The 57671-nt window shown below is 52.2% G+C and carries 57 protein-coding genes and 1 pseudogene (2 of these 58 cut by a window edge); 55 read left to right on the forward strand and 3 right to left on the reverse strand.

The genetic code is table 11. The features are described 5' to 3' along the window. The 4 genes in view from steA to NST23_RS11690 are tightly spaced (at most 9 nt apart) and all read left to right on the forward strand, a layout consistent with a single transcriptional unit that may run on beyond the window. Nucleotides 1–977, forward strand: partial view of a putative cytokinetic ring protein SteA gene (steA, locus tag NST23_RS11675; RefSeq protein ID WP_340963706.1) — the 3' portion only. Its footprint begins 196 nt before the window's first position; the window shows 977 of its 1173 coding nt (coding positions 197–1173); its start codon lies off the left edge, out of view; its stop codon occupies nt 975–977. 9 nt (nt 978–986) lie between these two features. Beyond that, nucleotides 987–1544 carry a copper transporter gene (locus NST23_RS11680; RefSeq protein WP_173599148.1) on the forward strand — a complete coding sequence of 186 codons (558 nt, stop codon included), beginning with the start codon at nt 987–989 and terminating at the stop codon, nt 1542–1544. Beyond that, on the forward strand, nt 1531–2214 hold the full coding sequence (locus tag NST23_RS11685) for a glycosyltransferase family 2 protein (RefSeq protein ID WP_122965865.1): 684 nt from the start codon (nt 1531–1533) through the stop codon (nt 2212–2214). The genes NST23_RS11680 and NST23_RS11685 overlap by 14 nt, the downstream gene beginning before the upstream one ends. Beyond that, nucleotides 2211–3074 (forward strand): UDP-N-acetylmuramyl pentapeptide phosphotransferase, encoded by an 864-nt coding sequence (locus NST23_RS11690; protein ID WP_173599198.1) that lies wholly within the window; start codon nt 2211–2213, stop codon nt 3072–3074. Before NST23_RS11685 ends, NST23_RS11690 begins: the two co-directional genes overlap by 4 nt. Before the next feature lie 40 nt (nt 3075–3114). Here the strand turns inward: NST23_RS11690 and NST23_RS11695 are convergent, their stop codons facing one another. Further along, nucleotides 3115–3375 (reverse strand): DUF2627 domain-containing protein, encoded by a 261-nt coding sequence (locus NST23_RS11695; protein WP_063226857.1) that lies wholly within the window; start codon nt 3373–3375, stop codon nt 3115–3117. A gap of 173 nt (nt 3376–3548) precedes the next feature. On the opposite strand from NST23_RS11695, the gene NST23_RS11700 reads away from it, so the two are divergent. The 10 genes from NST23_RS11700 to NST23_RS11745 all read left to right on the forward strand — a co-directional run bounded on the left by NST23_RS11700 (nt 3549) and on the right by NST23_RS11745 (nt 17671). Further along, nucleotides 3549–5624, forward strand: a complete 2076-nt coding sequence (locus NST23_RS11700; protein ID WP_122965866.1) for a sigma 54-interacting transcriptional regulator — start codon at nt 3549–3551, stop codon at nt 5622–5624. A gap of 209 nt (nt 5625–5833) precedes the next feature. Beyond that, nucleotides 5834–6925 carry a Glu/Leu/Phe/Val dehydrogenase dimerization domain-containing protein gene (locus tag NST23_RS11705; RefSeq protein WP_063226859.1) on the forward strand — a complete coding sequence of 364 codons (1092 nt, stop codon included), beginning with the start codon at nt 5834–5836 and terminating at the stop codon, nt 6923–6925. Nucleotides 6926–7127: 202 nt separating this feature from the next. Next, nucleotides 7128–8549, forward strand: coding sequence for a dihydrolipoyl dehydrogenase (lpdA, locus tag NST23_RS11710; protein ID WP_122965867.1), 1422 nt, complete (start codon nt 7128–7130; stop codon nt 8547–8549). A 17-nt stretch (nt 8550–8566) separates the two neighbouring features. After that, nucleotides 8567–9559 carry a thiamine pyrophosphate-dependent dehydrogenase E1 component subunit alpha gene (locus NST23_RS11715; RefSeq protein ID WP_063226861.1) on the forward strand — a complete coding sequence of 331 codons (993 nt, stop codon included), beginning with the start codon at nt 8567–8569 and terminating at the stop codon, nt 9557–9559. Nucleotides 9560–9572: 13 nt separating this feature from the next. Further along, entirely contained in the window at nt 9573–10556 is a 984-nt protein-coding gene (locus tag NST23_RS11720) for an alpha-ketoacid dehydrogenase subunit beta (protein WP_063226862.1), read from the forward strand. A gap of 21 nt (nt 10557–10577) precedes the next feature. Beyond that, nucleotides 10578–11951, forward strand: coding sequence for a dihydrolipoamide acetyltransferase family protein (locus NST23_RS11725; RefSeq protein ID WP_340963708.1), 1374 nt, complete (start codon nt 10578–10580; stop codon nt 11949–11951). Nucleotides 11952–12200: 249 nt separating this feature from the next. Next, nucleotides 12201–14333, forward strand: a complete 2133-nt coding sequence (locus tag NST23_RS11730) for a copper amine oxidase N-terminal domain-containing protein (RefSeq protein ID WP_274875222.1) — start codon at nt 12201–12203, stop codon at nt 14331–14333. Between the two features lie 344 nt (nt 14334–14677). Further along, complete coding sequence (gene mce / locus NST23_RS11735) at nt 14678–15115, forward strand: methylmalonyl-CoA epimerase (protein ID WP_122965897.1); 438 nt, start codon at nt 14678–14680, stop codon at nt 15113–15115. Between the two features lie 107 nt (nt 15116–15222). Beyond that, nucleotides 15223–16344, forward strand: a complete 1122-nt coding sequence (locus NST23_RS11740; protein ID WP_122965870.1) for a M20/M25/M40 family metallo-hydrolase — start codon at nt 15223–15225, stop codon at nt 16342–16344. 118 nt (nt 16345–16462) lie between these two features. Beyond that, complete coding sequence (locus NST23_RS11745) at nt 16463–17671, forward strand: DUF3866 family protein (RefSeq protein WP_173595781.1); 1209 nt, start codon at nt 16463–16465, stop codon at nt 17669–17671. 1 nt (nt 17672) lies between these two features. Here the strand turns inward: NST23_RS11745 and mciZ are convergent. Beyond that, nucleotides 17673–17726, reverse strand: a pseudogene (gene mciZ / locus NST23_RS28425) (Z-ring formation inhibitor MciZ); the annotation flags it as partial. Nucleotides 17727–17828: 102 nt separating this feature from the next. Here mciZ and NST23_RS11750 point away from each other — a divergent pair. The 31 genes from NST23_RS11750 (at nt 17829) to NST23_RS11900 (ending at nt 48405) form a co-directional block, all read left to right on the forward strand. Then, complete coding sequence (locus tag NST23_RS11750) at nt 17829–18392, forward strand: NUDIX domain-containing protein (RefSeq protein WP_122965898.1); 564 nt, start codon at nt 17829–17831, stop codon at nt 18390–18392. After that, the gene (locus tag NST23_RS11755; protein ID WP_309539065.1) at nt 18392–19561 is read left to right on the forward strand and encodes an endonuclease Q family protein; all 1170 of its coding nucleotides are present in this window, start codon (nt 18392–18394) and stop codon (nt 19559–19561) included. Before NST23_RS11750 ends, NST23_RS11755 begins: the two co-directional genes overlap by 1 nt. A 66-nt stretch (nt 19562–19627) precedes the next feature. Then, nucleotides 19628–20254 carry a stage II sporulation protein M gene (gene spoIIM, locus NST23_RS11760; RefSeq protein WP_122965874.1) on the forward strand — a complete coding sequence of 209 codons (627 nt, stop codon included), beginning with the start codon at nt 19628–19630 and terminating at the stop codon, nt 20252–20254. Nucleotides 20255–20348: 94 nt separating this feature from the next. Next, entirely contained in the window at nt 20349–20813 is a 465-nt protein-coding gene (fur, locus tag NST23_RS11765; RefSeq protein ID WP_063226868.1) for a ferric iron uptake transcriptional regulator, read from the forward strand. Between the two features lie 116 nt (nt 20814–20929). After that, nucleotides 20930–22060, forward strand: a complete 1131-nt coding sequence (gene ald, locus NST23_RS11770) for an alanine dehydrogenase (RefSeq protein WP_122965875.1) — start codon at nt 20930–20932, stop codon at nt 22058–22060. Between the two features lie 58 nt (nt 22061–22118). Further along, nucleotides 22119–22358 carry a YqzK family protein gene (locus NST23_RS11775; RefSeq protein ID WP_122965876.1) on the forward strand — a complete coding sequence of 80 codons (240 nt, stop codon included), beginning with the start codon at nt 22119–22121 and terminating at the stop codon, nt 22356–22358. A 91-nt stretch (nt 22359–22449) separates the two neighbouring features. Beyond that, on the forward strand, nt 22450–23337 hold the full coding sequence (gene xerD, locus NST23_RS11780) for a site-specific tyrosine recombinase XerD (RefSeq protein ID WP_122965899.1): 888 nt from the start codon (nt 22450–22452) through the stop codon (nt 23335–23337). A 124-nt stretch (nt 23338–23461) separates the two neighbouring features. Further along, a complete protein-coding gene (gene deoB / locus NST23_RS11785; RefSeq protein ID WP_122965877.1) occupies nt 23462–24634 on the forward strand; it encodes a phosphopentomutase in 1173 nt (390 codons plus the stop codon). Nucleotides 24635–24693: 59 nt separating this feature from the next. Further along, a complete protein-coding gene (locus NST23_RS11790) occupies nt 24694–25503 on the forward strand; it encodes a purine-nucleoside phosphorylase (protein WP_340963711.1) in 810 nt (269 codons plus the stop codon). Nucleotides 25504–25527: 24 nt separating this feature from the next. After that, the gene (locus tag NST23_RS11795) at nt 25528–26835 is read left to right on the forward strand and encodes a pyrimidine-nucleoside phosphorylase (protein ID WP_063226873.1); all 1308 of its coding nucleotides are present in this window, start codon (nt 25528–25530) and stop codon (nt 26833–26835) included. Between the two features lie 330 nt (nt 26836–27165). Then, a complete protein-coding gene (locus NST23_RS11800; RefSeq protein WP_063226874.1) occupies nt 27166–27636 on the forward strand; it encodes an Lrp/AsnC family transcriptional regulator in 471 nt (156 codons plus the stop codon). 112 nt (nt 27637–27748) lie between these two features. Then, nucleotides 27749–29404: a peptide ABC transporter substrate-binding protein gene (locus NST23_RS11805; protein WP_309539067.1), complete on the forward strand. Its 1656-nt coding sequence runs from the start codon at nt 27749–27751 to the stop codon at nt 29402–29404. A gap of 245 nt (nt 29405–29649) precedes the next feature. Further along, nucleotides 29650–30582 (forward strand): ABC transporter permease, encoded by a 933-nt coding sequence (locus tag NST23_RS11810; protein WP_063226875.1) that lies wholly within the window; start codon nt 29650–29652, stop codon nt 30580–30582. A gap of 7 nt (nt 30583–30589) precedes the next feature. Next, nucleotides 30590–31507 (forward strand): ABC transporter permease, encoded by a 918-nt coding sequence (locus NST23_RS11815; RefSeq protein ID WP_122965880.1) that lies wholly within the window; start codon nt 30590–30592, stop codon nt 31505–31507. A 14-nt stretch (nt 31508–31521) separates the two neighbouring features. After that, a complete protein-coding gene (locus tag NST23_RS11820) occupies nt 31522–32517 on the forward strand; it encodes an ABC transporter ATP-binding protein (RefSeq protein WP_063226877.1) in 996 nt (331 codons plus the stop codon). A 14-nt stretch (nt 32518–32531) separates the two neighbouring features. Next, complete coding sequence (locus NST23_RS11825; RefSeq protein ID WP_122965881.1) at nt 32532–33491, forward strand: ABC transporter ATP-binding protein; 960 nt, start codon at nt 32532–32534, stop codon at nt 33489–33491. A gap of 178 nt (nt 33492–33669) precedes the next feature. Next, nucleotides 33670–35742 carry a methyl-accepting chemotaxis protein gene (locus NST23_RS11830; RefSeq protein WP_122965882.1) on the forward strand — a complete coding sequence of 691 codons (2073 nt, stop codon included), beginning with the start codon at nt 33670–33672 and terminating at the stop codon, nt 35740–35742. Nucleotides 35743–35841: 99 nt separating this feature from the next. Then, nucleotides 35842–37029 (forward strand): D-alanyl-D-alanine carboxypeptidase family protein, encoded by a 1188-nt coding sequence (locus NST23_RS11835; protein WP_122965883.1) that lies wholly within the window; start codon nt 35842–35844, stop codon nt 37027–37029. 149 nt (nt 37030–37178) lie between these two features. Beyond that, the gene (gene spoIIAA, locus NST23_RS11840) at nt 37179–37529 is read left to right on the forward strand and encodes an anti-sigma F factor antagonist (RefSeq protein WP_063226881.1); all 351 of its coding nucleotides are present in this window, start codon (nt 37179–37181) and stop codon (nt 37527–37529) included. Between the two features lie 21 nt (nt 37530–37550). Further along, nucleotides 37551–37979: an anti-sigma F factor gene (gene spoIIAB, locus NST23_RS11845; protein ID WP_173595994.1), complete on the forward strand. Its 429-nt coding sequence runs from the start codon at nt 37551–37553 to the stop codon at nt 37977–37979. 11 nt (nt 37980–37990) lie between these two features. After that, nucleotides 37991–38746 (forward strand): RNA polymerase sporulation sigma factor SigF, encoded by a 756-nt coding sequence (gene sigF, locus NST23_RS11850; protein ID WP_063226883.1) that lies wholly within the window; start codon nt 37991–37993, stop codon nt 38744–38746. A 178-nt stretch (nt 38747–38924) separates the two neighbouring features. Continuing rightward, nucleotides 38925–39539, forward strand: coding sequence for a stage V sporulation protein AA (locus NST23_RS11855; protein ID WP_173598780.1), 615 nt, complete (start codon nt 38925–38927; stop codon nt 39537–39539). Continuing rightward, the gene (locus NST23_RS11860) at nt 39536–39955 is read left to right on the forward strand and encodes a stage V sporulation protein AB (protein WP_340963714.1); all 420 of its coding nucleotides are present in this window, start codon (nt 39536–39538) and stop codon (nt 39953–39955) included. The genes NST23_RS11855 and NST23_RS11860 overlap by 4 nt, the downstream gene beginning before the upstream one ends. Nucleotides 39956–40060: 105 nt before the next feature. Then, nucleotides 40061–40546 (forward strand): stage V sporulation protein AC, encoded by a 486-nt coding sequence (gene spoVAC / locus NST23_RS11865; RefSeq protein ID WP_122963634.1) that lies wholly within the window; start codon nt 40061–40063, stop codon nt 40544–40546. A gap of 16 nt (nt 40547–40562) precedes the next feature. After that, nucleotides 40563–41588 (forward strand): stage V sporulation protein AD, encoded by a 1026-nt coding sequence (spoVAD, locus tag NST23_RS11870; RefSeq protein ID WP_122963633.1) that lies wholly within the window; start codon nt 40563–40565, stop codon nt 41586–41588. Further along, entirely contained in the window at nt 41588–41938 is a 351-nt protein-coding gene (gene spoVAE, locus NST23_RS11875) for a stage V sporulation protein AE (protein WP_063226888.1), read from the forward strand. The genes spoVAD and spoVAE overlap by 1 nt, the downstream gene beginning before the upstream one ends. Nucleotides 41939–41969: 31 nt before the next feature. Next, on the forward strand, nt 41970–42584 hold the full coding sequence (locus NST23_RS11880) for a stage V sporulation protein AE (protein WP_217021761.1): 615 nt from the start codon (nt 41970–41972) through the stop codon (nt 42582–42584). Further along, a complete protein-coding gene (locus NST23_RS11885; RefSeq protein WP_122963631.1) occupies nt 42538–44007 on the forward strand; it encodes a spore germination protein in 1470 nt (489 codons plus the stop codon). Before NST23_RS11880 ends, NST23_RS11885 begins: the two co-directional genes overlap by 47 nt. 174 nt (nt 44008–44181) lie before the next feature. Continuing rightward, nucleotides 44182–45504: a diaminopimelate decarboxylase gene (gene lysA / locus NST23_RS11890; protein ID WP_173598782.1), complete on the forward strand. Its 1323-nt coding sequence runs from the start codon at nt 44182–44184 to the stop codon at nt 45502–45504. A 131-nt stretch (nt 45505–45635) separates the two neighbouring features. Beyond that, nucleotides 45636–47903 (forward strand): GGDEF domain-containing protein, encoded by a 2268-nt coding sequence (locus tag NST23_RS11895; protein ID WP_173595787.1) that lies wholly within the window; start codon nt 45636–45638, stop codon nt 47901–47903. Between the two features lie 67 nt (nt 47904–47970). Beyond that, nucleotides 47971–48405 carry a peptidylprolyl isomerase gene (locus NST23_RS11900; RefSeq protein WP_122963628.1) on the forward strand — a complete coding sequence of 145 codons (435 nt, stop codon included), beginning with the start codon at nt 47971–47973 and terminating at the stop codon, nt 48403–48405. A 149-nt stretch (nt 48406–48554) separates the two neighbouring features. On the opposite strand, the gene NST23_RS11905 is transcribed toward NST23_RS11900, so the two are convergent. Further along, entirely contained in the window at nt 48555–49214 is a 660-nt protein-coding gene (locus NST23_RS11905) for a hypothetical protein (RefSeq protein WP_217021762.1), read from the reverse strand. 311 nt (nt 49215–49525) lie between these two features. Between NST23_RS11905 and NST23_RS11910 the strand changes: the two genes are divergently transcribed. The 10 genes from NST23_RS11910 to ccsA all read left to right on the forward strand — a co-directional run. Then, nucleotides 49526–50194: a site-2 protease family protein gene (locus tag NST23_RS11910; protein WP_173595788.1), complete on the forward strand. Its 669-nt coding sequence runs from the start codon at nt 49526–49528 to the stop codon at nt 50192–50194. A gap of 20 nt (nt 50195–50214) precedes the next feature. After that, nucleotides 50215–50976, forward strand: a complete 762-nt coding sequence (locus NST23_RS11915; protein WP_122963625.1) for a segregation/condensation protein A — start codon at nt 50215–50217, stop codon at nt 50974–50976. Further along, nucleotides 50966–51550 (forward strand): SMC-Scp complex subunit ScpB, encoded by a 585-nt coding sequence (scpB, locus tag NST23_RS11920; protein WP_063226896.1) that lies wholly within the window; start codon nt 50966–50968, stop codon nt 51548–51550. The genes NST23_RS11915 and scpB overlap by 11 nt, the downstream gene beginning before the upstream one ends. A 97-nt stretch (nt 51551–51647) precedes the next feature. Next, nucleotides 51648–52820, forward strand: coding sequence for a D-alanyl-D-alanine carboxypeptidase family protein (locus NST23_RS11925; protein ID WP_280648297.1), 1173 nt, complete (start codon nt 51648–51650; stop codon nt 52818–52820). Continuing rightward, nucleotides 52813–53403, forward strand: a complete 591-nt coding sequence (locus NST23_RS11930; RefSeq protein WP_173595790.1) for a nucleoside recognition domain-containing protein — start codon at nt 52813–52815, stop codon at nt 53401–53403. Before NST23_RS11925 ends, NST23_RS11930 begins: the two co-directional genes overlap by 8 nt. 11 nt (nt 53404–53414) lie before the next feature. Next, nucleotides 53415–53948 carry a spore maturation protein gene (locus NST23_RS11935; RefSeq protein ID WP_122963622.1) on the forward strand — a complete coding sequence of 178 codons (534 nt, stop codon included), beginning with the start codon at nt 53415–53417 and terminating at the stop codon, nt 53946–53948. 114 nt (nt 53949–54062) lie between these two features. Continuing rightward, a complete protein-coding gene (locus NST23_RS11940; protein ID WP_242771766.1) occupies nt 54063–54812 on the forward strand; it encodes a pseudouridine synthase in 750 nt (249 codons plus the stop codon). A 109-nt stretch (nt 54813–54921) separates the two neighbouring features. Next, nucleotides 54922–55449, forward strand: a complete 528-nt coding sequence (resA, locus tag NST23_RS11945) for a thiol-disulfide oxidoreductase ResA (RefSeq protein ID WP_122963620.1) — start codon at nt 54922–54924, stop codon at nt 55447–55449. An 8-nt stretch (nt 55450–55457) separates the two neighbouring features. After that, nucleotides 55458–57086 (forward strand): cytochrome c biogenesis protein ResB, encoded by a 1629-nt coding sequence (gene resB / locus NST23_RS11950; protein WP_274875230.1) that lies wholly within the window; start codon nt 55458–55460, stop codon nt 57084–57086. Between the two features lie 23 nt (nt 57087–57109). Continuing rightward, nucleotides 57110–57671: the 5' portion of a cytochrome c biogenesis protein CcsA gene (gene ccsA, locus NST23_RS11955; protein ID WP_122963618.1), read on the forward strand. Its footprint extends 668 nt past the window's final position; 562 of the gene's 1230 nt are visible here — the first part of the coding sequence; the start codon lies at nt 57110–57112; the stop codon falls past the right edge of the window.

Raw genomic sequence — 57671 nt, forward strand, 5'->3', positions numbered from 1 at the left:
CCGGGCAGTATCCAGCCGAAGGAGCGCGATTGTTGCTTGGCGCGGGCGTGGCTTTGTTTGAGGCAGAGTCCGATTCAGCCCAGCCGATCCCGACAGCCTGGGAAGCGTGGGACGGCCAGGATGCCGCGATCCGCGATGGCCGGCTGGAATTGCGGCGAGAAGCGCAATGGGAAATGGCGCTGCCGCTTCGCGAAGTAAGAATGGATGTCGTGGTCAGCAAATGGGCCGAGGCGCAAAGCAGACTGGACGACACCCTTTCTTTATTTATAGATAACACGCTGCTTTACGCGCAAAAAGAAAAAGACTTGTTTCTGAAGCCGCTGCACGCCACGCCGCTGAAAACGCCATTGGAAAAAAAGCATGTCGTGGTCGTTGTGCGCGGCAAGCACTACAGGGAAGACTTGCAGACGCTCTCGTCGTACATCCGCGAATACGATCCCGTTTTGATCGGAGTCGACGGTGGCGCGGACGCGCTGTTGCAATCGGGGTACCAGCCCGACCTGATCGTAGGCGATATGGACAGCATCTCTGATAAAGCTTTGCAATGCGGTGCAGAAATCGTTGTGCATGCCTATGTGGACGGCACTGCGCCGGGGAAAGCGCGAGTCGAGCGGCTGGGGATGGCTCACCACGTGCTGCCTGCTCCGGGGACAAGCGAAGATGTCGCCATGCTTTTGGCCTACGAAAATCAGGCCGAGCTGATTGTGACGATCGGGGCGCATACGAACATGATTGATTTTCTGGAAAAGGGACGCAAAGGGATGGCGAGCACGCTTTTGGTGCGGACGAAAATCGGACCGAGGCTGATCGACGCCAAAGGGGTCAGTCAGCTGTACCAGCCTTCCGGGTCGTGGAAGCTGTGGGGCTGGTGTCTCGCTGCGATGCTTTTGCCCGTTACGGCAGCCTTGATGGTCAATCCGATTGCCCGCCACGCTGCCCAAATGCTCTGGACGCAATGGCGGACATGGGCTTTCTAAGGAGGCGCTATGATTTCTTTCCGGCATCACCTGATTACACTGGCTGCTGTATTCATCGCTCTCGGAGTCGGTATCCTGCTGGGCGGAACAGCGGGACATCCCTGGTTTTCCCAGGGCGCTCAAGAAATTTTGCTGAAAATGGAGGCGAAGTACGACCGGGCACTCAAAAGCAACCAGGACTTGAAGCAGCAAATCAATCGGCTGCTTCAGGAAGTCGAGCAACGCAACGAGGAAGTCGTCCACATGATGGCGATGCGCTACGGCAATGAATTGGGAGGAAAAAAGGTATACGTCTGGCAGGAGGGCGACAAGGAAGCCCGGCCTATTACCCGCTTGATGCACGCCATGGGGGTTGAGGTTGTTCCTTACGAGCAGGGCAAGTCGTGGGAAGACGGTTTGTTGCTCGTCGTTGCCAAGCAGCCGCCGCCATGGCTGCAACAAGGGGCGACAGCAGGGAAATGGCTGCTGGTCGAGCAAGTGCCGGACTCGGTCGGCAAGCAGTGGGCCTTGCTGGAAAAAATGCAGCAGCGACTGACGGAAATGAGGGTAGCGCGTGAAAAAAGTTAGCGTCATCATTCCGGCCTATAACGAAGCAGAGGAGATTGGCGTTACGCTGCGGGCGATTCGCGAACGCTTCTTTTGCGATGAGCTGATCGTCGTGGACGACGGCAGCGAGGATGAGACAGCGACCTTGGCCAAAAAATGGGCAGATACGGTGATATCCCACCCGTACAACCTGGGCAAAGGGGCGGCTGTCCAACTGGGCTGGCAGCACGCGCGTGGCGATGTGATCATGCTTTTGGATGGAGACTTGCGGGAAAGTGCTGCCGAGGCTGAGCATTTGCTCCCTCCGCTTTTGGCTGACGCCTGCGACATGACCGTGGCGATTTTGCCGCCGCCGAAGCAAAAGGCCGGGATGGGCCTGGCAAAAGGGCTCGCTCATCAAGGGATCAAATGGCTGACCGGCTTTGAAGCGCGAGCGCCCTTGTCCGGGCAAAGAGCCATGCGCCGCGACTTGCTGGCCCATCTCGGCAAAGTCGACAAAGGCTTTGGCATCGAGGTCGGGCTTACAGTCGATGCGTTGCGGGCAGGGTACCGCATTCACGAAGTGCCTGTCTTGTTTCAGCATCGGGAAACAGGCAACGACTGGCAAGGCTACGCTCATCGCGGCAAAGAATTTGTGGCAATCGGCAGGACGTTGTGCCGAAAGTGGTGGGAGGGAAAAGCTTGGAGATGAAGGTCGTCCTCGGGCTTGCGCTGGCTCTAGGCTTGCCGCTCGTCTGGCATCGCCCGCTGCTCGCGTTTTTTTCGCGGTTTCTGTTGAACCAGGGCATGACTCGACCCAATTACGCCGGAGAACAAGTGCTTACGGCGGGAGGATTGATGCTCGTAGCAAGCATGCTGCTGACAACAGTCGTCCAGCTTGGTTTTATGAGGTGGCGAGGCGCTTTCAGCCCTGTGCTGCTGCATGGCGTTCTTCTTGCTTGCGGAATGGCGGCAATGGCTTGCTGGGGCTGGATCGACGACCGCTCCAACGATGGCACGACAAAAGGCTTTCGCGGTCATTTTCGCGTCTTGTGGCAAGAAAGGCGAGTGACCAGCGGCATGTGGAAGCTGATCGGCGGAGGGCTTACCGCAGTGGCTGTCTCGCTCTTCCTCACCAGCGACATTTTCGCCTGGCTGGTCGCCTGCGGCTTGCTGGCGATTTCTCCGAACATCCTCAACTTGTTTGACCTAAGACCGGGGCGGGCGATCAAAGTGTATTGGCTGCTCGTCTGCATGGCGATCGCTGTCGGGGTGCTTGCGGCGACGTCAGAGGAGGCGTTGTTTGTCTGGCTGTTCCTGCTGCCGCTTCTCGTGGCCAGCGTCCTGTTGTTTCCGCACGACGCAGGAGGCAGGATGATGCTCGGGGATACCGGGGCAAATGCGCTTGGATTTTCCATCGGCTATTTGTATGTGACGACCGTACCGCTTTTGTGGCAAGTGACATTTCTCGCCGGGTTCGTGACGTTGCAGGTTGCGGCGGAGTTTGTGTCCTTTTCGCGGGTCATTGAACGACAGGCGTGGTTGCGCAGGCTGGATGAGTGGGGGAGATGAGCGGGGCATTAAAAAACAGGCAGATCATTACCTGCCTGTTCTACTCGTCGTCTTCTGGCTCGCGAATCATAAAGCGGGGCTGAACCCGATTTTTTTTTCGTTCATGGTGTAAAATGAAGCCCGCAATAAACAAAATAGGGATGACCAGAGCAAGCACGCCGAGGATCAGTTGACCCCACATGAAACCCACATCGGGTGCCGTGGAATAAAAGAAAGCATCACGGATCAGCTTGATTCCGTACATGGCAATCGCAGCCGGGATGACCATGATTAAAAGGGCAATGACTTTCTGTACGATCACTGGTGGTTCACACCTTTCTCTCTCATTTCTTCATCATAGCGAATGCCTGGTTGCTTGTCCACAAGTCCGTGTGTGCACACGAGCGAGCGCACGTTAGGGAGAAGAGCCTGTCCATCAACGGTTTGTTGCAGTACAATGGTAACGAGTAAGATGAAAAGTGAGGGGTCTAGCGCATGCACAAGCTGCTTATAGTAGGTGCTGGACGAGGCGGAACGGCTCTGTTGCGGATGCTGAACCAGATGGACAGGCTGAAAATTGTAGCCGTAGTGGATCATCGGCCTGACGCTCCCGGAATTGCCCTGGCGAAATCGTTTGGAATCAAGGTCGATACGGATTATCGGCCTTATTTGGACGACGAGCTGGACGTCATTTTGGAAGCGACGGGCGACTTGAACGAATACGAGCACCTCAGGCAGCTAAAGCAGGACAAGACGGTGCTCATCCCAGGGACCTTTACGAGAATTGTCATGCGGCTCATTCGCGAGCGTGACAAGCTGATTGCCGTCATGATGCAAAACCAGCGGGAGCGGGAAACGATGCTCGACTCCACGCACGATGCGATTATCGGGGTCAATCGGCAAGGCATTATCACGTTGTTCAACAAAGCGGCAGAACGCTTGATGGACATTGAAGCAAGCGAAGTGCTGGATACAAAAGTATCCGAGCGTATACCCAACACCAGACTACATATTGTATTAGAGACGGGCTGTCCTGAACTGAATCAGGAGCAGATTTTGCCCAATCAGACGAGAATCATTACGAACCGCGTTCCCGTGCGAAACGACAAGGGAGAAGTAGTGGGAGCCGTAGCGATTTTCCGCGACATTACCGAGGTCATGGCGCTGGCGGAGGAAGTGACCGATCTGAAAGAATTGCAAAGCATGCTGCAAGCGATTATTCAGTCTTCCGACGAAGCGATTTCTGTTGTGGATCAAAACGGCATCGGTCTGTTAATCAACCCGGCCTACACGAGACTGACGGGGCTTTCGCCGGACGATATTATCGGCAAGCCGGCTACAGTCGATATCTCCGAAGGCGACAGCATGCACATGCAAGTGTTGAAGACGAAGCGGCCTGTCAGGGGCGTGCCGATGAAGCTCGGCCCCAAGCGCAAGGACGTCGTGGTGAACGTCGCTCCGGTCGTGGTTGATGGCGAGTTGAAAGGCAGCGTCGGGGTCATTCACGACGTATCCGAGTTCAAGCGGCTGACCGAGGAACTGGAAAAAGCGAGACGGATCATCCGAACGCTGGAGGCGAAATACAGCTTCGCAGATATTATCGGCTACAGCGAACAGATGAAAAGCGCCATCGAGCAAGCAAAAAAGGCGGCGTTGACGCCAGCCACCGTGCTGCTGCGCGGCGAATCCGGCACGGGTAAGGAACTGTTTGCCCACGCGATCCACAACGCGAGCGAGCGCAAGTACAACCAGTTTATCCGCGTCAACTGCGCAGCGATCTCCGAAAGCTTGCTGGAGAGCGAGCTGTTCGGCTACGAGGAAGGGGCTTTCACGGGTGCGAGGCGTGGCGGCAAGCGCGGATTGTTCGAGGAAGCAAGCGGGGGCACGATATTTTTAGACGAAATCGGTGAGCTGTCCATGGGGATGCAGGTCATGCTTTTGCGCGTCCTGCAAGAGCGCGAAGTCGTCCGGGTCGGCGGTACGAAACCGATCAACATCGATGTCCGGGTCATCGCAGCCACGCATGTGAATCTCGAAGCGGCGATAGGAGCCGGGAAATTTCGGGAAGACTTGTACTATCGCCTGCATGTGGTGCCCATCCACATTCCTCCGCTCAGACAGCGCCTGGAAGACATCAAGCCGATTGCGATGTACTTGCTGCGCAAGGCGAATCTGGAATACGGCCGCAATGTCGAGGAGCTGCACGAAGAAACGTTGCAAATGCTGTTGTCCTATCATTGGCCGGGCAATGTGCGGGAGCTGGAGAACGTTCTGGGCAGGGCGATGATACATATGCGCATCAATGAGCGCACCATTTTGCCTGAGCATTTGCCCCCGCTGGAGCGGAAAATAAGCCATGCCCGCCAGGAAGCAGAAGTGACGGCAAGCTCCACAGGAAAAACATTGAAGCAAGCGATGGAGGAAGCAGAACGTCAGCATATCATCCGGGAGCTGGCTGCGGCCAAAGGGAACCGGACCGTGGCGGCGAAGCGGTTGGGAATTGCCATTCGCAGTTTGTATTACAAGATGGAAAAATTGGGAATCATGGATGAGCAGGAAGAAAGAAATTGAGCGTGCAATTTTTTGCATGCAAATTCCTGCGCGACCATGCAAAAACATGCACACTTGACGGATGGAGATTTCATCCACGTCCCTAATAATAAAGCGCTTTCAAAATGCGGAGGGTGTTGGCATGACTTTTGCATAAACTGCTTGACGGGAAATTCTCCACACGGAGCCCACTGTTAACCCAGAAGAATGAGACTAGGGAGGTTTCTTCATTGAACATCTTTGACTACATGCAAAAGTACGACTACGAGCAACTGGTATTTTGCCAAGACGAAAATTCCGGTTTGAAAGCAATCATTTGCATTCATGATACGACACTCGGACCAGCATTGGGCGGCACGCGCATGTGGCCGTACAAAACCGAAGAAGAAGCGATCATCGACGTACTGCGTCTCGGTCGCGGCATGACTTACAAAAATGCTGCTGCTGGCCTCAATATTGGCGGCGGTAAAGCCGTGATCATCGGAGATCCGCGCCAGCATAAAAGTGAAGAGCTGTTCCGCGCATTTGGCCGCTACATCCAAGGTCTGAATGGCCGTTACATCACAGCAGAAGACGTAGGTACGACTGTTGCTGACATGGACATGATCCACCTGGAAACAGACTACGTAACAGGCGTTTCTCCTGCATTCGGCTCCAGCGGCAACCCGTCTCCGGTAACAGCTTACGGGGTATATCGCGGTATGAAGGCATCTGCGAAGCTCGCTTTCGGATCTGATTCCTTGTCCGGCCGTGTCGTTGCTGTACAAGGTGTAGGAAACGTGGCATACAACCTGTGCCGCCACCTGCATGAGGAAGGCGCACACCTGATCGTAACCGACATCAATGAAGAAAACGTAAACCGCGCTGTCAACGATTTCGGAGCAAAAGCAGTTGGCGTCAACGACATCTTTGGCGTAGAGTGCGACATCTTCTCTCCTTGCGCGCTTGGTGCGATCATCAACGACGACACCATTCCGCTGTTGAAAGCAAAAGTAATTGCCGGTGCGGCGAACAACCAGCTGAAAGAAGAGCGTCACGGCGATCAAATCCACGAAATGGGTCTGATCTACGCGCCAGACTATGTGATCAACGCAGGCGGCGTTATCAACGTGGCTGACGAACTGCAAGGCTACAACCGCGAGCGCGCCCTGAAAAAAGTAGAAACCATCTACGACACGATCTTGAAAGTGTACGAAATTGCTGAGCGCGACGGCATGCCATCCTACAAGGCGGCTGACCGCATGGCAGAAGAGCGCATTGCCAGCGTGGGCAAATCCCGCAACACTTTCCTGCAAAACGGAAAAACGGTTTACCACCGCTAATCGTTCCTAAATGAAACCATTCCCCTGCTCCCGCTCTTTCTTTTTCTCGATGAATGGGCGGTCAGGGGGTACATATCCTCTGTTCTTAGAATATTCTCATTCTCATAAAAACGTAGGCAAACGCCACAAAAGAGCAGCAACCAGCTTTTTCGACTGTCTTCGCCAATGCGTGAAGGCGCTTCTATGAAAGGAGAGCTCAAGCATGTCACAAGAATTTGATCTGGTCGTTCTCGGTGGAGGAACCGGCGGCTATGTAGCAGCGATCCGTGCGTCCCAGTTGGGAATGAAAGTCGCGATTGTGGAAAAAGAAAAGCTGGGTGGAACGTGCCTGCATCGCGGCTGCATTCCGTCCAAAGCGCTTTTGCGCAGCGCAGAAGTATTTTCGACCTTGAAGGAAGCGGACAAATACGGTGTATCGGCAGGCGCGGTTGGCTATGATTTCAGCAAAATCCAGGAGCGCAAGCAAGGCATTATCGACCAACTTCATAAAGGGATTCAATACTTGATGAAAAAAGGCAGCATCACGATTTTCGAAGGCTTCGGCCGCGTGATGGGTCCATCCATCTTTTCGCCGCAAGCAGGTGCTGTCCGCATTGAAAAAGAAAACGGCGATCAGGAAATGATCGTGCCGCGCTTTTTGCTGCTCGCGACGGGTTCCCGCCCGCGTACGCTTCCTGGGCTGGTCATTGACGGCTCTTATGTAGTGACGAGCGACGAGGCACTCCAGTGGGAACAGCTGCCGAAGTCGGTCGTGATCGTCGGAGGCGGCGTGATCGGAATCGAGTGGGCGTCCATGCTGAACGACTTTGGCGTCGATGTGACGATTGTCGAGTACGCAGATCGCATTTTGCCATTCGAAGACGAAGAAGTGAGCAAGGAACTGGCTCGCTTGCTGAAAAAACGCAAAGTCAACATCGTCACAGGGGCGAAGGTGCTTCCCGAGACGCTGGAAAAAGGCGAGGGCAAAGTCAGCATTTCGGCTGAGACGAAAAACGGCGTCGACCGTTTTGAAGCAGAAAAAGTTCTCGTCTCGGTAGGCCGCCAAGCCAATGTAGAAAACATCGGCCTGGAAGCGACCGAGATCAAGATCGAGCGTGGAGTCGTCGTGGTCAACGAACATTTCCAGACGGCAGAATCGCATATATATGCCATTGGCGATGTGATTGGCGGCTTGCAGCTGGCTCACGTTGCTTCGCACGAAGGAATTTTGGCTGTCGAGCACATGGCTGGGCTGAATCCGCATCCGCTCGATTACACGAAGGTTCCCAAATGCACGTACAGCCGTCCGGAAGTGGCGAATGTCGGCTTGACGGAAAAAGAGGCGCGCGAGCAAGGCTTTGAAGTAAAGGTAGGCAAATTCAGCTTCAAGCCATTGGGCAAGGCACTGATCCATGGCGAGAATGACGGCTTTGTGAAGTTGGTCGTTGATGCCAAAACGAATGATTTGCTAGGGGTTCACATGATCGGTACGCATGTGACCGACATGATCTCCGAGGCGGGCTTGGCCCGGGTACTGGATGCGACGCCATGGGAGATTGGACAGACCATCCATCCGCATCCTTCTCTCTCAGAGGCGATTATGGAAGCGGCATTGGCCGTCGATGGAAAAGCGATTCACAATTAGCAAGGAGGGTATCCACAATGACAACCAAACGGCATGAACAAGTTGGTTTGACAGATGCGCAAGTTCTGGACATGTACTATTACATGCTGCTCGCGCGAAAAATTGACGAACGCCAGTGGCTGTTGAATCGGGCGGGCAAAGTGCCATTCGTCATTTCCTGCCAGGGTCAGGAGGCAGCACAGGTAGGAGCAGCTTTCGCTCTGGAGACGGACAAAGACTTCTTGTGCCCGTACTATCGCGATCTCGGCCTGGTGCTGGTATTTGGTCAGACTGCCCGCGACTGCATGCTCTCCGCTTTTGCCAAGGCAGAAGATCCGAACAGTGGCGGCCGCCAAATGCCTGGTCACTTCGGCGGTAAAAAATACAACATCCTGACAGGTTCCAGCCCGGTTACGACCCAAGTGCCGCATGCGGTGGGCATGGCCTTGGCAGGCAAAATGCAAAACAAAGATTTTGTCGTGTACACCTCTTTCGGGGAAGGCTCCAGCAACCAGGGGGATTTCCACGAGGGTGCCAACTTTGCGGGCGTGCACAAGCTCCCGGTCATCTTTTTCTGTGAAAACAACAAGTACGCCATCTCTGTTCCATTGAAGAAGCAACTGGCTTGCGAAAGCGTGGCGGACCGCGCTCTTGGTTACGGCTTCCCGGGTGTCAGCGTGGACGGCAACGATCCGATTGAAGTGTATCGCGTCATGAAGGAAGCTGTTGATCGCGCTCGTCGCGGTGAAGGAGCAACCTTGATCGAAGCGGTCATGTACCGTCTGGTTCCCCATTCGAGTGACGACGACGACCGCGTCTATCGCACGCGTGAAGAAGTCGAAGAAGCGAAGAAAAAAGATCCGTTGATCGTTTTCGCGGCTTACTTGAGAGAAATCGGCTTGCTCGATGAAAATACAGAAGCGGATATGCTGGCTCGTGTGCAGCTGGAAGTGGACGAAGCGACCGAGTATGCGGAAAACGCACCATATCCGACACCTGAATCGACATTGACTCACGTATACGGGAACTAAGGGGGGATCTTTCATGGCAGTCATTTCGTTTATTGATGCGATTACGATGGCGATGCGGGAAGAAATGCGTCGCGATCCCAATGTGTTTATTCTTGGAGAAGACGTAGGGGTACGCGGTGGCGTATTCCGTGCGACCAATGGATTGATTGATGAATTTGGCGAGGAGCGCGTGATTGATACTCCGCTGGCTGAATCGGCGATTGTCGGGGTAGGGATCGGGGCGGCTGCTTACGGCATGCGGCCGATTGCGGAAATCCAGTTTGCCGACTTCATCATGCCAGCCGTGAACCAGATTGTCAGCGAAGCGGCGAAGATGCGTTACCGTTCCAACAACGACTGGAATTGCCCGCTCACGATCCGCGCTCCATTCGGCGGCGGCGTGCATGGCGCTCTCTATCACTCGCAGTCGGTGGAAGCGATGTTTACGAATATCCCTGGGCTGAAAGTGGTGGCTCCGTCCACCCCTTACGATGCAAAAGGCTTGCTCAAAGCGGCGATTCGCGACGAGGACCCGGTTCTCTTTTTCGAGCACAAGCGTTGCTATCGCCTGATCAAAGGCGAAGTGCCTGAGCACGACTATGTCCTGCCGATCGGAAAAGCGGACGTCAAGCGTGAAGGTACGGACATTACGGTTATTTCTTACGGACTCGCCCTGCACTTCTGCCTGCAAGCAGCCGAGAAGCTCGCACAGGAAGGTATCAGCGCGCATGTTCTCGACTTGCGCACCTTGTACCCATTGGATAAGGAAGCGATTGCAGAAGCTGCCTCCAAGACCGGAAAAGTGCTGATCGTGCACGAAGACAACAAAGAGGGCGGAGTCGGCGGAGAGGTGGCGGCGATCGTTGCCGAGCATTGCCTGTTCGATCTCGATGCTCCAATCAAACGTCTGTGCGGACCGGATGTACCTGCAATGCCGTACAGTCCTCCGATGGAGAAATTTTTCATGCTGAATCCGGATAAAGTGTTGGAAGCAATGCGCGAGTTGGCCAACTTTTAAAGGCGAGGAGGACCACAGGTCATGGCAACGAAAGTACTTATGCCCCAACTGGGTGAGAGTGTAACCGAGGGGACTATCAGCAAATGGCTGGTCAATGTTGGCGATACCGTCAAAAAATACGATTCATTGGCTGAAGTGACGACGGACAAAGTGAATGCGGAAGTTCCTTCTACCGTATCCGGTCGGGTAACGGAGATCGTGGTTGCGGAAGGAGAAACTGTAGCAGTCGGAACGTTGATTCTATATATCGAAGAAAGTGGCGGAGGATCGGCGGAGCAAGCGAGTCCGGCAGCTGAGGCGGCTACCCCAGCTACACCTGCCGCGGCAGCCAGCCAACCGAGCGCAGCGCCTGCGGTGGCAGCGATCTCGGTGCCATCTGCTTCTGCCGCTGCTCCACAGGCAGCTGGAAACGAAGGGCCTAAGCAACGTTATTCTCCTGCTGTGATGAGGCTTTCCCAGCAGCATGGCATTGATTTGTCTCGCGTCGCAGGTACGGGTGCGGGAGGGCGCATTACGCGCAAGGACGTGCAAGCAATTATTGATGCAGGTGGTCAAAAACCTGCTGAACCAGTAGTGGAAGCTGTTGCCCAAGCGCCAGTGGCGGCAACGCCTGCGCCTGCTGCGACAACCCCTGCACCACAAGCGACCGCTGCTCCAGCTGCGACACCAGCAGCTTCAATCGACATCCCGGTTGCCAGCGGCGATCAAGTCGTTCCGGTGACGCCTATCCGCCGCACGATCGCCAGCCGCATGGTGCAGAGCAAGCACGAAGCTCCGCATGCCTGGACGATGATCGAGGTGGACGTAACCAATCTGGTCAACTTCCGCAACCAGGCCAAATCCGAGTTCGCCAAAAAGGAAGGGCTCAATCTGACTTTCTTGCCGTTCTTTATCAAGGCGGTCGTGGAAGCGCTGAAAGAATTTCCGATGATCAATTCCACCTGGGCGAATGACAAGATCATCGTGAAAAAAGACATTAACATCTCGATCGCCGTTGCGACAGAAGATGCCCTGTATGTGCCTGTCATCAAGGATGCCGATCAAAAATCGATCCTCGGCATCGCCAAGTCGGTGGACGATCTGGCTGCGCGCACGCGTGCTGGCAAGCTGACGATGGACGACATGACTGGCGGTACGTTTACCGTGAACAATACCGGATCTTTCGGCTCTGTTCTGTCCCAGCCGATCATCAATGCACCGCAGGCAGCGATTCTCAGCGTGGAATCCATCGTAAAACGCCCGGTTGTCATCAATGACATGATCGCGGTACGTTCGATGGTAAACTTGTGCATGTCTTTGGATCACCGCGTGCTCGACGGGCTCATTTGCGGACGTTTCCTGCAAAGCGTGAAGCAAAAGCTGGAGAGCATCGGACCGGATACCAAGCTGTACTGATTTTGCCGAAGTACGGGTTATGCCCTGCAACCAGGTCGAAGCAGACCTGGTTTTTTGCTTGATAAAAATTTTTGAGCAATTTCTTTGTTGGCTGTAACTTTTTCGCGGGCGACATCGTCTTAGCAATAGTAGCCAAGGAGTCTCGAATCTTCCATAGAAGAGATTCCCTCCAGATATCATTTATGGTAGACTGGTAGCGACCTGCTAGAGAGTAATTTCCAGATTATAGGTAAATGTGGGAGGAAAAACATGGAGAAAAGTAAAAAAGCACTACCATTAGTGCTGGCATCAGCGCTGGCCGCTACACCTTTTGTTGCTGTACCGCAAGAGGCGCATGCCGTAAGCAAGGTGTCTGTCACGGCAAAAGATGACGGGGTAGATGAAGATAGCAAGTACACGATTAAATTTACGATGAAGGACGACCTGGAAAAAGGCGACTCCATCACAATCGAATTTGACTCTGATTTCAAAATCAGCAAAAACATCGACGAAAGCGACATCGATGCCGATTTCGACATAAAAACCGTAAAAGTCAGCAGCAATGAAATCAAAATCACGGTAAACGAAAGTGTTGACGCTGGAAAAATTACCATCGATATCACTTCCGGCATCACTAACCCGAAAAGCAAAGGCACGTACGATGTCACCGTAGGTACTAGCAATGACGACGATGAAGATACCGGCGAGATCGAAATCAAAAAGAGCGGCAGCTCCAGCTCTAGCAGCGGTTCAAGCAGTGACTACGCGGTTTCGCTCGGTTCCAAGGGAGCTGGCGATGAAACCAGCATCAAGCTGGGAAAAATCTCGCTCAAAGGCAGCGACGAACTGGAAACGAACGAATACATCACTGTAGTTTTCCCAGACAAAAACATGCTGCCGTCCAGCATTGATTCGAGCGATGTCAAAGTCAACGGAACGACTGTCAAGTCTGTCAGCGTAAACAAAGGCGAAGTAGAAATCAAAGTTCCAAGCTCCGTTGACGGAGATGACTACATGACCATCGAGTTCAGCAAATCGGCTGGTATTGAAAATCCGAGCAGTGCTGACAAATATACATTCAAAGTGAAGTACGACGGGGTTACATACGAGTCCGAAAAATTCGAGATCACCAAATCCGGTTCCAGCACCAGCACGGCTACCAGTGCTTTCTCCGTCAATTTGTCTGATCCAGCTGCTGGCGCGCGCACCAGCTACACTTTTGATGCGGACTTCGGCAACAAACAGCTCCGAGCGGACGAAGACCTCATTTTGGAATTTCCTTCTTCCGACATGGTGCCAGGCATCTTGAGCGCATCCGAATTTACATTGAACGGAAAAACAGCGAAGCGTGTAAGCGCTGCGGGCAACAAAGTATACGTAACAGCTCCTTCCAACTTCTCTTCGACCAGCGAAGTGAAAGTCGTTGTTGCTGTGGGAGCATGGATCACCAATCCGAAATCGGCGGGTAGCTACACGCTCAAAGCAACGGTTGCAGGCCGCACTTTGGAATCCAAATCGTTTTCCGTTAGCGGATCTTCGGTAAATCCAACGCCAAATCCGACTCCAACGCCGACTCCAGTGCCGAACACCACAGTGAACAACAGCACTGCGACGATCGGTCTGACTTCCACAGCGGTTGGAAAAGCGACAGGCGTCAATGTGGCAATCAAAACATTGGGTGTAGGGCTTGTGAAGCAACGCGATTTCGTTGAGCTTGTATTCCCGGCAGGTTACAAAGTTCCGGCTTACATCGCTCCGGCGAACGTGTCTGTGAACGGCGTGGCAGCCAACTATGTTGCTGTGCGCGGCCAAAATGTGCTGATTTACCCATCCCAGGACATCCCTGCTGCCACTGCGGCGAACATCAGCATCAATGCAGCGGCGAATATCGTGAATCCAGCGGTGAAAAGCACTTACAGCATCAGCGTGTTTACCTCTGAAGAAAAAGGTCTGCTGTTTGCACGGGCGGTAGGTGTAGGTATGCCTGCTCCAGCTCAACCTGCTCAGCCAGCACAACCTTCCGTAGCTGTGCCTGCAAATGCGGCTCTGTTCAAAGTAGGTACTGCGAACTTCACCGTAAACGGAAAAGCGTATCCGCTGCAAGTAGCGCCTACGATTGTGAATGGCAACACGACAATGGTGCCTGCGCAATTTTTCAAAGAAGCGCTGTCCTTGACTACACAATGGAACAACAAAGACGTCGCGGTAATCAGCGGCACAAAAGTGTTGAAGTTTACTGTTGGCTCCAATAAAGCGAAGCTGGGCGCTCAAGAAATTACGCTCCCTGCGCCAGTTGTTTTGAACAATGGCATGCCGATGGTTCCAATCCGTACGGTAACCGATAACCTCGGTTATAAAGTAGGCTGGGATGCGAAAACATCCAGCGTGTTTGTCTACAAATAATAAACAGGCAACAAAACGAGAAACCCCCTGCGCAGCTTGACAAAGGCTGCAGCAGGGGGTTTTTGCTTGCAAGACAGTTGAGTCTCGCCGCTTACAGATAGTAAAAGAACGTTGGGATGATCAGGGAGAGAATCAACAACCCGATGAGGATTTTTGCGAACAGGGATTGAAATTTCATAACAGAAAAAACCTCCTTTCAGATCGGAAAATGCCCAAATAAAAGGAAAAGATCAGGTAATTTCGACCCTGGCTATGCTAGAATAAAAAAGTACGATCGAATGACCTCAACAGGATTGTACCGAAATGTCGCTTTCGAGACAACCATTTGAAAAAGGATGATGGCTGTGAGCACCCCAAACAAAATTGCCCATATCGGGATCGCGGTAAAGAGTCTGGAGAAGACGCTTCCTTTTTACACGGAGCAGTTGGGCTTGCGATTGGTAGGATCAGAAGTGGTAGAAAGCGAGCAGGTCAAGGTAGCGTTTCTGGCAATCGGGGAAAGCCGAATTGAGCTTTTGGAGCCGCTTGGCGAAGACAGCCCGATTGCCAAGTTCATCGAGAAGCGGGGAGAAGGAATCCACCACATCGCACTGGATGTAGACGACGTCACAACCCGTTTGCAGCAGTTGAAGGAACAGGGAGTGCCGCTCATTCACGAGACACCCAAAGCAGGTGCGCATGACGCCCTGATCGGGTTTTTGCATCCAAAAGCGGCTGGCGGAGTGCTGTACGAGCTGTGCCAATACCCGAAAAACGAAAATTCGCATGTGGACGAGCAATGAGTGAAAAAGAATCACGAGTGATTTCGTAGTAGAAAAAAATTTTTTGCGGTATACTGGAACTTGTGAATATGTACCAAAATCGGGCAAGTAATCGGGAGGTAACGAGTGTGAGTGTGATCAACGAAGAGCGTTTGCTAAACGAGTTTCTGGAGCTTGTGCAAATTGACAGCGAAACGAAAAACGAAGCAGCCGTAAACAAAGTGCTGAAAGAAAAGCTGATCGAGATGGGCTTTACCGTCCAAGAAGACGATGCGGCAGCGAAAACAGGACACGGCGCCAACAACCTGATTGCTACCTTGGAAGGCACAGGAAACGGCCCGGTTATTTTGTTCAGCAGCCATATGGACACGGTAGTGCCAGGAAACGGGATCAAACCGCAAATCCGCGATGGCTATGTATACTCCGATGGCACGACCATTCTGGGAGCGGACGACAAAGCCGGCATTGCTGCGATTTTTGAAGGCATTCGCACGCTGAAGGAACAAAACCTGCCGCATCCAACGATCCAGGTTGTTCTGACAGTCGGGGAAGAATCCGGCCTGGTAGGTTCCCGCGCTTTGGATTCCAGCCTGCTGAAAGCGGAGATGGGCTTCATTCTCGACTCCGAAGGTCCGGTTGGCAAAATCACCGTTGCAGGTGCTGGGCAGTACAGAATCATCACCAAAATCCACGGCAAAGCGGCTCACGCTGGCGTGAATCCAGAGGATGGAATCAGTGCGATTACTGTTGCTAGCAAGGCGATTTCCCGCATGCCTCTGGGGCGCATCGATGCGGACACGACTGCGAACATCGGTCGTTTTGAAGGTGGCCGGGCGTACAACATCGTTACGGACTATGTGGAAATCTGGTCGGAAGCGCGCAGCCTGGTCATGGACAAGCTGGAAGCGCAAGTGAAAAAAATGACGACGGCATTCGAGGAAGCGGCTGCCGAGATGGGCGCTACGTGCGAGAACGAAGTCATTTTCATGTACCATGGCTACAAATTCGATGAATCTACCCCAGTTGTAAACAAAGCGATTGGAGCGGTGAAGCGTATTGACCGCAATCCGGAGCTGGTTGCAAGTGGCGGAGGCAGCGACGGCAACGTATTCAACGGATACAACATTCCGAGCGTGAACTTTGCGATCGGTTATGAAGAAATCCATACGAAAAGCGAGCGCATGCCAATCTCCGAGCTGAACAAAGCGGCAGAACTGGTGCTGGCGATCATCGCAGAAGTACAAGAGTAAACGACAGGTGGCGGAATCCTTCAGAGGGTTCCGCTTTTTTGCTTCTTTTCGGGTTGGATGATTGGGACAATCGTGGTCTGTCATACACTGTAGGAAGGAGCGGACGAGGGGGAAGAGCATGCTGCATTTGGCAACGGGTACGGTCATTCGCGTGTTGGAGCGGCAAACAGGCATGCAAGTGCTGGAGGTAAAGCTGAGCAGGCAAGAAGCGGGAAGCCTGCAAACGCAAAAGGCGATTTCTTTTGCCCGGGAGGAATACTCCCCAGGAGACAATCTTTTGCTCAACACGACAGCGCTTCAGCTGCAGTTGGGGACAGGCGGATTTCATCTGGTCGTGGGCAAAAGCGCCGGGGAAGTCGATTGTGATGTGGCTCCGAGCGAATGGGGGCATATTATGAAAATGCGTTATTCCCCGTGGCAATTGGCAGTGGATGCCGTGGAAGAACAGGCAAGCCCTTTTCATGAGCTGTTTTTGCAGGCAGACTTGACGCTGGAAGGTACGCCTGTGTTGATCGGAGAGCTGCACAGCTTGTTGCCGCCAGCTGTTCTTGCCTTAAAAGAGAAGCATCCGCAGTTGCGGATCGTCTATGTGATGCCTGACGCTGCTTCGCTGCCGATTGCTTTCAGCCAGCACGTCCGGCAGTTGTCGCGAGCAGGCCATTTGACAGCGACAGTCACGACTGGACACGCCTGGGGAGGAAATCGCGAGGCGGTGACGATTCACAGCGGTTTGCTGGCCGCACGTCATGTGGAAAAGGCAGATGTCATCCTGTGCATGCTTGGGCCTGGCGTCGCAGGTACGGGTACAGTGTACGGATTTTCCGGCGTTCAACTGGCGGAAGTCATTCACGCCGTGTCGGCTCTTGGCGGGACCCCTTTTTTTATCCCGCGCATCAGCTTTGCTGACCAGCGCAGCAGGCATTACGGAATCAGCCATCATACGACCGCAATTTTGGGGCGGTTTGCCCTGGCGCCGACAATCGTGACGTTGCCTGTTCTCGGAGACGAGCGCGATTGTCTCATCAAGCAGCAGGCGCAGGCCGTTGCCAACAGTTCCGCGAAACACGTTCTGGTCAGAGGAAAGGCTCCTGCAAGCGAGCGTTTGAAGGCGTTGGAGCAAAGGCATGGCTTGTCCTTTTCCACGATGGGCAGAAGCTGGGAAGTGGACTGCGTGCCGTTTCAAACCGCTGTTTTGGCGGCAGATATGGTGGGAAAAAGCATGCAAAGCGGCAAGCTCGCTGCTAACGGCGAGCCGCGTTTGCCCGTTTCGTCAGGTACTCTTGAAGCGTTAGGTCTTTACTTGACCAGGAACGAAGAGCAGCCTTGATTTCCCAAGCTTTCCCGACCATTCGCAATTGCTTTTCGCTGACATAGGTTTTCATCCACAATCTCCTCCGATACAATAGGGTGGACAAGCTTCATGCTCCCAACTTATGGAGAGACAAGTGGATTTAGAACGCCAAGCTGAAAAAAGGATGATGAATGTGAGCAAGCAAGATCATTTGTACGAAAAAACGATTGCCAGCCAATCGATTTACGAAGGGCGAATCATTAAACTGAAAGTGGATGACGTGCTTTTGCCTAACGGAAACACGGCGAAGCGCGAGATTGTCAATCATCCGGGGGCTGTTGCGGTTCTCGCCTTGACCGACGATAACAAGCTCGTAGCTGTACGCCAATTCCGCAAGCCGCTGGAGCAAACGATCGTGGAAATCCCGGCGGGTAAGCTGGAAGCGGGCGAGGAGCCGTTGACTTGCGCCATGCGCGAACTGGAAGAAGAGACGGGCTATGTGGCGAGCCATTACGAGCCGCTCAGTGCTTTTTACACGTCTCCGGGATTTGCCGATGAGCTTTTGCATGTGTTTGTCGCTACAGGGCTGACAAAGGGCGAGAGCAAGCCGGACGAGGACGAATTTGTGGACACCCTCGAATTGACGCTGGAGGAGGCTCGCGAATTGCATAAAAACGGGGAGATTCGCGATGCCAAAACGGTCGTAGCCTTGTTTGCCTGGGAGAACAAATTGCTGAGAGAGCAGTTGAAGGGCTGATGCACAACTACTTTTGCGACATGCACATCCATATTGGCGGCACGTGGACGGGCAAGCCGGTGAAAATAACGGCTTCACGGCAGATGACGCTGACCAAAATATTGGAGGAAGCTTCGGAAAAAAAGGGCATGGACGTCATCGGGATCATTGATTCGCACTCGCCCGAGGTGCAGGACGAGCTGCTGTCCCTTCTGGAAGCAGGTGTAGCGGCGGAGCACGAGCACGGAGGGATTTTGTACAAGGGAACGATGCTCATCTTGGGCTGCGAACTGGAAATCAAGGAGCCGGGCCGGGGAGAAGCGCATTTTCTTGTCTACTTGCCGACGCTTTGCGCCATGCAGGAATGGACACGCTGGCTCTCGCAGCGCTGCAAAAATGTCCAGTTAAGCTCGCAGCGTGTGTCGGCGCGTTTGCGCGAGCTTCAGGAATGGGTGGAGCACCTTGGCGGCTTGTTGATTCCTGCCCACATTTTTACGCCGCACAAGGGGCTGTACGGCAGTTGTACCGATCATTTGGCTGACGTACTGGACCCAACCTTGGTACATGCTGTGGAGCTTGGGCTGAGTGCCAATACGGACATGGCGGATCGGTTGTCTGAGTTGCACACCAAAACGTTTCTCACCAATTCGGATGCGCATTCGCTCGGGAAAATTGGCAGGGAGTATCAGAGCATCCGCATGGCTGAGCGTTCTTTTGCCGAATGGGAAAAGGCGATTCGCCGCCAGGACGGCAGAGCTGTTGCGGTCAACTACGGTTTGCATCCGCAACTGGGCAAATATCATCAGACGGCTTGCCAAGGCTGCCAGTCGCTCCTGCCGGCCGATGCTGCGGGGAGATGCCCGGAGTGCGGTCACAAGCGGATTGTGCGGGGTGTGGCAGCCCGCATTGATGAGTTGGCCGATCGGGAGGCGGGAGCGCACCCTGCGTTTCGTCCTCCTTATATCGAGCAGTTTCCGCTGGAGTTTATCCCCGGAATCGGGCCGAAACTGCTTGAGAAGCTGTACCAAGCCTTCGGGACGCAAATGAATGTGGTGCATAGAGCCACGGAGGACGAGTTGGCAAAGGTCGTCGGAGAAAAAATCGCCAAGCTCATTGTCGCGGGCAGGGACGGATCATTGAACGTGCAAAAAGGCGGTGCGGGAACTTACGGAAAGGTGATTTTGTCATAGCGGTCATAGTCGCCACCCCCGGCGCATAAGCTGTACAGTAATCAGCGAAGCGGGAGGGGACGAACCGTGCGTTCACGAGTCGGACAAACTATCCAATCCTATATGAGAGAACATCAGTCGCTCTATTGGTTTACGATCGTCCTGTTTACCATGGGGATCATCTTCGGTGCTGTGCTCGTCAACTCGCTGCCGCTCTCGCAAAAGCAGGAGTTGTACGGATTTCTCCAATATTTTTTTAACAGCCTGAGCACAAGCGGCATCCCGGAAACGAGCGCCCATTTTCAGCAGTCGTTCGGGCATTATTCGAAGACAGTTGCGATCATGTGGGTATTGGGCTTGTCCATCATCGGCCTGCCAATGATTTTGTTGATGCTGTTTCTCAAAGGGGTCGTCATCGGATTTACTGTCGGCTTTTTGGTCAGCCAGTTGCAGTGGAAAGGAGTAACGTTCGCCATGCTGGGCGTTCTCCCGCAAAACTTGCTCGTCGTCCCGGCCTTGTTCATTGTAGGCGTAAGCGGAATTTCTTTTTCCATGCGGCTGATTCAAACCCGGTTGTTAAGCAAGCGAGACGGGATCATGCCACATTTTATGGGCTACACCGTCCTTGTCATATCGATGCTCGGCGTGCTGACGCTGGCTGCTTTGTTCGAGACTTTTGTTTCACCGAGGCTGATGCAGCTCGTAATTAATTAAGAATTATTATCAGGTAATAACTTATGCATTTGACTTATTCGACGCCCCTCTACTATAATAGGAACAGGTTTCATGCGAGCGGGGAGGGGCATTAATGTTGGAAGAAAAATTAGAGAAGATCAAGCAACAGTTGCATTCACAGAACTACAAGCTGACACCACAGCGTGAAGCCACTGTTCGCGTCTTGCTGGAAAACGAAGAAGATCACTTGAGCGCGGAAGATGTTTATTTGCTGGTGAAGGATAAAGCTCCGGAAATCGGGCTTGCTACTGTATACAGGACACTTGAGCTTTTGAGCGACTTGAAAATCCTTCATAAAATGAACTTTGGCGATGGGGTAGCGAGATACGATTTGCGCGATGACAACGCAGCTTACCACCACCATCACCTGATCTGCCTCAATTGCGGAACCGTGGACGAAATTTTTGAAGACTTGCTTGTCAGTGCAGAAGAAAAGGTCAAGAATGTTTATAACTTTGCTATTACCGACCACCGACTTACCTTTTACGGCGTTTGCAGCCGCTGCATCGATAAAGTGAACGTAGAGGACTTCAAATAAGCCAACTTCTCTGGGAACGGAGAAGTTTTTTCTTTTTCCGGGAGAGCTTTTGTAATGGCCTGCGTTTTCCTGTGGCATCCTAAAACAGTACATGGAGACAGGAGGCGAGATGGCTTTTGATTATTGGTGTGCCAAAAGAAATCAAAAACAATGAAAATCGCGTCGGACTGACGCCTGCTGGTGCAAGTTCCTACAAGCAAGCGGGACATCGCGTGCTGGTGGAGACGCAAGCAGGTGTCGGTTCCGGCTTTACCGATGAAGACTACGCAGCAGCCGGGGCCGAAATTCAGCCGTCTGCTGAGGAAGTATGGAAAAAGGCGGACATGATTTGCAAGGTGAAAGAGCCGTTGCCAGACGAGTACGCTTATTTTCGGGAAAATCAAATCTTGTTTACGTATCTGCACCTCGCCCCTGAACGGGAATTGACCGAACAGCTGCGGGCAAAAAAGGTGGTGGCGGTTGCGTACGAGACGATTCAAACCGACAGCGGTGCCCTGCCTTTGCTCATGCCGATGAGCGAAGTGGCGGGGAGAATGTCTGTGCAGATCGGAGCGCAGTTTCTGGAGAAGCCGCACGGTGGCAAAGGCGTTCTCCTGGGAGGAGTGCCTGGCGTACTGCCCGGCCATGTCGTCATCGTCGGCGGTGGCATCGTCGGAACGAATGCGGCGCGGATGGCAATCGGGCTGGGAGCGAACGTTACGCTGCTTGATATTAATGCGAATCGGCTGCGCGAGCTGGATGAGATGTTTGGCGGCAGACTGCATACGCTGATGTCCAACTCGTACAATATTGCCGAAGCGGTAAGGCGCGCAGACTTGCTGATCGGCGCGGTACTCATTCCCGGCGCCCGCGCTCCGCGGCTGGTCACAGAGGAAATGGTCAAGTCCATGACGCCTGGCTCTGTCATTGTCGATGTGGCGATTGACCAGGGAGGCTCCATCGAGACGGTAGACCGGATTTCTACGCACAGTGATCCTACGTATGTCAGACACGGCGTTGTCCACTACTCGGTCGCGAATATGCCGGGAGCTGTGCCGCGCACCTCGACGATTGCGCTGTCCAACGTCACGCTGCCGTACGGGCTGTTGCTGGCAAACAAAGGGTACCGGGCGGCGATTGCCCAACACCGTGCTTTGGCGAGAGGCGTCAACGTGCTGAACGGCCATATCGTTTACGAAGCCGTTGCCCGTTCCTTGTCTTTGCCGTACACCCCTCTGGATGATGTGTTGCAGGACTTGCCGCTGTAGGGCAGAATGGGCGAGGTGGCAGATGCATACATATGGAGAGAGCAGGGAGGTGGACAAAATGGGGGTCCCGTATCGCCGGATTATGGAGGCGCTTCGCTTTTTGCTGTTATTCGTGACATGCTCATTGCTCTCGTACGGTATCGTCACCTTGTTGGCGGATAAACTTTTGCCCGCTGATCCTTATCATGAACCGCACGGCAATGCCGTCAAGGTCGTAAAAATCATCAACTCCCCACAGACACAAGATTGGGACGGTTATCTCGCCCGTTTGCAGCTGTTTTATTTGACGGGAGAGTAATTGCACATTTTTTTGTGTACGGGCAGCAGGAGATTTTTACTTGGTGTGGAAAGCAATACTGGATACTTATCACCTTGAAGGGGACAGCTTCATGGACAGTCTGATTGATCAATTTATCCACTTCCTTTCTGTGGAAAAAGGGTTAGCGCGCAATACCCTGGAATCGTATCAGCGCGACATGGTGGCCTACACCTCGTATCTGAACGAGCAGGGCGTAACCCGTATCGAGGAATCGGCGCGGACACATATCATTGGCTATTTGCTCGTCTTGCGGGAAAAAGGACGGGCAACGGCAACGCTGTCGCGCAACATGGCATCGATCCGTGCTTTTTACCAGTTTCTCGTTCGGGACAAACTCATTGACAAAGACCCTTCGATCCATCTGGAGACGCCCAAAATCGAGAAGCGCTTGCCAAAAGTGCTCTCGGTTGACGAAGTGGAGCGCCTTTTGGACAGTCCTCCTGTCAATCATCCTGCCGGACTGCGGGATAAAGCCATGCTTGAGCTGTTGTATGCGACAGGCATTCGCGTTTCCGAGCTGGTCAATCTGGATAAAGCGGACGTCAATCTGGACATGGGCTTTGTCAAATGTATGGGAAAAGGGTCCAAGGAACGGATTATTCCGCTTGGCTCTGTTGCGATTCAAATGGTCCGCCACTACTTGCAGGCCGGACGTCCCAAATTGGTGAAGGGAAGCGGCGACTCCGCGCTGTTCCTCAATCATTTGGGCAAACAGATCACACGCCAAGGATTTTGGAAAATCATCAAGCGCTATGCCTTGAAAGCCAACATCCGGGCAGAGATTACGCCACATACATTGCGCCATTCCTTTGCGACGCACCTGCTGGAAAACGGAGCAGACCTGCGTTCGGTGCAGGAGATGCTCGGGCACGCGGATATTTCCACGACGCAAATATACACGCATGTGACCCGAACGAGAATCAAGGACATTTATGCCAAAACGCATCCAAGAGCGTAAAGCGGATGCGGCAAACAGATGACTCCGCCCGAGTCTGAGGCGGAGCAAACTTATCTCCATCAGGTCAGACGTCTGACGACCTGTTTTGGAACACTATTCCTTTTTTGAACTGGAGGCGTTAACATTGCGGTATTCTCGCGTATTTTTAATCGTTATGGATAGCGTAGGGATTGGCGAACAGCCGGATGCTCCGAAATTCCGGGACGAGGGAGCGCATACGCTTGGTCACATTGCGGAGCGCGTCGCCGGCTTTTCCTTGCCGAACCTGCAAAAGCTCGGTCTCGGCAACATTGCGCCGCTAAAAGGAGTGCCTGCGGCAGAAGCTCCTGCGGCTCACTACGGAAAAATGCAGGAAATCTCCATGGGAAAAGATACGACGACAGGCCATTGGGAGATCATGGGCCTGCATGTGTCTACGCCGTTCAATACGTACCCGGACGGTTTTCCCGCTGAACTGATCACAGAATTTGAGCAGCGCATCGGACGCAAAGTGCTGGGCAACAAAGTAGCTTCCGGCACAGATATTCTCGACGAACTTGGCGAAGAGCACATGAAGACAGGTGCTGTCATTGTGTACACTTCCGCTGATAGCGTTTTCCAGGTGGCGGCTCATGAAGAAGTTGTGCCATTGGACGAGCTGTACCGCATTTGCCAAATTGCGCGTGAGCTGACTTTGCGCGATGAATTTGCCGTTACCCGCGTGATTGCCAGACCGTTTGTCGGCGAGCCGGGCAACTTCGCGCGTACCTCCAACCGTCACGACTATTCCGTAAAACCATTCGAAGCGACCGTCATGAACCGTTTGCAGGATGCCGGGCTGACTTCGATTGCGATTGGAAAAATCAGCGACATTTACGCCGAGGAAGGAATCACCCAATCGATCCGCACCAAAGACAACATGGACGGCGTCGACCAATTGCTCGGTACGATGAAGCAGTCTTTTACAGGTCTGTCCTTTGTGAATCTCGTGGACTTTGACGCGAAGTTCGGTCATCGCCGTGATCCGGAAGGGTACGGTCAGGCGTTGATGGAGTTCGATGCGCGCATCCCGGAGATTTTGGCTGCGATGCAAGAAAACGATTTGCTCGTCATTACGGCAGACCACGGCAACGATCCGGTGCACCACGGAACCGACCATACGCGCGAATACGTTCCGCTGATCGTCTATCACAAAGGAATTGCGAACGGCGAGAACCTCGGCATTCGCGAAACATTCGCTGACTTGGGCGCAACGATTGCAGACAATTTTGGCGTAGCTGCTCCGGCAATCGGAAAAAGCTTCCTGAATCGTGTATAAAGGTTAAGTAATTATAAACATTTATATAGAAGAAACAAAATAAAGAGGAGTGTTCAAACATGGCAAACTTGCATGAAGCAGTAGCGTTTATCGAACCAAAACTTTCGGAAAAACCGACAATCGGCCTTGTACTGGGATCGGGTCTTGGCGTTTTGGCGGACGAAATCGAAAATCCGGTCGTCATTCCATACCATGAAATTCCTGGCTTCACCGTTTCCACTGTAGTGGGACACAAAGGACAGCTCGTGATCGGGAAGCTGCAAGGCAAGCAAGTCGTAGCGATGCAAGGGCGTTTTCACTTCTATGAAGGCCACGGACTGGACGCAGTTGTGTTCCCGATCCGCGTGATGAAGCTTCTCGGCGTGGAAACGATTATCGTAACCAACGCAGCGGGCGGCATTAACGAAGGCTACGATCCAGGCGATCTGATGCTGATTTCTGACCACCTCAACATGACTTTCCGCAACCCGTTGATCGGGCCAAACGACGACGAGCTGGGCGCGCGTTTCCCGGACATGTCCGAAGCATACTCCAAAGAGCTGCGCCAATTGGCTCGCCAGGTTGCGTCCGAACAAGGCATCAAGCTGCGCGAAGGCGTATACGTGGGGCTGCTTGGTCCTAGCTACGAAACTCCGGCAGAGATTCGCATGCTGCGTCAATTGGGCGGGGATGCCGTGGGCATGTCCACCGTTCCTGAGGTGATTGTGGCACGTCATATGAAAGTAAAAGTGTTGGGTATTTCTTGCATCAGCAACATGGCAGCAGGCATTCTCGAACAGCCGCTTTCCCACGATGAAGTAATGGAGACAACCGAAAAGGTTAAAGCGCAGTTCCTGGCGCTGGTCAACGGGATTGTAGCGAAGCTGTAAGACACAGAAACGGAGGGACCACCTATGCGCATGGTCGATATCATCATCAAAAAGCGGGACGGCGGCGAGCTGACGACTGAGGAAATTCAGTTTCTCGTGGACGGATATACAGACGGAAGCATCCCGGACTATCAGATGTCTGCATGGGCGATGGCCGTATTGCTCAAGGGCATGACTGCGCGCGAGACAGGCGACTTGACACTTGCCATGGCGGGATCGGGCGAACAGCTCGACCTGTCCTCGCTTTCAGGGATCAAGGTAGACAAGCACAGTACGGGCGGAGTAGGCGACAAGACCACACTTGTCGTTGCGCCTCTGGTGGCGGCAGCAGGGATTCCTGTGGCCAAAATGTCCGGACGCGGCTTGGGCTATTCAGGCGGAACGATCGACAAGCTGGAGTCCTTCAGCGGCTTTCAGGTAGAGCGCACTCGCGAGCAGTTTTTGCAGCAGGTGCGCGATATTGGCGTGTCCGTCATCGGGCAGTCCGGCAACCTGACTCCGGCAGACAAAAAGCTGTATGCCTTGCGCGATGTGACGGGCACAGTAGACACCGTTCCCCTGATCGCCAGCTCCATCATGTCCAAAAAGATCGCAGCGGGTGCTGATGCGATTCTGCTCGACGTGAAAGTAGGCAAGGGTGCTTTCATGAAAAACCTGGAAGAAGCCGAAACATTGGCGAATGCGATGGTAGCGATCGGCACCCAGGTAGGACGCAAAACAGTGGCGGTCATCAGCGATATGAACCAGCCGCTGGGCTTTGCCGTGGGAAATGCGCTGGAAGTGAAGGAAGCAGTAGAAACATTGGCTGGCAGAGGTCCAAAAGACTTGACTGAGCTGGTGCTTTCGATCGGCTCCCGCATGCTCGTACTGGGCGGACTCGTTGCAACCGTCGAAGAAGGACGGGCGAAGCTTGAGGACTTGATGGCGACTGGCAAGGCTGTCGACAAGCTGGCTGAAATGGTGGAAGCGCAAGGCGGCGACAAGCAGGATGTGTACGATCTGTCCCGTTTGCCGCAAGCGAAGATCATCCATGAGGTTGTCGCGTCAGAGGACGGCTATGTAGAGGCGATTGACGCCGAAGCGGTAGGCCATGCCTCTGTCGTGCTTGGCGCAGGTCGTTTGACCAAGGAAATGCCGATTGATCTGGCAGTGGGCTTCGTCCTGCACAAAAAGCGCGGGGATCAGGTACGTGCCGGAGAGGTACTTGTTACCATTCATGCAAATGACGAGAAGCTTTTGCAAAGCGCCCTGGAAGAATTGGGCAATGCCTTCTCGATTTCGACAAACATTCCGCCTGAGCAACCGCTGATTTATAAAATCATCGAAGCGTAAAGCAGGGCGGATGCTTGAAAGATCAACAAAGAGAGGAGTGTGCCTCAAGCGGGGTGCACACTCCTTCCTTGCTTAAAAATACAGTTTTTCGAGAAAATATAGTTGATTAAATTGTCATTTTCCTTTTCAATATGTAAGAGGAAGTGCTTGTTTGATAATATAAAAATTTTTTTACTGTTCGGCTTCACTTTATAATGTTTTATAATTCTACTTGTCAAATTTCGTTGACACCGCTATCATTTCAGATTACTTTTAATGTAACAGACAAATTATTAAAGTTTTTTTCGAATTTCGTAAAAATAGGATGGAGGTTCCCGGAAAAACGTATTTATGAAAAAGCTGGACCATGTTGACAAGCAGATTCTGCAAATCCTCCAGGAAGACGGACGAATCCCGTATACAGAAATCGCGCATCAACTTGGCGTGAGCGAGGGAACCATTCGATCGCGCATTACCCGTCTGTTACAAGATGGAGTCTTTCAATTCGTTATTCACCCCGACCCGGCGAAGCTTGGCTTGAAAGTACAAGCGATCATCGGGTTAACCACAAAGCTAGGTTTACAGAAAAGTGTGGCAGAAGAATTGAGCAAATTCTCTGCCGTCCGGTTTGTGGGTGCCTTTAGCGGTAAACACGACTTGATCATCCAAGCGTGTTTCCATAGCAATGACGAGCTGATCACTTTCGTTAACGAACGACTCTCTCAAATTGAAGGAATTGCCGCTGCCGATGTTTCACTGGAGCTGAAGCAGTACAAAGATTCTTTCTCTTTCGTTCCGGATGACGAAGTGACCCTGCAATGAAAGGGGTTGATGCCTTCTAGCCGAAGTCAGGAAGCTTCGGAACATGTTCGTTTTTTTCGTCCTTTATTTTCTGAAAAAAGACAAAAAAGAAAACGTACGGGGGGTTATTGCGTTGAAAAAGAATGTGTTTGCACTTGTAAGCTCGATTGCGGTATTGGGTACGGCATTGGCAGGTTGCGGTGGCGGCCAACAGGCTTCAACTCCAGCTCAACCAGCGAACAATACGACTACCCAGCAGCCTGCGGCAACACCAGAGGCAGAGAAAAAACCACAAGTTCTGAAATTGAACCTGCACTCTGAGCCACCTACGGCTGACCCTGGTCTCTCCGAGGACACAACTTCTGCAGCAATTATCCGCGCTACCTTTGACGGTCTCACCCGCATCGGTCAAGACGGAAAGCCGCAAATGGCTGCTGCTGAAAAAGTGGAAGTTTCCGAGGACATGCTGACTTACAAGTTTACCATTCGCGATGCAAAATGGAGCAATGGAGAGCCTGTAACAGCGAAAGACTTCGAATACGCCTGGAAGCGGGCGCTGGATCCGGCAACCGGAGCCAACTACGCATATCAGCTCTACTATGTAAAGAACGGTGAAAAAGCGAACAAAAAAGAAGCGAAGCTTGACGATGTTGGTGTGAAGGCACTGGATGACAAGACGCTGGAAGTAAAACTTGAAAATCCAACTCCATTCTTCCTGGAGCTGACTGCATTCCCAACCTACTTCCCGGTTAACGAAAAAGTGATTTCTGCCAATGCGAAGTGGGCTGGCGAAGCGAAAACACATGTGGGCAACGGCCCGTTCAAAATGGAATCCTGGGAGCACAAGAGCAAGCTGGTGCTCGTGAAAAACGACAACTATTGGGACAAGGATACCGTAAAGCTTGATCGCATCGAGTTCTCCATGGTAGAAGACGAGAACACAGAATTGTCCATGTTCGAAAACGGCGAGTTGGATTGGGCTGGTGCACCGATGAGTGCGCTGCCGACAGACGCGATTCCGGCCTTGAAAGAGCAGGGTAAAATCACTACCCAGCCAATCGCGGGCACGTACTGGTACAAATTCAACGTAGAAAAGCCTCCGTTCGATAATGTGAAGATTCGGAAAGCATTCGCTTACGCGGTTAATCGCCAAGCCCTGATTGACAATATTCTGCAAACGGGACAAATCCCGGCTACAGGCGCAGTACCGCCATCCATGGTTCTCAATCCGAATGGCTACTTCAAGGACAACGATCTGGAGACAGCGAAAAAGCTCTTGGAAGAGGGCCTGAAAGAAAAAGGTCTGACCAAGCTGCCGCCGATCACCCTGTCGTACAACACCTCTGAAGGCCACAAGAAGATTGCCGAAGCGATCCAAGACCAATGGAAGAAAAACCTTGGCGTGGACGTGAAGCTGGAGAACAAAGAGTGGAAAGTATACTTGGAAGACATGCATGCGGGTAACTTCCAAGTGGGCCGCATGGGCTGGCTGGGTGACTTCAACGACCCAATCAACTTCCTGGAGCTGTACAAGGACAAAATGGGTGGAAACAACGATACTCGTTGGGAAAATCCGAAGTTCAAGGAACTCCTGAACCAATCCGCTCTGGAGGCTGATCCGGAGAAGCGTAAGAAAATTCTCGCAGATGCTGAGCAAATCCTGATGGATGAAATGCCAATCATGCCAATTTACTTCTATACCAACTCTTGGGTGGCAAAAGAAAACGTCAAAGGCATCGTCATTGGCGGTCTGGGTGACGTTGACTGGAAATGGGCGACTGTAGAGTAACCTAACTGAAGGATCGGGTATTGCGGCAGAGGGTATATGGAAACCCATATACCTTCTGCTATGCAGTCCCTTCCCATAAATACCAGCTGGCAAAAAAGTCAGCGAAGAAAAAATAGAGAGAGAAGCTTCAACGCAAGAGATCATTTGGGTTATTTACACAGCCGATTTTTGCACTGTGTCGGTAACGTCCGCAGTGTAAAGATGGGACGTGAAAGCATTCAAAATCTGTCAAGGGGGTAAGTTAGTTGATCCGTTATCTTGGTAAGCGCATCATCTTCATGCTCATCTCGCTCTTCCTGATTGTAACGGCCACCTTCTTCATTATGAAAGCGGTACCGGGTGGACCATTTACATCAGAGAAAAACGTTCCGGATGAGATCAAAGCAGCTCTTGAGGCTAAATACAAACTCAATTTGCCAATGCATGAGCAATATCTCGAATATTTGAAGGGTGTCGTTACTTGGGATCTTGGCCCATCGTTCACAGAAAAATCTTCTACTGTAAACGAAATGATCAATCGTGGTTTCCCTGTATCTGCTCACTTGGGCGCACAAGCACTGCTTCTTGCAATCTTCGGGGGTATCATCCTTGGGGTAATTGCCGCACTGAAGCATAACAAGTGGCAAGACTACTCCGCCATGGTGATAGCGGTTTTGGGGCTATCCGTTCCAGGATTCATCTTGGCATCATTTTATCAGTATTTCTTCGCGATTCAATGGGGCCTTCTGCCTATCGCAAAATGGGAAGGTTTCGAGTACACGATTTTGCCATCTCTCGCACTCGCCGCGTCGCCAATGGCCTTTATCGCCCGCTTGACGCGTTCCAATATGATTGAAGTTCTTGGACAAGACTACATCAAAACAGCAAAAGCGAAAGGTCTTCACACTTTCACTATCACAGTGAAGCACGCTATTCGTAACGCCTTGCTGCCTGTTATTACTTACCTCGGTCCACTGATTGCCAACATCTTGACTGGTGCATTCGTTATCGAGCGTATCTTTGGTGTTCCTGGTCTGGGTCGTGAGTTCGTACTGTCTATCACTAACCGTGACTACACGGTTATCATGGGGACAACGGTCTTCTACTCCATCATCCTCGTTGTGATGATTCTGATCGTAGACATGGCGTATACCTTGGTAGACCCACGAATTAAACTGGCAGACGCAGGAAAGGAGTAATGTGAACATGCAGCAATTGACTAAAGAGCATTTTCAACCGGTTTCAGTCGATCTTCGTCAAGCTGAAGCGATCAAGCGTCCTAGCCTTTCTTTCTGGGCGGATGTATGGCGTCGCTTGAAAATGAATAAAGTTGCTATGGCTTCCCTGATTTTTATCGTTGCACTGATGGTATGTGCAATCGTCATCCCGATGGTGTCTTCCAATGACTATTTCACTACAGACCTGGCTGGCAAAAACAAAAAGCCGTCTGCTGAACACTGGTTTGGTACCGATGACCTCGGTCGCGACATGTTTGTCCGTATCTGGTATGGTGCTCGTATTTCCTTGGAGGTTGGTCTTGCTGCTGCCTTCATCGACTTGATCATTGGTGTAATCTGGGGCGGTATCGCTGGTTTCTACGGCGGAAAAGTAGATGAATTGATGATGCGTTTCGCTGATATTTTGTTCGCTATTCCTTACTTGCTCGTTGTTATTTTGCTGATGGTCGTCTTATCCCCGGGGGTCGGAACGATTATTATCGCCTTGACGATAACGGGGTGGATTGGGATGGCCCGGATTGTGCGCGGGCAGATTTTGCAGCTCAAATCACAGGAGTTCGTCCTGGCAGCTCGCTCCCTTGGTGCTGACAGCGGTCGCCTGATCTTCAAACACTTGATTCCAAACGCTTTGGGTCCAATCATCGTTACACTGAGCTTGACTGTACCTTCTGCGATTTTCGCAGAGTCCTTCCTGTCCTTTATCGGTCTGGGGGTAGCGGCGCCGGTTGCGTCGTGGGGAACCATGTCCTCTGAAGGCTTGCCTGCCATGAAGTACTATCCGTGGCGTCTGATGTTCCCGGCCATTTTCATCTCCGTGACCATCTTGGCATTCAACTTGTTTGGTGACGGTCTGCGCGATGCAGTAGACCCACGCCTGCGTAAATAGGAGGGATCATCGTTATGGAACGCATTCTCGAAGTAAAAGACCTGCATGTTTCCTTCCATACGTATGCAGGTGAAGTGAAAGCAGTACGAGGCGTTAATTTTCACGTAAATCGCGGGGAAGCAGTAGCGATTGTAGGGGAGTCCGGTTGCGGTAAATCCGTAACCGCTCAAACCCTCATGAAGCTGATCCCGATGCCGCCAGGCGATATAAAAAAAGGCGAAATCCTCTTCAATGGAGAGAATATCGTCAAAAAGTCCAATAAAGAAATGGAATCCATCCGCGGGAAAGATATCGGGATGATCTTCCAAGACCCGATGACATCGTTGAACCCAACGATGACCATCGGGAACCAAATCACAGAAGGTTTGATCAAGCACCAAAACATGAGCCGCGCAGCTGCTCGTGATCGTGCGATTGAACTGTTGACCATGGTTGGCATTCCGCAACCGGAAAAACGTGTGGAGCAATATCCACACGAGTTTTCCGGCGGTATGCGCCAACGGGCGATGATCGCTATTTCCCTCGCCTGTTCGCCCAAGCTGTTGATAGCAGATGAGCCGACAACAGCTTTGGATGTAACTATTCAGGCTCAGATTTTGGATTTGATGAAAGATCTCCAAAAGAAAACGGGTACCTCCATTATCCTCATTACACATGACTTGGGTGTCGTTGCCGAGATGTGTGACCGCGTTATCGTTATGTATGCGGGGAAAGTGATTGAAACCGGAACGGTAGATGACATCTTCTACAATCCGCAACACCCGTATACAAAAGGTCTGCTGCGCTCTGTACCGCGCCTGGACTTGAACCGCGACGAGCCGCTGACGCCGATTTTCGGAACACCACCGGATCTTCTGCGTCCGCCAGTGGGCTGTGGTTTTACCGCTCGCTGCGAATCGGCTATGCGTGTTTGCCAGGAGATCGATCCTGAGTTGAACGAAATCAGCACGACCCAACGAGCAGCTTGCTGGTTGCAGCATCCGCTCGCTCAGAACCACGCAGGATCGTAGGAGGAGGGTAAACAGTGGATAACCGCGATACACTCATTGAAGTACGCAACTTGAAAAAGTTCTTTTCCATTGGAGATAATACTCTGAAAGCTGTGAATGATATCTCGTTTGAAATTAAACGGGGAGAAACTCTCGGCGTTGTAGGAGAATCAGGCTGTGGGAAGTCCACCGCGGGTCGTACGATTTTGCGTCTATATGACGCGACTGGCGGGGACGTCCTCTTTGAAGGCAAAAGCATCATGAATTTGAATCATCAGGAAATGAAGGCGATGCGCCGAAACATGCAAATGATTTTCCAAGACCCGTACGCTTCCTTGAACCCGCGTATGACGGTTGGAGACATCATCGGCGAAGCGCTGGACATTCACAATCTGGCATCCGGGCAAAAGCGCAAAGAGCGCATCCAAGAGCTGCTCTCTTTGGTTAGCTTGAACCCTGAGCATATGAACCGTTTTCCACATGAATTTTCCGGTGGTCAGCGTCAGCGGATCGGGATTGCCCGTGCGCTGGCAGTAGAACCGAAATTCATCGTTTGTGACGAGCCGATTTCCGCGCTGGACGTATCCGTTCAGGCGCAGGTTGTCAACTTGCTTGAGCAGCTTCAGGAAAAAATGGGCCTGACATACATGTTCATCGCCCATGACCTGTCGATGGTAAAATACATTTCGGACCGTGTAGCCGTTATGTACCTGGGTAAAATGGTTGAATTGGCTGAAAGTGATGCTTTGTATGAAAAGCCGCTTCATCCGTATACGCAAGCTCTGCTGTCTGCAATTCCGATTCCAGACCCAGAGATCGAGCGCAACCGTGAGCGCATCGTCCTGCAAGGCGACGTGCCAAGCCCAATGAACCCGCCAAGCGGTTGCCATTTCCGCACGCGTTGCCCGAAAGCAATGCCGGAATGCGCTGCTTCTGTGCCAGTATGGAAGGAAGTCGAGCCAGGACACTTCGCTGCTTGTCATTTGTACAACTAGTCCTTTCATGAAGAAAGCGAGCTCTCGGTTGAGTCTGACCGGGACTCGCTTCCCTTTCATAAATGGAGGTTTTACCACTTGGAAAACGGGGTATAAGTACCCTTGATAGCTTTCTCAGGGGTATTTTTTTTCAACACCATTACTGGTAAAATGTAGGGTATGAAAAGGGGGCAGCATCATGAGCCGATTTTTGTCGCCGAAATGGAAAAAGAAAGGGGCTGGATTCTCGCTTTCAGGTAAAGTAAACATCAAGAGCCTGCTCGCAACGGAAAAACTGCGCGGCTCCCTGGCAACAAAGATGATAGTCTTTGGCCTGATTCTTGTACTTATCATTATTGGTTCTTTGCAATACATAGCGCTTTCTTTCTCCAAATCAACTTTGTTCTCCATTACATCCAAGCAAGCAAAAATGTTGGCTGAGCAGCACGCAGCCAGCATGGAAGACTGGATACAGACGATCGTCAAAACGAGCGAATCGACAGCATCCAAGCGCGTGATGATGACAGAGCTGGAGCCGCTGATCATGGAGCAGTTCACGCTCATGCGTCAATCCCATAAGGAAATCTCCAAAATTTACTTAGTAGACAGCAATACCGGGAAATCGCTCTACTCGTTGACCGGGAAAAACGAAATCGACTTCAAGCAAAAGCAGTATTTCCAAAGGGTCATGAGTACCGGGAAAACGGTCATTTCTGACGAGGAAATCGCTGAAGGCATTAATAAAAGTTTTCTTTATATTGCGACACCTGTAGGAGAGAAAAACAGCGACAAGAGCCGCTTGTTTATTGTCGGATTCACGATCGATCAAATGATCCAGAAAATCCCTGAAATCTCCTTCATGCAAAATGGCTACGCTTTTGTTGTTCGCCAGGATGGTCTGGTTGTGGCGCACCAAAACCCGCAAAACAACAACAAGCTTGTTTTGGCGGGACAAGCAGACTACGCAGAAATGCTCGAACTGATGAAGCACGATACAAGCAACAGCTTGTTGTATTCCGATCACGGCAAAGGCTCCTTTGCAGCTTTTGCACCGATTCAACTGTTGAAGTGGAATATCGTCCTGTCGACAGGCAGCGATGAAGTATACGGGGAAGTAAACGGAATGTGGCTGTACTTTGTCCTGTTCAGCCTGCCGATTATCGGCTTGTCTGTATGGGCAATCTGGTGGTTCGCCAAGCGGATTCGCCTCTCGCTGTTTGCGATTGCAAGAGACATGGATCGCATCGGCTCCGGTCACTTCGATGTTCATGTCAAAGTAAACGGCAATGACGAGCTGGCGATGGTCGGCCGCAAAATGAATGAGATGGCTGCCGAGTTGCGCAAGCTGATTGCGCTTGTACAAGGACAAGCAACCCAGTTGAACGTGGCGACTGACGAACTGACGCAGTTTGCCCAGGACAACAAAGGGGCAATCAGCGTCATTACGGATAACATCTCGACGATCGCGCAGCGCGTGTCCACTCAAACCAACGAAGTGCAGGCGACGGCAACGACCGTCTCCGAGATTTCGCAAGGGGTTGAGCAGGTAGCGATTGCAGCGGAGTCGACGTCTATTGCGACGACACGGACGTTTGAGCGTGCCCAGGGCGGTATGCAGCTGGTGGAAAACGTAATCGATACCGTTCGCAAGGCGACAGACGAGGTAGAGCGTACCGCTACGCAGATGCACAGTTTGCGCGAGCGTGCGCGCGAGATTACCAGCATTGTCGAAATGATTACGAGTATCGCATCGCAGACCAATTTGCTGGCGTTGAACGCGGCGATTGAAGCTGCACGCGCTGGCGATGCCGGACGCGGCTTCTCTGTCGTAGCGAGCGAAGTGCGCAAGCTGGCCGAGGAGAGCAGTTCTTTCTCCGAGCGGATTGCGGCGATTGCCCATTCGATTAACGACGAAGCGATGGACATGAGCAAGCACATGGACGAAATCGTCACCATGGTCGGCGGCGGACTGAAGTCTGTCGAGTCTGTGGGTACGACCTTCCAAAACATTGTAGCCGAGATTCAATCGGCTGCCGAGCAGAGCGAATCGATGACGGCAACATCCGAGGAAATGGCTGCGGGCAATCAGGTGGTCACCAACTCGATGCAACGTCTGGCAAGCATGTCGGATGAGATCAGCGATTCGATCTCAGGCGTCGTCGAGACGGTCGACGAACAGCTCAATTCGATTGCACGCATCAATGAAAATGTGGAACAACTGAAAAAGATGGCAGACGACTTGACCGAGAACGTCAGCCGGTTTGTGATCTAAAACGAAACCCTTCTGCGAAATGTGGAAGGGTTTTTTCTTGTGAATATTTTCCTTCCCCCTGGGTGAGAATAAAACCATGAATGGAGGGAAGAGACTGCTATGAAACGGATAGGATACTTGGCTTCTTGCTTCATCATGCTTGTAACCATCTTTTCTCCGATGGGTGCTTTGGCAAAAGAAAAAGCGGCTCCGCAACAAGGGGAGATGAATTTTGCCCCGCATGCCTCGTCTGCCATTATGATCGAAGCAGATACAGGAACGGTTTTGTACGAAAAAAATGCGAATGAAAAAATGCCACCCGCCAGCATCACCAAGGTGATGACGATGCTCTTGATTATGGAGGCGGTGGAGCGGGGAGAGCTTAAATTTACAGATAAGGTCAGGGCCAGCGAACGGGCGGCTTCGATGGGAGGATCGCAAATCTTTTTGCAACCGGGCGAAGAAATGACCGTGGAAGACATGATCAAAGGAATTGCGATCGCTTCCGGAAACGACGCCTCGGTAGCGATGGCTGAGCATCTGGGCGGAACGGAAGAGGGCTTTGTGAACCGCATGAACGAGCGGGCCAAACAACTAGGGATGAAAAACACGCACTTTGTCAACTCCAACGGCTTGCCTGCGGAAAATCACTACTCTTCTGCGGCCGATATCGCGATCATGTCGCGCGAGCTTTTGAAGCACGATGGGATCACGAAGTTTACAGGCACGTACCAGGATTACTTGCGCAAGGATTCGGCAAGTCCTTTCTGGCTGGTCAATACGAATCGGCTTGTCCGCTTTTACGAAGGCGTAGACGGCCTGAAAACAGGCTATACAGGCGAAGCCAAGTATTGTTTGACCGCGACGGCCAAGCGCAACGACATGCGGATCATTGCCGTCGTCATGGGCGAGCCGGATGTCAAAACGCGCAACAACGAAGTTTCGACCATGTTCAATTACGCTTTCACCCATTTTCAGGTGATGCCGATGTACAAAAAAGGCCAGGCGGTTCAATCGCTCACCGTGGACAAAGGGCAAGTGCCACAGATTAATGTGGTCACGCCGCACGCTGTCAGTTTGCTGATGAAAAAAGGAGAATCAGCGGACACGTACACGAAAGAAATCGTCATGAATCCTGCTGTCAACGCTCCGGTTTCCAAAGACCAGGTCGTCGGCCACATTTTTATTCGTACAAAAGACGGCCGCGAAGTGAACAGGATTGATCTGATGCCTGAGCAACAAGTGAATAAGGCAAACATGTGGGAGATTCTCAAGCGGACAACCAAGAGTGTTTTGATCAGCTACTGACACACGACAACAAAGCGCGAAAAGAATCGAGTTGCCTCGAATGCGATGGCGCGGCTGCTCGATTTTTTTGTTCTTTTGTCGCCTGGCAGGAATTGGTTTGTCCGAAGCAGAAAGAGAGGTTTATTCAAGGGAGAAGGAGTGAGTCAGCCATGAGTTTGCGGATTGCGATGGAGACCCGGCAAGACGTGCTGGTGATCCGCCTGCAAGGAGAGCTGGACCATCATACAGCGGAAGAGCTGCGGAGCAAAGTGGATGAACTTTTGCGCACCCCCAACATTCGTCATATCGTGCTGAGCCTGGCTGATTTGGCCTTTATGGACAGCTCCGGTATCGGCGTGATTTTGGGACGCTACAAGCAAATATCTGCCCGTTCGGGTGAAATGTACGTGTGCTCAATCAACCCGACCATTTACCGGATCTTTGAAATGTCTGGCCTGTTCAAGGTAATCAAGTTCCGCGAAAATGAAGCAGATGCACTGCTTGTTCTGGGGGTGGCGTAAGTGAAGGTACAGCGCAATTTTATGTCCGTATCATTTGCTGCAATGAGCCAAAACGAGGCGTTCGCACGAATTGCTGTCGCCTCCTTTATCTCGCAGCTCGATATCACGATGGATGAGCTGGAGGAAATCAAGACGGTCGTATCGGAAGCCGTCACCAATGCGATCATTCACGGCTATGACGAAAATCCGGAAGGGGTCGTACATATTTCTGTGCGGATCGAAGAGGGAGCCATTGATCTGGTCGTGGAAGACAACGGAAAAGGAATTGAGGATGTGGAGCAGGCGATGCAGCCGTTGTATACGACCAAGCCTGAGCTGGAACGTTCGGGTATGGGCTTTACCATTATGGAGAATTTCATGGATTCTTTGGAAGTCGCGACGGCTGTTGGTAAAGGGACAACCGTTCGTTTGACCAAACGCCTGTCGTTTGCCAAAGCCTTGCAAAATTAGGGGTAGTGCCAATGGGTGCCGATATCAAAAATGCGAGTCAACCATTTCTGACCAATGACCAAGTGAAAGAGCTAATCGCCAAAAGCCAGGCTGGAGATACCGATGCGCGTGAGCTTCTTGTGAACAGCAATATCCGGCTGGTCTGGTCCGTCGTCCAGCGTTTTATCAACCGTGGATACGAAGCGGATGATTTGTTTCAAATTGGGTGTATTGGCCTCTTGAAAGCCGTAGATAAATTTGACCTATCCTATGACGTGCGCTTTTCGACGTATGCGGTGCCGATGATTATTGGAGAGATTCAACGGTTCTTGCGTGATGACGGGACAGTCAAGGTAAGTCGATCGCTCAAAGAGACCGCGAACAAGGTACGACGAACAAAGGATGAGCTGTACAAGCAATTTGGCCGTGCACCCACGATCGCGGAGGTAGCCGAAGCCGTGGGGATCACACCGGAGGAAGTCGTGTTTGCCCAGGAGGCGAATCGGGCGCCTTCCTCGATTCATGAGACGGTTTTTGAGAATGACGGAGATCCGATTACACTGATCGACCAGATCGCCGATGAGGGCGTAAACAAGTGGTTTGAAAAAATTGCGCTCAAAGACGCGATCAGTCGGTTGAGCGAGCGTGAGCAGCTCATTGTGTACTTGCGCTACTACAAGGATCAGACCCAATCCGAAGTCGCAGAGCGGCTCGGAATCTCGCAAGTCCAGGTTTCGCGTCTGGAAAAGCGCATTTTGCAAACGATCAAGGATCAGATTGAACACTGATAGCATGAATGAATGTACGTGCGAAAACACTCAAGCCAACGCGCCTGGGTGTTTTTTCATGTATTCATGCGGGCAGTGCGGTGCTTTGCTCTTTCAGCGATACCTTTTCGGGTATGCGTTTTGGCTGCGGGTACATACTACCGGATAAATGAGTAGCTCGTAGCAGGGAGGAGATTTCATGAAAGACGCGCTGTTTCTTCGTCTGAGAAAGCGGTTGGCCGTCAAGCCGGAAGCGATGATTGCCTTGGGCGATATTTGCCAGCTTTTTTGGGACGGGGAACGCGAGGAAGCGTTGAAGCGAATGCCGATTTATCAAGTAAAGCCGACAGACGGGAATTTGATCGTCATCGATATTATGCAAGTGATCCAGCGTGTTCGTTCCGTCTACCCGGAGGTGGAGCTGGAGATTCAAGGCTCGCCGCAAATTATCGTGGAAGTGTTGAATCCGCGCAAAAAAGCAAATCCGGTCCTGGTCGCTCTCGTCTGGGTGCTTTTGTTTATCGGCTCTGGCCTTGCGATCATGAACTTTCACACCGATGTCAGCATGCGCGAGGTGCACGAACGCATTTTTTATTTGATCACAGGAGAGCGAAGCGAGCAGCCGCTCTGGTTGCAAATCCCGTACTCCATCGGGATCGGCATGGGGATGATCCTGTTTTTCAATCACATTTTCCAGAAAAAAATCAACGAAGAACCAAGCCCCCTGGAAGTGGAGCTGTTCATGTACCAGCAAAGCCTCGATCAATACTACATTCAAAACGAGAATAAAGAAAACCAGCGGACGAAGCTATGAGTATATGGGAATGCGGTTTGCTGGTCTTGATTGGACTAGGGGGCGGGCTTGCGGTCGGGAGCGGGCTTGTCGCTTTCATCGCCGTGCTGGACATTATTCCGAGGCTGACGCAACTGACCAATGCTCACCGTCACATCCGCGCTTTCGAATGGGCCTTGGTGATGGGGGCGCTTTTTTTTACGTTGATCGACTTTTTTCATCTCGGTGCTCATTGGCCGAATGTGGTTACGGCTGTTTACGGCCTGTTTGCGGGAATCTTCGTCGGGACATTGGCAGCCGGACTGACGGAAGTGCTGAACGTCTTTCCGATCCTGGCAAAACGGCTCAGCATGGACGGCAGCCTGTTGTTTCTGTTGATGGCAGTCGTGTTTGGCAAAGTGACCGGATCGCTCTTGCAATGGCTGTTGCATCTGTGAATTGGTAAATACCGCTATTCATAGGCAAAGTTTGAAAAAGGAAAGATAGAGGTATGAGACGTCTTACCTCGCAGGAAATATGGACTCACAAAGGAGTGAAAGGGCATGGCAACCAAAACGAAATCGAAGCCGGCTGGATCGTTGCAGATGACGAAGCAGCTATACCAACAGCAGGCTTCCAAATTTCAGCCCAAGCGTAATGTCCTCCTGAACTCGTTGCGGGCGTTTTGGGTAGGAGGTACGATCTGCCTTCTCGGACAGGCCGTACAAAACATGTACATCCATTTCTTCGGCTTTACAGAGAAGACGGCGAGCAATCCGACGGTTGCCACGCTGATCTTTTTATCGGTTTTGCTGACGGGGCTTGGCGTCTATGACAACATCGGCCAGTATGCCGGGGCAGGCTCGGCTGTTCCGGTAACAGGGTTTGCCAACTCCATCGCTTCGGCTGCCATCGAGCATCGCAGCGAAGGACTTGTCCTCGGAGTGGGCGGCAACATGTTCAAGCTGGCAGGCTCGGTCATTGTGTTTGGGGTAGTGGCAGCCTTTGTCGCAGGCATTTTAAAAAGCTTGATCAACATGTTTTTCTAAGACGGGAGGGCTGGCTGTGTCGAGCAATCCACATCTGAAACGGGTGAGCCGCCAAACCTGGCACTTCGACCAGAATGTCCGCTTGCAAAGCTCGGCGGTAGCTGTCGGCCCCAAGGAAGGGGAAGGACCGCTCGCCTCTTTGTTTGACGTCATTCACGACGACATGTACGCCGGGCAGAATACGTGGGAGAACGCCGAGCGGCAGCTGCTGGAGGACGCTGTTTCGGCTGCGCTGAAAAAAGCGGGGATCGCGGGCAGCGAAGTCGATGCCATTTTGGCGGGCGATTTGCTGAATCAAAACATCACGACCAATTTCACTGCCGAAAAGCTGGAGATCCCGCTTCTGGGCATGTACGGGGCGTGCTCGACGTCCATGCTCACTTTGGCTACGGCTGCCGCTCTGGTGAATGCCGGATATGCCAACAGAGCGATTGCCGCTTGCAGCAGCCACAACGCCACAGCCGAGCGCCAATACCGCTATCCGACGGAATACGGCGGACAAAAGCCGCCCACGGCGCAATGGACGGTCACGGGCGCAGGGGCTGGGCTGGTTGGCATCGGAGGGACGGGACCGCGCATCACGTATGCGACGATGGGCAAAGTAGTGGACATGGGAATCAAGGACCCGCTGGATATGGGCTCAGCGATGGCGCCAGCAGCCGTCTCGACTTTTTTGGCTCATTTTCAGGACACGGGCAGAAAGCCGCAAGACTACGATTTGATCGTGACGGGCGATCTCGCATCGGTCGGCTATCCGATCGTAAAAGAGCTGATGCTGGCGGAAGGCTACGACATGGATCAGGTGTACAACGATTGCGGCCTGATGATCTACACGCCCGATCAGGATGTGTTCGCTGGCGGCAGCGGCTGTGCAAGCAGCGCAGTCGTGACCTACAGCCATATTGTGGATCAGCTGAACCGCGGGTTGCTGAAAAAAGTGCTCGTATGCGCGACAGGCGCGCTGTTAAGCCCGGTCAGCACCCAGCAAGGCAATTCGATTCCGTGCATCGCGCACGCGGTCGCGCTCGAAGGAGGACAATGATGGAATATGTGATTGCTTTTGTCGTGGGCGGGCTTGTATGCGTCGTCGGACAGCTTTTGCTCGACGTCGGCAAGCTCACGCCAGCCCATGTCATGAGTACGTTGGTTGTTGCAGGTGTCGTGCTTGATTTTGTTGGCGTTTACGACAAATTCATCGACTTCGCCGGAGCGGGTGCTACGGTGCCGATCACGAGCTTCGGCCATGCGCTGTATCACGGAGCGATCAGCGAGGCGGAACAACATGGCCTGATCGGGGTGACTACCGGCATTTTCGAGGTCACCAGTGCAGGGATATCAGCGGCGATTGCGTTCGGTTTTCTGGCTTCACTCGTCTTCAAACCAAAAGGCTGACGTCTAGGCGAGCAGAGGCGGTGAGCAAACGATGGAGCAAATGCGGCGCAAGGTCATTTTGGTAACAGATGGCGATCATATCGCACAAAAAGCTGTAGAAAGCGTCGCGCGAGAGCTGGGAGGCAGATGCATCTCGCTTTCGGCCGGAAACCCGACTCCTGTAAGGGGCGAACAGGTGGTAGAGCTGATCAAAATGACTCCGCATGATCCGGTCATCGTCATGTTTGATGACAACGGCGATTACGGCAAAGGGCGCGGGGAGCGGGCGATTGAGTACGTCGCTTTGCATCCTGACATTGAAGTAATCGGCGTCATTGCCGTTGCTTCCAATACGAAATGGGTTCATGGAGCGACTGTGGCCTATTCAGTCGACAACCAGGGACAGATCGTAGAAGAAGCGGTGGATAAGGACGGATATGCGGACGAGCAGCTCCAGCATCGCATTTACGGCGATACTGTTGACATTTTGAACACGTTGAAGCTGCCGAATGTCATCGGAATCGGAGACATCGGGAAAATGGACGGCCGTGACAGCTTGCAAAATGGCTGCCCGATCACCAAGAGAGCAGTGCAGTGGATCATGGAAAGGAGCGGCGCCTATGACGACAGTCACAGAGAAAAGACGGCCGATCTCAGAGCGGATTGAGGAAAACAAGGAGTATTTGAACGACAGGCTTGGCGTAGGAAAAAGCTTCGACATCGGAGTTCACGAATTTTTTGTGGGCAATACGAAGCTGCTCATGTACTACATAAACGGTTTTGCCGAGAGTATGCTCGTCTCGCAAATCATGCGCGAAATCAACGACTTGCGCGGCCGGGACATCACAGATAGCCTGTTTGAAACGCTGTTTTACAAATTCATTCCTTTCTACCAGCTTGCCAAGGTCGATACGACAGACGAATTTATGGACAAGCTGCTCGTCGGGCAAGTTGGCCTGATCCTCGATCGCTCGAATCACGCGATCATCATGGATACGAAAATTTTGCCGACGCGTTCCCCGCAAGAGCCAGACACCGAGCGGATCGTGCGCGGGGCGCATGACGGTTTCACGGAGACGCTTGTCATCAACACGGTTTTGACGCGCAGAAGAATCCGCGACGAGCGATTGCGGTTTGAAATCATGCAAGTGGGGGAGCGCACCAAAACGGATGTAGCGGTCGCCTATTTGCAAGATGTGGCGAACCCGCAGCTTGTCGATGAGTTGAAAGAACGGCTGCAAAATATCCAGATCGACGGGATTCCGATGGCGGAAAAGACGATTGAGGAGTTTATTATCGGAAAAACGTTGAATCCGTTTCCGCTCGTTCGCTACACGGAACGGCCAGACGTAGCCGCTGTCCACCTTTTGGAGGGGCACGTCCTGATCTATGTGGATACGTCTCCGAGCGTAATGATTACACCAGCGACTTACTTTCATCACGTTCAGCACGCGGAGGAGTATCGGCAAACCCCTGTGGTCGGTGCCTACTTGCGGTGGGTGCGCTTTTTCGGGATTTTCGCTTCCGTCTTCGTCCTGCCAATCTGGCTGCTCATGGTGATGCACCCATCGATGATTCCGGAGCAGCTTGATTTTATCGGAATGAAGGACAAGGGCAGTATCCCGCTGCTGGTGCAGTTTCTGCTCGCAGAGGTGGGACTTGATCTCATGCGGATGGCGGCGATTCATACGCCTGCGCCGCTGTCAGTGGCCATGGGCCTGTTAGCTGCGATTCTGGTCGGTGACGTTGCGATCAAGGTCGGACTGTTTGCGCCCGAAGTCATTCTCTATCTGGCCGTGGCGGCCATCGGGATGTTTGCGACGCCTAGCTATGAGTTGGGACTGGCGAATCGGCTCGTCCGCATCTTTTTGATTCTGATGGTGGGCTTCTTCTCCACACCTGGCTTGATGATCGGCTTTTTGGCTGTGCTGGTCGGACTCGCTGCGACGCGTTCTCTCAACACGCCGTATTTGTGGCCGTTCATTCCTTTCAACTACAAGGCGATGAAGGATGTGGTCGTCCGGCTTGCCGTTCCTAGCAAAAATAATCGGCCCAGCATCGTTCGCTCCCAAAATTCCTCGCGGCAATAATATTCTGAAAACGGATGCCAACACCCATTGTCAAACGCACAGCCTTGTAGTACATTGAATGGGGAAGCCTTACGATGCTTGTTATGTTTGGCAACTGACGCTTTTTGTCGGTTGCCTTTCTCTATAGGATCTGGGCTATTAGGATCGGCGTGATCAGACTGGGAGGAGCCAAATATGTTTTTACACGGGACAAGTCGAGTAAACGAGCAGGGGCATCTTGAAATCGGGGGCTGTGACACAACAAGTCTGGCGGCTACGTACGGAACACCGCTGTACGTCTATGACGAGGCGCAAATTCGCGCGAAATGCCGCAGCTTTGTGGAGGCGTTCAGCCAGACGGGATTCTCTTTTCAGGTAGCTTACGCAAGCAAAGCTTTCTGTACGATGGCGATGTGCAAGCTGATCGAGGAGGAAGGGCTTTCGCTCGACGTCGTATCGGGCGGGGAGCTGTACACAGCCTTGCAAGCGGGCTTTCCTGCTGACCGCATTCACTTCCACGGCAACAACAAGTCGCTGGACGAAATCAACATGGCGTTGGATGCGAAGATCGGCTGTTTTGTGGTAGACAACTTTTATGAGCTGCACACGCTGGCAGAAGTTGCGAAGGAGCGCGGCGAAAAGGTTGCCGTCCTCTTGCGCGTAACGCCTGGCGTAGAAGCTCATACGCACGAATATATTTCCACCGGGCAAATCGACTCGAAATTCGGCTTCGATGTGCAAAACGGGCAAGCTCTGGAAGCGATCCGCTATGCACACGAGAGCAATCATCTGCACTTATTGGGCGTTCATAGCCATATCGGCTCGCAAATTTTTGAGACAGACGGTTTCCTCGTTGCGGTGAAGCGGTTGACTGAGTTGCTTGGTGACGCAAAAGACAAGCATGGCTTCCTTCCAGAGGTACTGAATGTCGGCGGCGGCTTCGGAATCCGCTACGTAGAGGGCGATACGCCACAGCCAGCCGAGACGTACATCAAGGCGATTACCGATCTCGTGCGCGAGGAGCTGACAGCGCGTGAAATCCCGCTGCCTGAGCTGTGGATCGAGCCGGGCCGCAGCATTGTCGGAGATGCAGGCACCACTTTGTACCGAATCGGTTCGCATAAAGAAATTCCGAATGTGCGCAAATACGTTGCCGTTGACGGCGGAATGACGGACAACTTGCGTCCGGCGCTGTACAACGCGCAATACGAAGCGGCGATTGCCAACAAAATGAACGAGAGTGCTACGGAAGTCGTCTCCATCGCCGGAAAATGCTGTGAGTCTGGCGATATGCTGATCTGGGACGTGAAGCTTCCTCCTGCTGCGGCTGGCGACATTTTGGCCGTAACCAGCACGGGCGCATACGGATATTCCATGTCCAACAACTACAACCGCATCGCTCGTCCTGCTGTTGTGTTCGTCAAAGAGGGAGAAGCCGAGCTGGTAGTAAAACGCGAGACGTACGCAGATGTCGTCGGCCACGATCTTTTGCCGAAACGGGCGCAATTGCAGCGCTAAGCGATCCAAAAAAGCAGACCAAGACCCTTCCGAAAAGCACAGGAAGGGTCTTTATATTTCCTTCATCTGGCATTCACGAAAAATTAAATCTTCCCTGCCATAATGGAGGTGGCGAGGAGGACAGATACAGCATGTTGTCGACTCTCATCAAAAAGTTTCGGCGCTTTCCCTATTTTTCCCTGGATAAGCGTCAATGGATGAAGAACGTCATTCGGCAGGAAATCGAGAAAGGCCGCAACGTCGTCATGTTTTATGTCGATATTGTCAAAATGACGGAAGTGGAGCAGCGCTACGGCGATACGAGCGCCAAACGCGTGCTGCACATTTTTGAAGGAATATTGCCGGGAGTAGCTCGCCAGGCATTCGAAATAAAAGGCAAGATTTTGGCGATTCAGAAGCTGTGGGGCGACGATTTCGCCATTTATGTGTCTTTTGGCGGACAGGTAAGCGATGAAGATTGCCGCATGCTTTCCATCCATTTTCAGGAGCTGGCGGAGCGGCAGCTGAATCGTCAGGTCAGCTTCGTCAACCGGGAAGACTTGCGGGTGCATATCGGCTATGCTACCATCGCGGGTCATGATATCGTCCGGGAAATGTACACGTCGGTGAAACACGCCGTCCATATGGCGAAGTACGGGATTACATCGGAAAAGTACACGCACATGACCCAATTTCACAAGCTGCTTGCGGAAGAAAATGTGAACATGCATTTTATGCCGATCATTCACCTGCCAGACGGCCAGGCGTTAGGGTGGGAGGCGCTTGCTCGCGGCCCGCAAAACAGTCCGTTTGCGACACCCGCGACATTGTTCAGCTATGCGGAGGAGACGGATACCGTGTTTCGGCTGGAGCATATTTGCCGCAAGCGAGCATTGGAACAGCTGCGCTATTTAAATCCGAATGAAAAGTTGTTCATTAACCTTGATCCAAGGGCGATAGACGATCCCTTTTTGCTGAGGGGAAAGGTTCAGAGCTTGCTCGCCAATTACGGCCTGAACCCGCATAACATCGTCTTTGAAATAACGGAGCGTCACGCGATTACGAACTACGCGGTGTTTCGCAAAATTATCGAAGAGTACCGGAAAAAAGGCTATTTGATCGCCGTCGATGATGCAGGTGCGGGCTATTCCAGCCTGGAATCGATTACGGAGATTTACCCCGATTTCATCAAACTGGACATGTCGCTCATCCGCAATATCGATGTCGACCCGATCAAGCAGGCGCTGCTGGAAACGTTCGTCTCATTCGCCGAGAAGGTCAATTGCAAGATTATTGCGGAAGGCATCGAGACGGAGCGCGAGCTGGAGACGCTGATGGACGTAGGGGTGGTCTACGGCCAAGGCTACTATTTGGGCAAGCCGGACAAAGGGATGGCGCAAGTATCGGGTCAGGCGATGAACTTTTTGCGCTATATGCAGGAGAAGCAAAGAGACGGTGCGAAAGAGACGATCATCGTCGCACCAGACATGACGGAGATTTTGGCCAAGACGATTTGCGTGGAAAAGCACGTCAGGGTGCGGCGCGTCCATGAAATTTTCGAGCAAAACCAGCGAATTGAAAGCGTAGTCGTCCTGGAAGAGGGCAGACCGATCGGGTTGGTCATGCGCTTTTCGCTCTATCAAATTCTTGGCGGCCAGTACGGCATCGCCCTCTATTACGAGCGGCCTGTTTCCCACATCATGAACACGAACCCGCTGAAGGCCAGCAAAAACGACCGGCTGGACGAGGTAGCGAAACGAGCCATGGCGCGCGACGCCTATCATCTCTATGACGTCGTGATCATCGTCGGGGAGCAGAACGAGTATTTGGGCATTGTGACCGTGCAAAATTTGCTCGACAAGATGGCTTCGATCAAGCTGGAGATGGCCAGTTCCGCCAATCCGCTGACAGGGCTTCCAGGCAACGTGCAAATCGAGCGCGAACTGAACGGGCGGATCAAGCAGCGAGAGGCGCAGATGGTGATTTACTGCGATCTCGACCGCTTCAAATGGTTTAATGACCGCTACGGCTTTGAAGTGGGCGATCAAATCATCGTGCGGACGGCGAATTTGCTTCGGGATGCCTCCCGGCGCTTTGGAAGCGGCAATGACTTCATCGGGCATATCGGCGGCGACGACTTTATCCTCATCACCGCGGCAGATCATGTGGATGCGCTTGTCACGTATTTGATTGACTCGTTTTCCTCCTATTTTACGGACATCTACGAAAAATGCCGGATGGGAGACGATGTGCAATTGTCGATGTCCATGGCAGGCGTGGACTTGGGGCCAGGCATGTTTACGAGCGCGGAAGCCGTGGCGCGCCGGGCGGCCGATGTGAAAAAGTGGGCGAAATCGTATCCGGGAACGGTGTTTGTTCGCGACCGCGAGAGGGAAGAGCAGGCGAGTGTGGAGGTATAAATTGGACGGCAACCATGACGCGTGGTAAAATAGGAGCGTTAACTTTACAAGGTCTGGAGGCTCATCCATGAAAAAAGCGCACATCACCATGGAAAATGGTAATCAAATCGAGCTGGAGCTGTTCGATCAAGAAGCTCCGGGAACTGTCGGCAACTTTGAAAAGCTGGCAAACGAAGGCTTCTACAACGGCCTGTCTTTCCACCGTGTCATCCCTGGCTTCGTAGCACAAGGCGGTTGCCCATACGGAACAGGCACTGGCGGCCCTGGTTACACTATCAAATGTGAAACCAAAGGAAACCCGCACAAACATCAACGCGGTGCCCTCTCGATGGCGCACGCAGGAAAAGACACAGGCGGAAGCCAGTTCTTCATCTGCTACGACGCGTTCCCTCACCTCGATGGCGTACATACTGTATTTGGCCGCGTGACTTCCGGTTTGGAGCATGTTGACGCGATCAAGCAAGGGGATAAAATGAAAGAAGTTAAGGTGCTGGGAGAGTAGGGCTTACAGGCACTAAAAGACACTAGCATGACAGCTAGTGTCTTTTTATATGTCCTGAGGGTTAAAGTGAAAAAGACATGAGAGCATTATACATAATGCAACACTAGCCGAAGAAATACATGAAAAAAGAAAGACGCAAGGGGTGCTTGTTATTGAGATTCATTTGATATTTGGTTCATTTTTTGCTTAGCCCATTTCACTCTGCTTGGCAACGCCAGCGTATATTCGAGTACTCCCATGACTATTAATCCACTTATGAATGTAGGCATAGCATACAGATGAATAAGTTTATCTCCAATGGAAAACCAATTAGGATAAACAATTACTAATTCAAAAATTGCCAACATAATTGCATTGACAATGAAAATGGCAGCTTTAGTGTCTTTTAGATACTGCTGACTCTTCTTTTTAATAATTGCTGGGATGGAATAGATACTAGTAGTAATTACAATAAGCACAATTAGAGACGAGACTTCTCCTATATCTCCTTTTAAGACTACCTTTAATGTGTTAAATACCGCTCCGCTAAGTGTTAACCCTAAAAACAAGCAAAAGGCAGAATGATAGAAGAGCAACAATAGAAATCTTGTAAAGCGAAGTAATGGTGTTTTTGTGGGGATTTTTACAAGTAATTTTGTGTAAAATACAACATATAAAACTAGTGCAACAAATACAAGAATTGCCTCTGTTGAATCACCAGCCACAGCTTTAATAACAGCATAAACAATGGAAATGACTGTTAGCGCCATGATTATTGAACTTATTGCTAGCATCACAAGCATCGATTTAGGTTCTTGTTCTTTGCTCATACAACCCCTCCAGCTTTCAATCTTACAGAACAATTTAATAAAATATAGAAAAAATGGCAAGTAGTAGAGAAGTGAAATGGGTTAAATTTGCTGGGAATCGAAAGAGTTTGGAAGAAGAAAGTTACTTTTTGATGATGAAGCGCCGAGTGATGGTAGGGTACATCTCGACTGGCTCACAGCCCTCAGCGTCAAATTTCAAGAGACTTGTAAGCCTATCCATCTGCTGGTATCCTAGAAGGTAGACGATTTTTTGCCGAGCAAAGCTTAGGGAATGGCGCTGGGCTTTTTGCGAAGCTGTTAAGGGGGAACCAATGGATCTATTTCATTTTGATTGGAAAACGGTACCGTTTCGCATGATTGCATTCGTTATCGCTTTCAGCTTGCACGAATGGGCGCACGCCTTTGTCGCCTGGAAACTGGGCGACAATACCGCCAAAAACGAGGGCCGCTTAACGATAAATCCGATCCCGCACATCGATCCGTTCGGGTTGATTCTCATTTTGTTTGGACCGTTCGGCTGGGCCAAGCCTGTGCCGATCAATCCGCTGCAATTTCGCGGGAACAAGCGACTCGGTATCGTGTATGTGTCGGCAGCGGGGCCGTTGATCAACCTGGTGTTGGCGATTCTGTTCTGTATTGTTTACATACTTACACGTTATTACGGCGTGATGGACGGAATGAGCGAAAAAGCTGCATTCGCACTGAAAACAACACTGGAATACTGTGTCTTCATCAATGTGGGCTTGTTTGTGTTCAACCTGCTGCCAGTTCCCCCGCTCGACGGGTATAAGATTTTGCGCTTCCTGTCTCCGCGCAGATGGGATGGAGCCTTTTACAATTTCGAAATCTATGGTCCTTGGTTGTTGCTTCTGCTGATTTTCATCCCGGGTGTTAGCGCAACCATTTTCGGTATACCTATGGGATTAATGGTGATGTGGGTGCAAAAAGTTGCCGGAAGCATCATCAGCGTGTTCATTTAAAGGAAACGAGGGGACGTCTTTTGGCCTACAGCATCAAACTTGATTCATTTGAAGGGCCCCTTGACCTTTTGCTTCATCTGATCGACAAGGCAGAAGTAGACATTTACGACATTCCGATTGCGGAAATTACCGAGCAATACCTCGCGACGATCGATCGCATGCAGGAGCTGCAACTCGATGTGGCCAGCGAGTTTGTCGTGATGGCGGCGACCCTGCTTTCCATCAAAAGCAAAATGCTTTTGCCGCGAAAAGAAGAGCACGTGTTCCAGCCTTTTCTCGACATGGACGTCGACGAGGTCGATCCGCGGGAAGAGCTGGTGGCGCGACTGTTGGAATACAAGCGCTACAAGTTGCTGGCTGAGCAACTGCGCGAGATGGAGATCGGCCGTAACCAGGTGTTTACCCGCCCTGCGGAAAATTTGGCTCCGTATGCGCGCGAGGAAGATACGACCGTCAAAAACGTGACGTTGTACGATCTGGTCAATGCGCTGGAAAAACTCGTGCAAAAAGCGAAAGACAAGGAACCGATGACAAAGGTTTCCCGCGATGAAATCTCCATCAAGGACCGGATGACGCAGATTCGCCAGCTGGTTCGCGTCGGAGGGGGCATGGTGCGCTTCTCTCAGCTTTTTGCCCAGGGAGCGACCCGCTCGGAAATCGTCACGACGTTTCTCGCTTTGCTGGAGCTGATGAAGGCAAAGCATATTACGTGTGTGCAAAATCAACTGTTTCAAGACATCATGATCTGTGATGCGGAAGGAGCCCACAACGATGGACTATGACAAGCTCAAAGGCGTGATCGAAGGCTTGCTGTTCATCTCGGGAGATGAAGGAATCGATGCCAAGGAGATTAGTGAAATCGTCGAGGTATCGGAAGAAGAGGTCGTTGACTTGATCGAGGACATGAAAGCGGACTTTCGCCGGGCAGGGCGCGGCGTGCAAATCGTCGAAGTGGCCAAAGCGTATCAGTTGACGACCTTGCCCGAGCATGTTCCTTATTTCGAGCGACTAGCCACTTCGCCTGGGCAATCGACGCTGTCCCAGGCAGCACTGGAGACGCTTGCCATCATTGCCTACAAGCAGCCGTTGACGCGCTCGGAAATCGAAGAAATACGCGGTGTAAAATGCGAAAAGGCACTCAATACGCTTTTGTCGAAACAGTTGATTCGCGAAGCGGGGAGAGCCGAAGGGATTGGACGCCCGATTTTGTACGCGACCACCAAAGAGTTTCTCGAGCATTTCGGACTGCGCGAAATTGCCGATCTACCCGAACCGCCTGTCAACCTGGATATCGAGGAAGTCCGCATGGAAGCCTCTGCTCTTTTTGGCAGACAGGAAGAAAAAGCAAACGATTAGTCGCTCCGGACAGTTTTTCGTACTACCGCCCGACTCGTCCCCATATATATGTACAAACCTGTGTATCGTTGTACTTTTGGGGATGGGGAGGACGTGTATGAACGTACGAAAACTTCTGTCCGGCGGACTCGTCGTTTTTCTTTTTATACAGCTATTGCTGGCTGGGCCACCCGCAGCACAGGCGCAAACGGCGCAGCCAAGCCTCTCGGCCGAAGGCGCTGCCTTGATTGATGTGGCGAGCGGGCGGATTCTGTATTCGAAAAACGGCACGAAAAAGATGCGGATCGCCAGCCTGACGAAGACGATGACGGCGATTGTCGCCATTGAGATGGGGAAGCTCGACGACCAGGTGACCGTACCGCCAGAAGCTGTCGGGGTCGAAGGCTCGTCCATCTACTTGAAGCGATCCGAAAAGCTGACGTTGGAAGAGCTGCTCTACGGTCTCATGCTGCGCTCAGGCAATGATGCTGCCGTTACGATTGCCACCCACATTGGCGGCTCGGTTCCGGGCTTCACTTATATGATGAACGAAAAGGCAGCCATGATCGGAATGGAGCATACGAATTTTACTAACCCGCACGGACTGGATGACAGCAACCAGCACTATTCTACGGCCGAAGATATGGCGAAGCTGTCCGCCTATGCTTTGCGCAATCCGGTTTTTCGGCAAATTGTTTCCACCAAGGTCAAAGACATCTCCTGGGAAGGGGAGCAGTGGGACAGACGGCTGCTCAACAAAAACAAGATGCTGCATCTGTACAACGGAGCAGACGGGGTGAAAACAGGCTACACGAAGCTGGCGAAGCGTTGTCTCGCCGCCTCGGCTACCCGCGAAGGAAGACAGCTCGCGACCATCACTTTAAATGCTTCGGACGACTGGAATGATTCTGCAAAGCTTTTGGACTACGGCTTTGCCAACTTTCCGGTCAAGCAGTTGGTCGGTGAAGGCCAGGACATCCAGCCAGAAACTCCGGTTACGATGGAAGCGGGCGCCCATTTGGTGACACAAAACGCTTTTCGCTACCCGCTCCAGTCTGCGGAAGAGGCAGCGATCAAACAACGCGTTGTGATGGGACAGTCGACAATCACCCCCCAGATGGAAGGGCAGCTCGTCGGTTTCTTGCAGGTGTACATGAAGGAAAACATGATCGGACAGGTGCCGCTCGTCGTGCGCGCCGACGCTCCGACGGCAAGTCAGCCTGCGGGCGGTGAGCACTTGTTCTGGAAGCAGTTCTGGGACATTGTGGCAGGGGGGCTGTGGCGTGCTTAATGTCATCTGGCTCGCTTTGATCGTCATCTCAATCGTCGTCGCCGCCTTCACAGGTCGCATGGAGGCAATCAACGCGGCAGCTTTTGAAGGCGCGAAGACAGGCGTCACCGTATGCTTCGGCTTGCTCAGCGTCCTCGCCTTTTGGCTGGGCATTATGCGCGTAGCGGAAAAATCCGGGTTGCTTGCGCTGTTGTCCAAAGCGCTGTCTCCGCTTATTCAGCTGCTGTTTCCCGATGTGCCAAAAGGCCATCCAGCCATGGGCTATATTTTGTCGAACATGAGTGCCAATCTGCTCGGTCTTGGCAATGCCGCAACGCCGATGGGGCTGAAAGCGATGGAGGAATTGCAGAAGCTGAATCCAGACAAGCAAAAAGCTTCCCCGGCGATGTGCACGCTGCTGGCGATCAACACGGCGAGCATCACGATCATTCCGACAACCATGATTGCGATTCGCATGCAGTACGGCTCCGTCAATCCGGTGGAGATTGTCGGGACGACGCTCGTCTCTTCCTTTGCGGCAACGATCGTGGCCTTGTTGATTGATCGCTGGTATCGCTATCGTCACTTACGACGTCACAATTAGGGGGAAACCGTATGTATCAATGGGTATCCCTGATCTCGCTCTGGGCGATTCCCGTTACGATTGCGTTTGTCCTCTTGTACGGATGGCGCCGACAAGTTCCTGTATACGAGACATTTGTCGAGGGAGCAAAAGGCGGGCTTTCGACGACGATTCGCATTTTGCCCCATCTGATTGCGATGATGGTGGCGGTCAGCATGTTCCGCGAGTCTGGGGCACTTGACATGCTGTTGCGCGGCATAAAGCCTGTGCTAGACTTTCTCCACTTTCCCGAGGAGCTGGTGCCGCTCGCTCTGTTGCGTCCGCTCACCGGGACGGGGTCGCTTGCCATCGCTACCGATTTGATCGCGCAGTACGGGCCGGACTCGTTTTTCGGAAGACTGGCGGCTACGATGCAAGGGAGTACGGACACGACCTTGTACGTCCTGACTGTTTATTTTGGGGCTGTCGGCATTCGCAACTCCGGCTACGCCTTGAAGGTCGGGCTATGGTCTGATCTGGCGGGGGTCATTTTCTCCTTGCTGATCGTCTCGTACGTTTTTTCCTGAACGCAAGAATTGTCAAATACGCAGGGAAAACTTCCTCGAAACATGGGGAAGTTTTTCCCTTTTTCTTGTCCACACTGGTAAGAATGGGTATGATGTTGTAGAGGTGATCCAACGATGGAACGATTGCAAAAGGTATTGGCGCATGCTGGAGTCGCCTCTCGCCGGCATTGTGAGGAATTGATCGCACAGGGACATGTGCAGGTAAACGGCAAGGTTGTTCACGAGCAGGGAATCAAGGTCGACCCTGCGACAGACAAGATTACGGTAAAAGGCCGGGAAATCGTGCTGGAGCAGCACGTCTACTATTTGCTGTACAAGCCGACAGGTGTGATTACGAGCGCAAGCGACCCTCAAGGGCGCAAAGTGGTCACGGAACTGCTCGCGGGGGTAAAAGAACGCGTCTATCCGGTAGGACGGCTTGACTACGACACATCCGGCTTGCTGCTGTTGACCAATGACGGCGATCTGGCCAACAAGCTTGCCCACCCGAGCTACGAAATCGACAAAGTATACCGCGCCTGGGTAAAAGGCGTACCTAGCCAGGACAAGCTGAAAAAGCTCGCAACGGGCATTCTCCTGGAAGATGGCATGACTTCGCCGGGGGCGTCCAAATTGCTCAAAACCGAGCAAGGGAACGCCAAGGCGCTGATCGAGCTGACGATTCACGAAGGACGCAATCGCCAGGTGCGGCGAATGTGCGCGGCGATCGGGCATCCGGTACTCACGCTGGAGCGTGTTCGCTTAGGATTTTTGACGCTGGAAGGACTGCGCGCAGGCCAGTTTCGAGCGCTGAGCAAGCAGGAAGTAGACAAGCTGAAGCAAGGATTGGTGCAAAACAGACGGAGCAAAGGGCCAAAAGCGTGATTCGTTCAAAATCTGTTCATAAGTTATGCGCTGGCGGAAAATCTAGGAACGCTATAATAGAATGGATAATGCTTGCAATTTACAAGTAGTAGATGGGAGTATGGGCATCATGAACAAAACCAACCGTACATATGTCAGGGTCGCGGTACTGGGTCTTTTGCTTGTCGCTCTGGTTTTTGCTCTCTATTCCAGCTTCGTGAAGGACCCGAATGCTGTCAAAGTAGGGGGCGATGCTCCGAATTTCAGTTTGGAGCAGCTGAACGGACCAGAACTGGCGCTTGACGATTTGAAAGGGAAGGGCGTCGTGCTCAATTTCTGGGGCACATGGTGCGAGCCCTGTAAAAAGGAAATGCCGGCCTTGCAGGAGCAGTACAACAAGTTCAAGGACAAAGGACTGGTTGTCGTCGGTGTGAACATTGGAGAAGCTCCCGTTGCCGTAGAGCCGTTTGTGAAGCAGTTCGGTGTCGACTTCCCGATTTTGCTGGATCGCCAATCGCAAATTACGAAGTTGTACCGGATCGGTCCTATTCCTACGACGTTTTTTATTGCGCCGGATGGAGAAGTGAAGGAGATTTTCATCGGGCAACTAAATGAAGCAATGATTGCGGACAAAATGTCCAAAATCTTGCCCAAGTGAGGAGCATTATGGATCAGCGAAAATGTGAATGTGGGCACACGAATCCGGTAGGGACGCTGCTCTGTGAGTCGTGCGGGAAGCCGTTGAACGTCGAAGTATACGAGCAGACGGCATTTCCTGACATGCGCTACGAAGGGATGGCACGGCGTTCCCAGACGTATACGAAAAAATGGATTGACCGGATCTGGAATTATTTTTCCTCGGTCAAAATTGCAATCGGTATCATTATCGTCATTCTGGTTGCTTCGGCGGTCGGAACGATCTTCCCGCAGCAGCAATACATCCCCGTTCCGGTTCCGACAGAAGCGGATGTGGCGCGATTCTACACGGATACATACGGAGTGCTCGGGACGGTTTACTACGGACTTGGCTTTCACAATCTGTACTCTTCCTGGTGGTTCGTGACTCTGCTCGTGCTTTTGGGAACATCGCTTGTCATCTGTAGTCTCGACCGGGTCATTCCGCTCTACAAGGCGCTCAGCAAACCGCGTCTCAATCAGCACAAGTCCTTTTTGAAGGGGCAAAAGCTGTTTGCCGAAGGAGAGCTTGCCCCGGATGTCGATCAGGCCGAGCTTTTGGACAGCTCCGCACTGGCTCTGAAGAAAAAAGGGTACCGGATTTTCCGGGCAGAGCGTGCGATCATGGCGGAAAAAGGCCGCTTCAGCCGTTGGGGGCCTTATGTGAACCACATCGGTCTGATTCTGTTTCTGATCGGCGTACTCATGCGCAACATTCCGGGATTTTACATGGACGAGTTTGTGTGGGTGCGGGAAGGGCAGACGGTCGCGATACCGGATACGCCTTATTACATAAAAAGCGAAAACTACCATACCGAGTATTGGTCGGAAGAAGAGATGCCAGCAAAGCTGGAGCTGAATGGAGGCGTCATTCCAAAAAGCTTCCAGACGGACGCCATCCTGTACGTAAACAAAAATGCAGAAGTGCCGGGGAAAAAGCCTGATTTGATCGAAGTGCAGAAAGGCCCTATTATCGTGAACCATCCGATGATGGAGGGGGACCTCGCGATTTATCAGTCTGGCGTTCAGGAAATGCAGCTTGGCGCTCTCAATTTTGTGCTGGTCGATGTGAAACAAGGGAACAAGGAACTTGGGCCAATCAAGATTGACTTGTACAATCCGGCGGCGGAGCAAGAGATTGCGGCGGGCATCAAAGTGCGCGTTCTGGATTACTTCCCGGATTTCATCATGGGCAAAGACGGCAAGCCTGCTACGCAAACCAATTTGCCGAAAAATCCGATGGTCGCACTGGAAATTGCGGACGAGTCCACGAACCAGAACGAGAAGCTGGTCTACCTGCAAGGTTCGGTTTTGACGCAAAAATCCGATGGCCGCTTCGGGCTGGTTTTCAAAAAGCCTGATCTGATCGATATTTCCGGTTTGAACGTACGGATCGACAAAGCTGTGCCGCTCATCTACTTCGGAGCCTTCATTTTTATGATCGGGGTCGTAATGGGCTTCTTCTGGCAGCACCGTCGGGTCTGGGTGCAGACGCAGGAAGGAACGGTTCTTCTGGCAGCGCATACAAACAAAAACTGGTTCGGGCTTCGCAGGGAGGTCGACGGACTGGTGGAACAGCTCAAGCTTCCTGTAACGGTTGAAGAAAAAACGAAGGCGTAAAGCTCCAAGGGGGTACACTCGACGTGCAGCTCATACAATTGAGTGACTGGTTACTAGATATCGCGTTTTTGCTGTACGTAATCTCTTCGATTGTGTTTGTCGTAGCGATGACGGGGAAAAACTGGGCGGGACGCGATCCAAAGCAACATGAACAACGTTATGGCAGGATCGCGTACTGGCTCGCGGTGGTTGGCTTTTTGGCGCAGACGGGCTATGTCGTGGCTCGCTGGGTTGGGGGAGGACACAGCCCGACGAGCAACATGTTTGAGTTCATGGCCTTTTTGGATTACTGTATTATCCTGGCCTATTTGATCATTTACCGGATTTACAAGCTGAACGTAATCGGGGCGTTTGTGCTTCCGCTCGGGGTCATCATGCTGGCGTATTCGTACGTCTTCCCGAAAGAGGTAACCCCGCTGATTCCTTCGCTGCAAAGCTACTGGCTGCACATTCACGTGACGACAGCAGCGCTCGGGGAAGGGATTTTGGCAGTCGGTTTCGCAGCCGGGCTGATGTATTTGATCCGCACTGTGCCGCAGCACGTATCGGCACGCAGCACCAAGTGGCTGGAATTTGTACTCGCGG

It is taken from the genome of Brevibacillus sp. FSL K6-0770 (assembly GCF_038000275.1).
Classification (GTDB): Bacteria; Bacillota; Bacilli; order Brevibacillales; family Brevibacillaceae; genus Brevibacillus; species Brevibacillus parabrevis.

Excerpts from the sequence above, each read along its gene's own strand:
- NST23_RS11680 (WP_173599148.1), top strand. The coding sequence starts at position 987 with ATGATTTCTTTCCGGCATCACCTGATTACACTGGCTGCTGTATTCATC.
- NST23_RS11690 (WP_173599198.1), top strand. The coding sequence starts at position 2,211 with ATGAAGGTCGTCCTCGGGCTTGCGCTGGCTCTAGGCTTGCCGCTCGTC.
- NST23_RS11700 (WP_122965866.1), top strand. The coding sequence starts at position 3,549 with ATGCACAAGCTGCTTATAGTAGGTGCTGGACGAGGCGGAACGGCTCTG.
- lpdA (WP_122965867.1), top strand. The coding sequence starts at position 7,128 with ATGTCACAAGAATTTGATCTGGTCGTTCTCGGTGGAGGAACCGGCGGC.
- NST23_RS11715 (WP_063226861.1), top strand. The coding sequence starts at position 8,567 with ATGACAACCAAACGGCATGAACAAGTTGGTTTGACAGATGCGCAAGTT.
- NST23_RS11720 (WP_063226862.1), top strand. The coding sequence starts at position 9,573 with ATGGCAGTCATTTCGTTTATTGATGCGATTACGATGGCGATGCGGGAA.
- NST23_RS11725 (WP_340963708.1), top strand. The coding sequence starts at position 10,578 with ATGGCAACGAAAGTACTTATGCCCCAACTGGGTGAGAGTGTAACCGAG.
- NST23_RS11730 (WP_274875222.1), top strand. The coding sequence starts at position 12,201 with ATGGAGAAAAGTAAAAAAGCACTACCATTAGTGCTGGCATCAGCGCTG.
- NST23_RS11745 (WP_173595781.1), top strand. The coding sequence starts at position 16,463 with ATGCTGCATTTGGCAACGGGTACGGTCATTCGCGTGTTGGAGCGGCAA.
- NST23_RS11755 (WP_309539065.1), top strand. The coding sequence starts at position 18,392 with ATGCACAACTACTTTTGCGACATGCACATCCATATTGGCGGCACGTGG.
- fur (WP_063226868.1), top strand. The coding sequence starts at position 20,349 with ATGTTGGAAGAAAAATTAGAGAAGATCAAGCAACAGTTGCATTCACAG.
- NST23_RS11775 (WP_122965876.1), top strand. The coding sequence starts at position 22,119 with ATGGGGGTCCCGTATCGCCGGATTATGGAGGCGCTTCGCTTTTTGCTG.
- xerD (WP_122965899.1), top strand. The coding sequence starts at position 22,450 with ATGGACAGTCTGATTGATCAATTTATCCACTTCCTTTCTGTGGAAAAA.
- NST23_RS11790 (WP_340963711.1), top strand. The coding sequence starts at position 24,694 with ATGGCAAACTTGCATGAAGCAGTAGCGTTTATCGAACCAAAACTTTCG.
- NST23_RS11795 (WP_063226873.1), top strand. The coding sequence starts at position 25,528 with ATGCGCATGGTCGATATCATCATCAAAAAGCGGGACGGCGGCGAGCTG.
- NST23_RS11800 (WP_063226874.1), top strand. The coding sequence starts at position 27,166 with ATGAAAAAGCTGGACCATGTTGACAAGCAGATTCTGCAAATCCTCCAG.
- NST23_RS11815 (WP_122965880.1), top strand. The coding sequence starts at position 30,590 with ATGCAGCAATTGACTAAAGAGCATTTTCAACCGGTTTCAGTCGATCTT.
- NST23_RS11820 (WP_063226877.1), top strand. The coding sequence starts at position 31,522 with ATGGAACGCATTCTCGAAGTAAAAGACCTGCATGTTTCCTTCCATACG.
- NST23_RS11830 (WP_122965882.1), top strand. The coding sequence starts at position 33,670 with ATGAGCCGATTTTTGTCGCCGAAATGGAAAAAGAAAGGGGCTGGATTC.
- NST23_RS11835 (WP_122965883.1), top strand. The coding sequence starts at position 35,842 with ATGAAACGGATAGGATACTTGGCTTCTTGCTTCATCATGCTTGTAACC.
- spoIIAA (WP_063226881.1), top strand. The coding sequence starts at position 37,179 with ATGAGTTTGCGGATTGCGATGGAGACCCGGCAAGACGTGCTGGTGATC.
- spoIIAB (WP_173595994.1), top strand. The coding sequence starts at position 37,551 with ATGTCCGTATCATTTGCTGCAATGAGCCAAAACGAGGCGTTCGCACGA.
- sigF (WP_063226883.1), top strand. The coding sequence starts at position 37,991 with ATGGGTGCCGATATCAAAAATGCGAGTCAACCATTTCTGACCAATGAC.
- NST23_RS11855 (WP_173598780.1), top strand. The coding sequence starts at position 38,925 with ATGAAAGACGCGCTGTTTCTTCGTCTGAGAAAGCGGTTGGCCGTCAAG.
- NST23_RS11860 (WP_340963714.1), top strand. The coding sequence starts at position 39,536 with ATGAGTATATGGGAATGCGGTTTGCTGGTCTTGATTGGACTAGGGGGC.
- spoVAC (WP_122963634.1), top strand. The coding sequence starts at position 40,061 with ATGGCAACCAAAACGAAATCGAAGCCGGCTGGATCGTTGCAGATGACG.
- spoVAE (WP_063226888.1), top strand. The coding sequence starts at position 41,588 with ATGGAATATGTGATTGCTTTTGTCGTGGGCGGGCTTGTATGCGTCGTC.
- NST23_RS11880 (WP_217021761.1), top strand. The coding sequence starts at position 41,970 with ATGGAGCAAATGCGGCGCAAGGTCATTTTGGTAACAGATGGCGATCAT.
- NST23_RS11885 (WP_122963631.1), top strand. The coding sequence starts at position 42,538 with ATGACGACAGTCACAGAGAAAAGACGGCCGATCTCAGAGCGGATTGAG.
- lysA (WP_173598782.1), top strand. The coding sequence starts at position 44,182 with ATGTTTTTACACGGGACAAGTCGAGTAAACGAGCAGGGGCATCTTGAA.
- NST23_RS11895 (WP_173595787.1), top strand. The coding sequence starts at position 45,636 with ATGTTGTCGACTCTCATCAAAAAGTTTCGGCGCTTTCCCTATTTTTCC.
- NST23_RS11900 (WP_122963628.1), top strand. The coding sequence starts at position 47,971 with ATGAAAAAAGCGCACATCACCATGGAAAATGGTAATCAAATCGAGCTG.
- NST23_RS11905 (WP_217021762.1), bottom strand. The coding sequence starts at position 49,214 with ATGAGCAAAGAACAAGAACCTAAATCGATGCTTGTGATGCTAGCAATA.
- NST23_RS11910 (WP_173595788.1), top strand. The coding sequence starts at position 49,526 with ATGGATCTATTTCATTTTGATTGGAAAACGGTACCGTTTCGCATGATT.
- scpB (WP_063226896.1), top strand. The coding sequence starts at position 50,966 with ATGGACTATGACAAGCTCAAAGGCGTGATCGAAGGCTTGCTGTTCATC.
- NST23_RS11925 (WP_280648297.1), top strand. The coding sequence starts at position 51,648 with ATGAACGTACGAAAACTTCTGTCCGGCGGACTCGTCGTTTTTCTTTTT.
- NST23_RS11935 (WP_122963622.1), top strand. The coding sequence starts at position 53,415 with ATGTATCAATGGGTATCCCTGATCTCGCTCTGGGCGATTCCCGTTACG.
- NST23_RS11940 (WP_242771766.1), top strand. The coding sequence starts at position 54,063 with ATGGAACGATTGCAAAAGGTATTGGCGCATGCTGGAGTCGCCTCTCGC.
- resA (WP_122963620.1), top strand. The coding sequence starts at position 54,922 with ATGAACAAAACCAACCGTACATATGTCAGGGTCGCGGTACTGGGTCTT.
- resB (WP_274875230.1), top strand. The coding sequence starts at position 55,458 with ATGGATCAGCGAAAATGTGAATGTGGGCACACGAATCCGGTAGGGACG.